Below are 41,432 nucleotides of genomic sequence, written 5' to 3'. Positions count from 1 at the left end.
TTCTTCGCTTTATTGTTAGCTAAATTTGTGATTGCTTGGTTTATGGCATTACGATAATCACCTGTATTTATGGCCTTTTGCGTCTTTTTAACTCCGCCACAGGATAGCATTACAAATATTGTAGCTAAATATAGTAGTGTTTTTTTCATGATATTAGACTTTATGATTTTGTAAATATTTTCAATAGCTATGCCAAAATAGGTCAAGTCCATAACGTAAAACGTTGAATGTTAGTACAAATCAGGTGTGCGACATAATTTTCAGTGAATTGCAAGCATTGGATTTAGCACAAATGATTAGTAGATTATTAATCAAAGACTATTAAATCTAGTGATTTTTGAGTCTTATTGCGGTTTGTAAATGACGTATGCAGGTTGTTAACTGTTATTTAATAAAATTATAATCAAAACTATTTTTTTATTGCTATTAAAGCCTTTCAATTTGTATTTTTGCCGCTTAATTAAATGACAATAGTTATGCAACGCGATAGCCAAATTTTTGATTTGATAAAAGAGGAAGAACAACGCCAGATAAATGGTATTGAATTAATTGCTTCTGAGAATTTTACAAGTCCGGCAGTAATGGAAGCAGCGGGGTCTGTATTGACCAATAAATATGCAGAAGGTTACCCTGGTAAGCGCTATTATGGAGGTTGTGAGGTTGTTGATGTTGTTGAGCAAATAGCTATTGATCGTGCAAAAGAACTTTTTGGAGCTGCATATGCTAATGTACAACCACATTCTGGTTCGCAAGCAAATGCATCTGTTTATCATGCATGTTTGAAACCAGGTGATACAATTCTTGGTTTTGACCTTTCGCATGGTGGTCATTTAACACATGGTTCGCCTGTAAATTTCTCAGGTCGTTTGTACAACCCTGTTTTTTATGGTGTTGATAAAGAAACCGGAGTTTTAGATTACGATAAGATTCAAGAAATAGCGGACCGTGAAAAACCAAAAATGATTATTGCTGGTGCTTCTGCATATTCCAGAGATATGGATTTTAAAAGGTTTCGTGAAATAGCGGATAGTGTTGGTGCATTGTTATTAGCGGATATATCGCACCCAGCTGGTTTAATCGCAAAAGGAATATTATCTGATCCAATACCGCATTGTCATATAGTTACAACTACTACGCATAAAACATTACGAGGCCCTAGAGGTGGATTAATATTGATGGGTGAAGATTTTGATAACCCTTTTGGTATTACACTGAAAAACGGAAAGCTTAGGAAAATGTCTGCTTTGTTGAATTTGGCAGTATTTCCAGGGAATCAAGGTGGGCCTTTAGAGCATATTATTGCAGCTAAAGCTATTGCTTTTGGAGAAGCGCTTTCTGATGAATTTTTACATTATATGATTAATGTAAAGAAAAATGCTGCAGCAATGGCAGTAGCTTTCGTAGCTAAAGGTTATAATCTAATATCTGGAGGTACTGATAATCACATGATGTTGATTGATTTGCGAAATAAAGATATTACAGGGAAAGATGCCGAAGCTGTTTTGGTTAAAGCCGATATAACTGCGAATAAAAATATGGTGCCTTTTGATACGCAGTCTCCATTTATAACTTCAGGGATACGATTTGGTTCAGCTGCGATTACCACGCGTGGACTTAATGAGGCAGATATGGTTACCGTTGTTGAATTGGTAGATGAAGTATTAACGAATGCAGAAGATGAAGCTAAAATTGCAAGTGTGAAATCGCGCGTAAACGCATTAATGGCAGGTAAACAATTATTTAATTACTAAATTTTTAGTAGAAATTATTGCGGAAATATAGTGACGTCTTCAAAAATGAAGTCAGCGTTCTTAACATCGTAAATAATTGTATCAAAATCTGATGTGTAGCATAATCCCCAATAGGAGAAATATTCTGAATCCGAATCTCTCGTAGTTAAATCAGATAATATAGCGTAATCTTCTTTTTTATTGTCGGCAGCAGTTAAAACCGGTATGTGAATTTCTTCAGGAATTTCTCGAATGGAAGAGACAATATAATTGTATGAATTTAGGATTACCCTCAAAATATTATCATATTGTCTAGCAATACTTAATCTACCAATTCTTTGGATTATAATTGTAGTGTCTTCTGTAGTTAGTGATAACTCTTCAATATCTATTAATACATCATTAACTTCTTGTAATTCGGCAAGAATGTTTAATAGTGCTTTTCCATTGTAACCAGTATCACTTAAGGTACTATTTCTAAAATATTCAACATTTTGAGAAAACTTCCAAGGGCTTGCAACTTCGATAACAAGTTTTACTTCTGAGGTATAGCTGGTGATGCATTCACGAATGGATATCTGTGAAATAAAGAATCTTTCAAGGTTTTTTTTGAACCTTTCCAAACCATTTAAGTTTAGGTCGTTGGAGAAACCACCTAATTCACTTGTATCAAAATTTACTCGGTTTATAGACATCAAAAAAAATAATACTTTCTACTTAAAAAGTAAATGTATATTTTAATTGACTCTGATCATTACATGAAAACCATAAAAAAACTAGGGTTTTGCTCTTATTTTTATTAAATGTAATCCGTATCTTACAAAAATCCCTTTTTTCGAGCCTCATTTATTAGGGCGAGGTCATTTTCTTCTTTAATTCCGAAGTTTACTTTTAGTTGCCTTTTACGGTTTTCTACAGAAGCTTGTGATAACGGTACGTGGTCACTAATATCCTTAGTTCGAGTTCCTTTTGCTAGTTCTTGAAGTATCATTATGTCGTAATCATCCACCTCAAATTGTCGTGACATGGTTTTTCGCATCGCTGTAAGTGCGCTCGGCGAATAATAAAGAATTCCTTTTTTTACAGTATTTACCATATCGATCAAGGTATGTTCATCTATTTCAGACTTTACCATATACCCATCTGGAGTTACCGATTTAAATAAACTTTGAATCCGTAAACTATCGCTGTATGAGGACATAAAAACAATTCGGGATTCTTTGGAGACTTCTCTAGCATAAATGCCAACATCTTCGCCCGTTCTCTTATCGTCAGAATCTAATGAAACCAATTGAATGTCTAGGAGAATTATATCGTACTTTCTAGTATTTAAAGATTGTTTGATTTTTTGTTTAGCAATATCAAAAGTGGTCGCAATGTCTACTTCAACTTCGAATTCGTTAAAATTGGCATCCTCAAGAATAAACTTATAGCCCATGACCGTCATCTTGTGGTCATCTAAAGCAAATATTTTTAAAGTTTCCATTGACTTTGGGGTCTTAATCTGTGATTAATTGGCTAGTGTATCAAAATTATGCTTTTCTTTTGAAAAGTAAGTAATCGGAATCAATAATCTCACAGAAGTACCTTCTCCTAATTTGCTATCAATAGTCCATTCCCCATTCAGTCTATTTACTCTGGACTTCAGATTTAACATACCAATTCCATTTCTTTTGGTTTTTGTTAAATCGAAACCAACACCATCATCAGAAATTATTACTTGTAGGCTTTCATTTTCGACGGAGAAATCTAAATTTATCGTTTTACACTGGGCATGTTTAATTGCATTTTGTACACTTTCTTGAATAATGCGGTATAAATTAATCTTTATGTCACCACTTAAATTATCCCATGTAAATTCATTATCATAATTAAAAGTGTGCGAAATATTTGCGGTAGTTCCAGTGTTTTCTAATAAATCGGAAATGGAGCGAATAAAATTATGCATGTCTTTATATGCAGCATGGCTAAGTTCGTGCGATATTAATCGCACTTCACTTTCTACATCTTTTAAAGCAGAAATAGCATCTGCTCTAACGGTTATAGCATCCGTATCTACTTTTTTATTAAGTCCGGTTAGAACCATTCGAGCACCTAACATTTTACCTAAAATACCATCATGTAATTCTTCAGATATTCTTTTTTGTTCTATTTTTTTGCCTTCTTCAAGTTTTTGTTTTTCAGATAGCATTAAACTAAATATCTTTTCATCGCTTTTTTGCTGAGCTTGTATAAACTTTAGTTTTTGGTTTTTTATACGTTGACTTATGATTACAAATGATGCCGCAAATAATAACATTACGGATACTGTAATTCCCGCCCATAATTCCTTTTCGCTGGCAAGTATTATATTTTCAGCTACAACTTCGTCGGTCTCAAAACGAATGCGTGCAAATTTATTACGTAAAGTTCTCTCGGCATGCGCAAGACTGTCATTAAGATTTATGTAGCGCTTACTATAGCTAGCCGCATTATTTTTATCAATTTGTGCAAGTAACCCTAATGATTGTAAAAGCCTTTCATTATTGCTGCTTTTTTCAGCATTTTGTTTAGCTTTTAAAAGTGGCACTAGGGCTTTAATCGAATCTTTATTAAACAAGTAATATTCTGCTAAATTAATATAACTGCCAGCCAATGCAGATTCATCTTCTAAGCTATCTCTTATTTTTATCGCTTCTTCTATTATGCTTACTATATTATCGTCTTCATTATTTTTATACTTAGCAGTAGCATAATTATTTAAAGCTCTAGCATAAGTATCGGGCCATTTATTATTTACACTATCGAAATTTATTATTTTTTTAAATTGATTTTTAGCATTATCAATGGCACCACTTTTTAAATTAGTTACTCCAATATTATTGACAAGCTGAAGTTCGAGAAACTCTCGGGAATCTAATTTTCTTACATAGCCTTCTGCTTCGTTATAGTATTGATATGATTGTTTATATTCTCCTAAATCTTTTGATACTATACCTAGTAAATTATAGCATCGAAATAGCATCATATTTTCATCAAAAGGTTTTAATAACTCTATCGCTTTTATAGTATTAATTTCACTACCAGAATAATCTTTAATTTCTGATTGTATTCGTGCCATATCATAGGTAATATAACCTGCACGTTTGGTTTCATTCAATTGTATGAAATATTTTTGCGCTTTAGACAAATAATAATAGGCGCTGTCTTGCACATCAGCCTTTTCTAAATATACACCAAGATCCCAAAAGTTAAGACTAAGCCGATACGTGTCTTCAAGTTTTAAGGCTAAATTACGTGCTTGTTTGTTGGAAACTCTAAAATTGGTGGAGTCGTTCAATTGTGAGTATAGCCATTGCAGCTTTGTCAAGCGTTTTATACGTATAGTGTCTTGCTTAATTTGTTGTGTTAATTTAAATGCTTTATTTAAAAGGAGTAATCTATCAGATATAGACAAAGCTTTGTTTGAACCCAAATTAATATAATCAAGAATACTATCCTTTTCGTTTGTAGTAGCAAACTCCTCTTTATTCTTTTTAGCATTATTGCAAGAAGTGATGATTAGGGCAACAACAAACGTTGCGATAAATATTCGCAATGTGTTAAAGGAGGATGCAAGGTGATTGTTCATTAATTACAAGATATAAAAAAAGCCTTAAAAGTAATATTCAAGGCTTTTTTTATGTAAACTATTTTTTGCTATTATTCACCACCACTGCCACCAGAACTACTATGGCCATTGTCATCATTCTCAGCTGCATTTATTGAATTGTAGATATCATCATTTTCTGCGGTATCGTTATCGCATGAAAACATGCCCATTGTCATTACTACTACTGCTATAATACTTGCTACTTTTTTCATGGTTCTTTTATTTAATTGTTATTGGATTTTTAGTACACGACTAAACTACCATGATTGCTAGTTTACAATGGAGATTGAAAAATTCTACTAGTAAATAGAACAGTTTTGTGAGTAAGTGAATGAATTTTATGAGTATTCGATTAATTAACCGAGTGAATTGTAGTTTTTGAAAGAATATTTTTTAAATGGTCAACGTTTTCGCGATACGATTTTGAAAACGGTAACTGTACTTTACTGAGCTTTAAAGCACATATGGATTTCCCATAATTAATACGAGATACATAATTGGTATTTAATATGTAGCTCTGATGTATACGAACGAAGTTTTTTGGTAATTGTTGTTGGTAGGTCTTTAAAGTTTTATATGCACTAATTACAGAACCGTCTTTCATAATAAAATCGGTTGCATTATTATCTGCTTGTAGGTAAAGAATGTCCTTAGTAGAAACATAATGATAATCGCGGTACGATTTTAAACATAAAGTCTCCAAATCTTTTTCTTTTGGCATCAACTTTTTAAGTTTTAAAATAGACTTACGAATATTGAATTCATTATAAGGTAATAACCAATAGTCGAAAAAGTTGTTCTTAATTGCGTCATATGCATGCGCTTTAGAAGTGGAGATGCCTATAAAAACCGGTAGCTCTTTTATGTATTGATATAGCTCTGTAACCATTTGAAAATGCTCTTGAGCCTTATCATTTAAATTGATAAAAACTACATCTGGAGAAAACTTAAGAATATTGTCGATGCCCTCATTAGAATTTTTTGAGTGTGATACAAGGCAGAAGTCACCATACTCTTCTAAATAGTGCTGTAATTGCAAGTTAGAAGTAGCGTCGGAATCTATTATAGCATACGAATATTCCATTGACTTTTTATCTACATGCAAATTAGCCATAGAACTAATATGTTGCTTGTAGATTTCCCGTATAAATTTTAGGGTTTACATTCGCAATTTACTGAAAATGAACTAATTTGAAAGAATTTTCTTTCAAAAAATGAATATATGTAATTATTCTTGTAGGGTAGATTCGAAAGCACCAATATCTGGATTAACATTTCTATTAACCCCTCGGATGTCTAGGGGGATTTCTAGTGCTGTTTCCAAATTAGCTGTTCCGTTTGCTGAAGATAATTCGTTTATTCGATAATCTCCTCCAAAAGAATCAAAAAATTCTGGTGGTTGATTAATTATATTATTTTTAAAATGATTTTCATTATCGAAATCAAGAACAAAACTGTCTGTCGATACAGCATTATCTGCATAACGAATTAGACAATTGGTAAAGGAAAAATTGAAGGTGTTTGTTTCATTTGAAACTAAAGAAATTTCTCTTGATTGCGCACCGTAAATTATGCAATTTGTAAAATCAGCATTAAACAAATCGTAGCTTTTATCATTAGAAAAATTATCAATTTGTAGCGCAGTACTTAATCTAAAATCTTTAATCCAATAGTTGGCAATAGTACAGTGCGAAAAATTATAGGCTCCACCCATATTGCAATATAGCGATTGACTACCAGCAGCGCCCAACACTAAATTTTCGGCAAGAATACTAGCAGATTGTGCCCAAAGGTTTATGTTTTCACTATTATAAATTTGAGAATTTTTAATTTCTAAGTTTGTGTTTTCCGATGTACTATTATTGTTTAATTCATCTTGAATTTTTAAGCCAACTGTAGCATTTTTTATGGTTAAATAATTAATGGTATTACCTGTACTTCCGTTGGTTATTAATAGTGCTCCCCATTGTCCAGAAATTGATTCGAATTGCGGTTCTAATCGGTCGCCTTCAAAAATTACTTCGTTCTCTAAAAGTTTTGAATCACTGCTAAGACTTCCGTTTATCATTAATTTGGCTCCGGCATCTATATAAATTCCAGAGTCCTTATGAAAATGAACTCTGGCACCGGCATCTATAAGTAAAGTTTTTTCATTGGAAACAGCAGCATAACCATAAATTACGTAAGGCTTTTCATTGGTAAAATGCAATTGATTGTCTTGTAATGAAAAACCATCTACCTTAATACTATTTCCTTCGGAATCGTTACCAATTGAAATAGTTTCTATTTTTCCTTCAGAATCTTTATTTGGAAATAAAAAAACAGCATCTTTTACAAGGGTTACTAATTCAACCGATTGTTCATCTGTATCAACATCAAAAAGTAATTTGTCTGTATACAGTAATTCATTAACCGTATGTGGCGAAACATGAAAAGTTGTTTCGATAAAAATAAACATACTGTCTTGCGCTAATATTGGAATGTTTTGAAATTCTTTTCCCGGTACACCATCTACATTGAGACGGTATCCACTTTGAGTACCGTTTTGTAATCGGATTGATGGAATTTCTACATCATCTCGAGTGGGATTATATACTTTTAAACTATAGGTGCTACTACCTATATTGCTGAAAATAGTATCGAGATATACGGTGTCTTTTGAAAACTCTAAATTTCCTGCACTTGGTGCATATTCAAAATTTTTGCGACATGCCATGCCAGAAGCAAGCAAAACAAAAATCAGAATGGAGTAGAGGTATGGTCGCATTTTTTAGCACATAATCAATGGAACGTTTAGCGCGTTTCATTTGAAAAAATCTCTTTTATATTTTCAGAAATTCTAGTGGGTTTAAACGTTTTAGCATTTAGTAAACACCACTCAGTACTTGAACGAACTAAAAGCGAATTTGTTTTAGCATTGAACATTTCAACCACACGAACAGAAATAGGGCCTCTGCTTTTTGCTATATGTGTTCTTACTAAAATAGTATCGTTTAACATGGCTGCGCTTTTATAGGTGATATTATGGTTCATTACTACCCATACTACCGATTCAAGAATTTCTTTAGTTACTCTAGCTTGCCAATGTTCCTTTGAGATGTCTTGTATCCATTGTACATAACGCACATTGTTTACATGGTCGAGGTCGTCTAAATCTTCTTCCCCAACAACAATTGTTTTTTCGTAATAATTCATTTTATTTTTTTGAGATGGTAACCTCAAAAAGCTTGTCCCAATCTTTACCAGTTACAAAGAAAGTCTTTCTGGTAGGGTGAAATGCAATGCCGTTTAATACATTATCTGTTGGGTTCCAATTATCTCCTTTAGTCACTTTTTTATCTAATCCACTAAAATTAATGACACCTTCAATAGCACCGCTTTCTGCATCAATAATCATAACACTTGGGCGTTGATAAACATTAGCGTAAATTTTACCATCCACAAATTCGAGTTCATTTGCCTTGTTGAAAATAGATTTGTTGGTTACAATTTCTATATGACCTTCTTCAACCAATGTATTTGGATTTAAAAACCAAATTTTTTCTGTTCCATCGCTTTTATATATTTTTTCACCATCGTTGCATAGTCCCCATCCTTGGTTGCTTTCGCCATATTGAAAACTATCAATTCTTTCGAATTTATTCAGGTCATAAATAAAGCCTGTTTTTGCCTGCCAAGTCAATTGATATATTTTATCATTCATTATGGTAATTCCTTCACCAAAAAACGATTTATCGAGATCAATTCTTGCAAAGTCTTTCCCAGTATTAAAATCGAACTTTCTTAAAAAAGAACGGCCTTTTTTCCCCGTACCTTCATATAGCGTATCGTTATGGAATTCTAATCCTTGTGTGTAGGCGCCTGTATCATGTGGAAAAGTATTAATTATTTCGTAGCTATATACTTCAGGAACTTTTTCAGCTAATATTTTGATGTCTCGTGAAATGTCTACCGTTCCATCCTCATAAGTGACGTTAGCTGTTAAAGTTCTATTGCCTAACAATGTTGTGTTTAAAGTGATTTTATTACCTGAAATAGGAAGTTCATTGCCATCTATGGAATAGACCACTTTACTGATATCTTTCTCTTTCTTATTTATAATGGAGATACCTACAGATTGATTTTTTTGGAAAATATCTTTTCCGCCTTCCAAATCAATTTTAAATAAGTCGGCTTTTGAACCTCCGTCGCCACAGGCCATAAAAAGAATAGAAGCAAATAAAGAAACTAATAATTTAGGCATAATAAGAAATAATTGAATTTAAGATGGTAAAGTTAATCGATTCTATTCAAAGGTTCAATAGTCTAATTTATGAATCGGAGTTAGGTGTTAGAAAATAGCAGAGCGTTGTAAAATTGTAAATGTAGTAACCATGATAAAGTGATAAAGTGTTTAAAAGTCAATTTTTTAATTAGCTGTTTGTCTTTGAACTAGTTATACGGTTATTCTTTTAACGTAAACATTCGCAAAACTTATATTTAATTATTTAGCAAATAATTAATGCATTTCTCTTTTGGATAATGCCTTTTGTTCGTTGTATATTTGCAGTTCGGCAAGTCCTACACGACCAGCTCCTGTAGAATCCCCCAGGGTGGGAACGCAGCAAGGGTATATGGTTGTAGCGGTGCGATGTAGGTAGCTTGCCGTTTTTTTATGCGATAATTTTATATTCGTACTTCATTTAGAATTAAAATACCAAAATCATTAATTTGCAGGCCTTATGTCTCAGAAAGTAGTTCTTGTTACGGGCGGTTCTTCGGGTATCGGTAAATCTATTTGCATTTTATTAGCAGCTAATGGATACAATGTTTATGGAACCACCAGAAATGTTGCAAAACATCCAGATTTTAGTGCTTTTGATCTTTTAGAAATGGATGTTAGAAATGTTGAAACAATTAAGCAAGCCGTTGATGAAATAATTGCAAAAGAAGGTAAGCTTGATGTTTTAATAAACAATGCTGGAGTTGGTATTACTGGGCCTATAGAAGAAACACCACATTCTGAAATTTTAAGTGCATTCGATACCAATTTTAATGGACCCTTACATGTGGTAAAAGAAGTAATGCCACATATGCGAAAGCAGGGTGGAGGTTACATCATAAATATAACTTCTATAGCAGGGTATATGGGATTGCCATTCCGAGGGGTTTATTCGGCCTCTAAAGGAGCTTTGAGTATTGTTACAGAGACGATACGTATGGAAGCCAAAGAATTTAATATAAAAGTTTCTAGTTTAGCTCCTGGTGATTTTGTAACAAATATAGCAAGTGGGCGATATCATGCGCCCATTAAAGCGAATTCAGCCTATAAGAAGTATGCTGAAAGTCTTGAGATGATGAATGAGCACGTGGCAGATGGCCAAGACCCTATTCTGGTAGCAAAAACGGTATTAAAGATTTTAAATACAAAAAATCCTAAAGTACATTATAGAGTAGGGGCTTTTATGCAAAAATTCTCGTTGTTTCTGAAAAAAATACTGTCTGACAAACTCTACGAGAAATTATTGATGAACCATTATAAATTGTAGCTTTGTTACTAGCAACTACCTTTGTGTTAAAGGAGTAACTTAAAACTTAAAAACTAGATAAATGAAATTTTTTATAGATACTGCCAATTTGGACCAGATTCGTGAAGCACAAGAACTAGGTGTTCTTGATGGGGTCACAACTAATCCATCTTTAATGGCAAAAGAAGGTATTACAGGAAAAAATAATATTTTAAAACATTATGTTGATATCTGTAATATTGTTGAAGGTGATGTTTCTGCTGAAGTTATTTCAACAGAATTTAATGAAATGGTGAAAGAAGGTGAAGCATTAGCTGAATTACACGATCAGATTGTAGTTAAAATACCTATGATTAAAGATGGTGTAAAAGCTTTAAAATATTTCTCTGATAAAGGTATAAGTACTAATTGTACTTTGGTTTTCTCACCTGGTCAAGCATTATTGGCTGCTAAAGCGGGCGCAACGTATGTTTCTCCATTTATTGGTCGTTTAGATGATATTTCTACCGATGGCTTAAACCTTATTGCTGAAATTCGCCATATTTATGATAATTATGGATTTGATACTCAAATATTAGCTGCGTCAGTAAGACATACAATGCATGTTATTGATTGTGCTAAATTAGGTGCTGATGTTATGACTGGTCCATTATCATCAATAGAAGGCTTATTGAGACACCCACTTACTGATAGTGGTCTTGCTAAATTCTTGGCAGATTATCAAAAAGGAAACTAGGAGTTTTTAAAAACAATTTAAAAGCAGCATAAATTTTTATGCTGCTTTTTTAGTTTTTAGCAAGTTGGGTATAACCACTCATTTGTTGCTCAATAGTATTTGAGAAAATATTACTAAAGGCATTAACTATTTTACCATTCTCTGTGATAATACATTTGTTAATTGGAAAAATAATGAGGGCCTTTGTCAACTCGTCAAAATTTGCTGAACGGTATTGTAAATCTGGATTAAGCTTTGCAGTCTGTACGATGCCTTTCCAGTTTGTTTCTTCGGTTTTCACATTAATTCCAACTAACTGATAGTCTGGTTTTCTTTTGCCCAGCCATTGCACTCTTTTATTAACTTCTTTTAAATGGCGCTTGTCTTCTCCCGACCAAAAATAGAAAAGTGTTTTTCTATTCTTCGAAATATCTAATAACGACATTTTCTCTCCTTCAGCATTAAAAACATAAACCTCAGGAATAGACTTTGTAGGCTGTATATTCTTTATGCCTTCATATAATTCATCAACCTCTTTATTATGTCTATTGTTATTCGAGAGCTCGTGAAACTTTTCAATAAAAATTTCATTGTTTTTTTCAGAGTCGTGGGATTTTAATAAATAATCAAAAGCAACTTTTCGTAATAAATTGTCTTTCAGTTCTTTGTCAATAACAACACTATCTATAATATATAGTTTATGACTGTTAAAATGCATTCGACTTTTAACGAATTTTTCTTTTAATTCACAATCAGATGTACAACTCATGTAGGTAATATTGCCAAAATGATTGTTCATAAAATTATAATAGGGTCTAAGATAAGTTAGATCACTATCATTAAAATCTAGATTTTTACGGTAATCATAGAAATTAGCAGGTACTTCTTGTATTTTTTTGTCTTTGGTATATTTACGATGTACAAAGGGATATTTCTCTTTATAAGCATCATATCCATAAACAATACTTGCCTTGGCAATCTTAACTTCTCTATCAGTTAAATTGCCTTCTTCTTTAAGTATGTTGAGTATTTCTAGCTTCTGATTAGCTAAAGAATCTAATTTTGTAGTAAAAACTTTTGGTTCTAATCGAAACGTAGCATTTATTCCTGGTCTTTCTTCTTCATTCGCTAAAAATAGTTCTAGAAGAAAGTTGTTTATTTCTTCACCATCCCCAGAGAAAACTAAAGATTCATCAAAATCAACCGTGTTCAATCTAACTGCAAGACTATCTCCTTTTTTTAAGTAAACATATTGCAATTCGGGAGCGTGGTTAAAATGATATAAACCATCCGCAATAGAATCAAATTGAAATTTAAATCTATTGTTTTCATCCAATTTAGCAGAATCGATTATGTTGTCTCCTTTATAAAGAACAACATGACCGGAAGTAGGATTCACAATTTCTCCAGTAAAATAAACATGAGGAGAACTGTTTTTGCCTTTTCCACAACTGGCTAAAACTATAACTAAAAGATAAAGTAAATTTTTATTCATATAAAAATTGCTACACCTATAACACTCAAAAATAATAAACCGGTATAGGCGAGCCTGTTAAATGGTAGTTAAAAATGGAAGTAATACGTTAATATGTAGATTGAAAGAGGAACTATTTTATATCATTTTTGCTGATAAAATGGGAGCTTAAGCGATAATATTATGTATTTTTGCGCCAATTTTTAAAATAGAAAACTATGCTGTCGGTATCAAATTTATCAGTGCAATTTGGAAAAAGAGTACTTTTTGATGAGGTGAATGTGTCTTTTACACAAGGAAATTGTTATGGTATTATCGGTGCAAATGGTGCTGGTAAATCAACTTTTTTAAAAATTCTTTCAGGAGCTATAGATCCCACATCGGGTCGGGTGTCTTTAGAACCTAGTAAACGTATGTCTATCTTAGAGCAAGATCACAATGCTTACGATGAAACTGGAGCATTAGATGCTGTTGTAATGGGGAATAAACCTTTATTTGCTATAAAGACGGAAATTGATGCTTTATATGCCGATTACTCCGATGAGAATGCAGATAAAATTGGTGAACTTCAAGTACGTTTCGAAGAAATGGATGGTTGGAATGCTGAAAGTGCCGCGGCTGCATTGTTATCTAACTTGGGAATTTCTGAAGATTTGCACCACACAGCAATGGCAGATATAGATCCAAAATTAAAAGTACGTGTACTTTTAGCTCAAGCTTTGTTTGGTAGCCCAGATGTTTTAATTATGGATGAGCCGACAAACGATCTTGATTATGAAACAATAAATTGGTTAGAGAATTTCTTAGCTGATTATGAAAATACAGTTATCGTAGTATCGCACGATAGACACTTTTTAGATACGGTTTGTACGCATATTGCTGATATCGATTTTGGTAAAATGAATTTGTATTCTGGTAACTACACTTTTTGGTATGAAAGTAGCCAGTTAGCATCGAGACAAAGAGCTCAACAGAATAAAAAAGCCGAAGAAAAAGCGAAAGAATTACAAGAATTTATTTCACGTTTTAGTGCAAATGTTGCTAAAAGTAAACAAGCAACTTCGCGAAAGAAAATGCTCGATAAATTAAATGTTGAGGATATTAAACCTTCTAGTAGAAGATACCCCGCTATTATTTTTGAACGTGAAAGAGAAGCTGGTGATCAGATATTAAATATTGAGGGATTAGCTGCCACTTCAGAAGATGGGGACCTTTTATTCGATAAAGTAAACATTAACCTTTCTAAAGGAGATAAGGTAGCTGTTATATCAAGAGATGCCAGAGCTACAACTGCATTTTACGAAATTATAAATGATAAAAAGAAAGCTGATAAAGGAACATTTCAATGGGGCGTAACTACAAATCAGTCGTATCTGCCAGCTGATAATTCTCGTTATTTTAAATCTGACGATAGTTTGGTAGATTGGTTACGAGAATGGGCAAAAACGGAAGAAGAACGAGAAGAAGTATTTATTCGTGGTTTTTTGGGGAAAATGCTTTTTAGTGGCGAAGAAGCACTTAAAAAGTGCTCAGTTTTATCTGGAGGAGAAAAAGTTCGTTGTATGCTTAGCCGCATGATGATGCTTAGGGCTAACGTTTTAATGCTTGATGAACCAACAAATCACTTGGATTTAGAAAGTATTACTGCATTTAATAATTCACTAAAGAATTTTAAGGGTACTGTGCTATTTACAACCCATGATCATGAATTCGCACAAACAGTTGCCGATAGAATAATAGAATTGACCCCTAAAGGCAACATTGACAGATATTTAACGTTTGATTCATATATGTCTGACAAGACAATAAAAGAACAGCGTGACAAAATGTACGCTGTTTCTGTATGATATTGTAAAACCCAAATTTTACAACTTATGAAAACCTACAACATTCTTTATGCATTTTTGGCATGCGCTATTCTCAGCTGCAGTAAATCGGATACCAATACTGACGTTGAAGGAGAGGGTGGTGATACTCCAGGCGCAGATGCTAGCTACAATTTATTAGTTAATGATAACAGTGTAATTTCAAGTACTTTAATTAATGCAACTGCAGAAGTACTAACACTAAACCCTGCTAAGAGTTCTTTTGAAGATATGATAATGCCAGATTTAGTTTATAATGATGGTAGTATAATGACTTCTTATCAAAAAAATACCGATTGTGGTGGAATTATTTCTCAGTTCAATTTTTCTGATAATTCAACTACAACGTTAGATTTATTTGCTGAACTATCTGATTGTAACTTGAAGGTGACGGCAATAGCACATTCAGATTCAAAGCTTTATTTAACTTATCACCTAGATGATAGCAATGATTACTTTGTTCGAGTAATTGATCTATCTCAAATGGCTTCGAATTTTGTAGACGTTCCCTTAAAAAATGAATCTTTTGATCCTACATATATTCCAAAAGAGTTAGTATTTGCAAATGGTAAATTATTCATTTTAGGGCATGATGAATCTGCTACAGATGAGTACCATCTTTTAATAATGAGTGAAAGTACAAATACCTTAATGAGTGATGTTAATTTAGGTTTTGATGTAAAGCAAATTTTTAAAAATCCAGCAGAAAATATAATTGTTAGTTATAGTAACCTACATTCAGAAATAAACAGTAGTACGTTAAAAGTTAAATACACGAATTATAACGATAGTACGGCACCGAACTTTGTAAACTCGAAATACAATTATTTTGATAGCCAAGGGAGAATGTATTATGAAATGCCTCCAGGTGATTACAGTTCTTATGCAATTATTCCAGCGGTATATGATTTTGATAACCAGTTGGCAATTTTATATGCCTATGAAAACTTTTTAACAGAGGCGCAAAGTATTTTCGAATTTAAAATTGAAAATACAACAATGGTTTCTTATGATGATAAAAATGATTTTATTGTAATAGGATATAAAAAAATGGAGAGTTCAAATAAAGGTGGGATTTTAAGAATAAAACCAGCACCAGCACCAGAACTTATTGATAACTTGGACGTAGACGGAATCCCATACAAACTCTATGTAAAATAATATAGAATCAAACTAATTAAAAAAAGGCTGTTTAAACATTTTAAACAGTTTTTTTTATGTGTTAATGTACTTACTATTCCAAATGGCATTGCTAAAATTCTTGCCTTGAGCAAAAGCATAATAAACTACAACAGCCGCTATTGATTTAAAACTAAAAAAGAATAATAATCCAAATTGTGCTACAGTAGTAGATTTTGAAAACAATCCTGATGGTATAAGTGTAGTAATTATTAAACTTACCAATAAGGTAAACCAAACTAAATTTATTATATTTTTAAAAGGCCACATTAGTAACTTTCGCAATGGATGTAGGTCGTTTCCCCACTTATATATTAAATAAAAATAACCATTACCTAATGGCGCAAAAAGTATCGGATCATCTTTATCTTTTAATTTGAATAGTTTTGAGGGGGCTAATACTTTAAAACCGGAAAGTTCCATTTCGTGTTCTTTTTCCAACTGCCTAATTTTGGAAATAGCTTCTTCAGGTATTTCTCCTTTAAACAATTTGGAGTCTAAAAACCGTAATCTATAGGCAACACAAATATTTTTTATTTGCGCAATATGGAATATATTTTCAGATGCCAATAAATCAAGGTCATAATTAAAAGAAGTAAATGTAGAACCCTTAAGTATATTATTTTTGATAGAATCGCGTTCAGTTTGATTTTGCTCTAAAATAGCATAAATATTTGCTATATCTTCTTCCGTATTTAGATGCCTTTTTCGCTCTTTAACTAGTTTTTCTTGTATGTTTGTTCTCTTCATTATCTATAATTTGAACACAACTATTACATCAAATATAAAATAATTAGAAGCTAGATGCGTTTTATGTAGCAAATGCCATGTTAATATTGTGTTAATTTGTTTGTAACTGGTTGTCAATTATTGCAATGAAGACGCTTTTCATTGTAACTTCGTCCGAGATAACTAACCGTTTATCGAGAATAGCCCTTAAACAAGAACACTGACCAGTACGAAACCTATGAAATTTTTGACCTCCGGATTCCCCATAATTTTTCTCTTCTTTTCATTAATCTCTTCGGCTCAAAACAATAGTTATGAGTTTTTATCCGAAATGGATCCTGAAAAATCTATTTTAACCAATACTGCTGATTCTGAAAATTATAAAACACTTTTAGAAGTAATGCGTGCATCGGAACTCGAAGAACTTTTAGCTGATGATGGACCATTTACAGTTTTTGCACCAACAGACAGTGCATTTGAAAAACTACCAAGAAATAAAGTGGCTGAATTACTGAAACCAGAAAATAGAAAAGAACTAAAAGATTTAATGGCGTACCATATTGTAGCTGGAAATTTTTCGGCCTCTAAAATATTAAAAGCTATGTGTCGCGGTAACGGTACAGCTACATTTACAACAGTTCAAGGAAATGAACTTACTGCTACCATGCAAGGTATTGATATTATTTTGAGTGACAGTATTGGGAATTCTGCTAAAATAACTACTGCTGATGCTAATCAATGTAACGGAGTAATGCACGAAATTGATGGTGTAATTACCCCGGGTAATTTTTAGGAATTACCTTAATTCTGCGCTTAATTCTTTTTCATAACGCGTTTGTAACTTCTTCATTATTCTATCAATCTGCTTGTCAGTTAATGTGCTTTTATCATCTTGTAATGTAAAACTAATGGCATAGGATTTTTTGCCCTTTGGTAACTTAGAGCCCGTGTATACATCAAAAAGATTAATATTCTTAATTAGTTTCTTCTCAGTTTGAAAACCTAAATCATAAACCTTTTTAAAAGTGATGTCATCATCTAATAATAGTGCAAAATCTCTTTTAACCTCTGGATATTTAGGAATCGATTGATAAATTATTTTATTTTTTGTTACTAATTGTAATATGTTATCCCAATTGAAATCAGCATAAAGTACTTCCTGATTTATATCAAATTTTTTGAGAATACTTAAAGTAACAATACCAAAGGTTACAATATCTTTCTTCTTATCAGATAAGGTAAGTCCTTCAGAAAATAAATCACTATCTATGGGTGATGAAGCATTATAATTAATTCCAAGTCTGCTTAACGTATTTTCAATAGTTGTTTTTAGAAAAAAGAAATCATTTTTCTTTTGCGGTGTATTCCAACTATCTTCGGATCGATTACCCGTTAGAAATAATGATAAATGCATGTTTTCAATAGTACCTTTTTCATTTCGCGCATACGTTTTACCAAACTCGAATAATTTTAAATTCGATTTTTTACGATTTACGTTATATGAAATTGTTTCTAAGCCATTAAACAACATTGAACTTCGCATTACTGAAAGATCGTTACTCAAAGGATTTAGCATTTGAACAGACTCTTCTGCCGATAGTTGTTCAGAAAGACTTTGGTATTCTGGAGAAGTAAGACTGTTTGTCATTATCTCATAGTAACCCTGTGAAGCTAGTTGATCACCAATTTTTTGTTCCAACTTATGCGCATCGAATTTTGTACTTTTTGCTACTGATGCATTTAGTTTATCTCCAAATTTTATATTGTTATAACCGTAGACTCTAAGAATTTCTTCTATTACATCTACTTCTCGTTGCACATCTACTCGATACGAAGGAATAGCCAATCCAAGGCCGCTTTCCGTAACACTTTTTACTTTTATTTGTAACGAAGCTAAAATAGACTTTATAGTGTCTTTTGGAATTTCTTCACCTATTAATTTATTTATCTTTTCAAATGAAAGAAATACTTGATGGTCTTCAAATTGTTTTGGATAGAAATCAACAATATCTGATGTGATGTCACCACCAGTAACCTCTTTAATTAACAGAGCAGCATGTTTAAGAGCGTATTCAACATTTTCTATATCAATACCACGTTCAAACCTAAACGAAGCATCTGTATTAAGTCCATGTCTTTTGGCGGTTTTTCTAATTGTTACCGGGTCAAAATATGCGCTTTCCAGAAAAATGGATGTTGTTTTCTCCGTTACCCCTGTATTAATCCCTCCAAAAACTCCAGCAATGCACATTGGCTTTTCGGCATCACATATCATTAAATCATCTTCATGTAATATATGTTCAACACCATCTAATGTCATGAATTTGGTGCCTTTTGTAGCAGTTTTTACAATTATGTTTTTATCGTAAACGCGGTCAGCATCAAAAGCATGTAGTGGCTGACCTAATTCATGTAAAACATAATTGGTAATATCTACAACATTATTGATAGGTGATAGTCCAATTGCTTTTAATCTATTCTTCAACCAATCTGGTGATTGTTGAACAGTTAAATTACTTAAAGTAATACCGCAATATCGAGGAGCAAGTTTACTGTTTTCGACAGTTACTTGTAATTTTCTAGCACGTACATCTACATGGAACTTGCCTACAGATGGTGTAATTAGTTTTTTGCTGATTTTTCTTCGTTCTAAACCAGCTTGTAAATCACGGGCAACACCAAGATGACTCATGGCATCGGCTCTGTTAGGGGTAAGATCTATTTCAAAAACTTCATCATTTTCAATTTCAAAAATCTCAGCACATGGAGTGCCTGGATTTAATTTGGAATCGAGGACCATTATTCCATCATGATCCGTACCTAAACCAAGTTCATCAGCGGCACATATCATTCCTTCACTTACCTCGCCTCTAATTTTTCCTTTTTTAATCTTCCAAGCCTCACCTTTGTCATCGTATAGGGTAGTGCCAATTGTTGCAACAGGTACTTTCTGACCTTTTGCTACATTGGGCGCACCACAGACAATTTGTATTGGGTTCTCTTGACCAACATCTACCGTTGTTAGTTTTAGTCTATCTGCATTTGAATGTTGCTCGCAACTTAAAACATGACCAACCACAACACCTTGTAGTCCGCCTTTAATAGATTCGTATTTTTCTATTCCACCTACCTCAAGACCTAGGTCGGTAAGCATTTCAGCAGTTTTTTTTGCTTCAAATTCTATTGGAATAAACTGTTTAAGCCAGTTGTATGAAATCTTCATTGGTTAGGTTTGTAAAGGGCAAAGATAATTCAATATATCAGAAATTAAAACGGATATTTTTTAATGTAGTATTCCTGTAATTTACACCTTAATTGATAGGAGAATTAGAATTTTATTTGCCAAAGTTATATAATGGTAGATTTTCCTAGGCCAATATTTTCATCATTAATATTGCCTAAATCATCTGAATCTACAATATTGTCTGCAATAAAATTGCCAACATAATCGGTGCCATATTTGCTACTGCCCATAATGTCCGTCGTTACTATTTTTTTCTGGAACGATTTCCTTACGGCCGATACTACAGCATTAGATTCTTCTTTTAAATCGAAATGACTTAATAACATGGCAGCGCTAAGGATTGAAGCTACTGGATTTGCTATGTTTTTTCCTTTTGCTTGTGGGTACGACCCGTGATAAGGTTCGAACATTGCATTGTCCTTTCCAACAGAGGCAGAAGGCAATAGACCAATGGAGCCAATAATAACACTACCTTGATCAGACAGTATATCTCCAAACATATTATCAGTTAATATAATATCAAATTGAGCTGGGTTTTTCATCATCTGTACCGTAGCATTATCAATGTACATGCAGTTTAGCTTAATATCTGAATAACTTTTTGCAATTTCGGTAACTACTTTTCGCCAAAGTCTTGAGGTAGCCAAAACATTGGCTTTATCTACTAGTGTAACTTTGCGTTTTCTCTTTTTTGCTGCTTTAAATGCTAGGTGGGCAATTCTACTGATTTCTTTTTCGGTGTATTTACATAGATCTGATGCCGTGCGTCCATCATCAGAAATTTCTTTTTTTCCAAAATAAATACCACCAGTTAATTCTCGGTAGATTACTAAATCTGTACCAATAATTGATTTATTATTTAAGATTGCATTCCTTGTAATGGAAGGAAAAACTTTTACTGGTCGTATGCAAGCAAAAAGTTCTAAGTCTCTTCGCAATTGAAATAAACCTTGTTCTGGCCGTATAATGGCCGACGGATTATTATCGTATTCTATTTCACCAATAGCTCCACATAAAACAGCATCAGCTCTTTTGCAAATGGTTAAGGTTTTTTCAGGTAATGGTTTGCCTGTGTTAGAAATTGCTGCCGCCCCAAAACTAGCTTCTGTATAGGTAAATTCGTGATTGAAAGTTTCCTCAACTGCTCTTAAGCATTTCACAGATTGTTCAAGAACTTCAGGCCCTATACCGTCTCCTCCTAAAAGGGCTATTTCTAACTGCATTATGCAATGCTTTCAATATTTACCTTTGAGGAGGTAATTATTTCATGAATATCTGTGTCTATTACTTCTTTTTTAGAATCCGCATATTTTAAGAATTCCTGATAAACTTCATCTAATTGAAGTTTGGTTAATTCATATCCAACTTTTTTCGCTCTGTAGGCTAGGGCGGCTCTACCACTTCTAGCAGTTAAAACAATTGAAGATTCATTAACTCCAACATCTTCCGGATTAATAATCTCATAGGTTTCTCTGTTTTTGATTACACCATCTTGGTGAATACCAGAACTATGTGCAAATGCATTTGAACCAACAATAGCTTTATTGGGTTGAACTATCATCCCCATTTTTTGGGAAACCATTTGGCTTGTGCTATATAAAAGTCTACTATCTATGTTTGTGTCTATATTTAATGTAGGATGCTGACGCATCACCATTACAACTTCTTCCAAACTAGTATTGCCTGCACGCTCTCCAATGCCATTAATAGTACATTCTATTTGTCGTGCACCATTTATAGCACCCGCGATAGAATTTGCAGTAGCCAAACCTAAATCGTTATGACAATGGCAAGAAAGTATAGCTTTCTCAATTCCTTTTACGTTTTCTTTTAAATATTTTATTTTTTCTCCGTATTCAGATGGTAAACAATATCCTGTAGTATCAGGTATATTTAATACGGTAGCCCCTGCTTTAATAACAGCTTCACAAACTTGAGCTAAAAATGCATTATCAGTTCTGCCAGCATCTTCAGCATAAAATTCAACATCATCAACAAAGTTTTTTGCATGGCTAACAGCAGCAACTGCACGTTCAATTATTGCGTCTTTGTTTGAATTGAACTTATGTTTTATATGTGATTCTGAAGTGCCAATACCCGTATGAATTCTTGGTCTAACAGCAGGTTTTAATGCTTCAGCAGCAACTTCGATATCTTTTTTAACAGCTCTAGTTAAACCACAAACAGTAGCATTCTTAACTAATTTTGCTATTTCATTTACCGATTTAAAATCGCCAGGACTAGAAATTGGGAAGCCGGCTTCAATAATATCGACGCCCATAGTTTCTAACCTTTCGGCAATTACCAACTTTTGAGTAGTGTCAAGTTTACAACCTGGGACTTGCTCTCCGTCGCGTAATGTTGTGTCAAAAATTTGTACTATATCTTTGCTCATTATATTTGTGTAGTTTAGCGGGACTATACGAATATATGGCCCTTAGGCGAAAAGATTACTATTTAAGTCTCACTTTTACAATGCCGATGTACTTTTGGTGTTGTTTAAAATACTGTAAAACAATTGTTTAACCCTTATTTTTTACGATGACAAATACGCACAAAGATGCATTATTTGTTCTGGTGAAATCGCTTTCTAAATCAGAAAAGCGACAGTTCAAGCTTTATGTTGGTCGATTAGGTGTTAATACTGATGCCAAATTTTTATCACTTTTTATACTTTTAGACAAGCTAAGGAGCTATAATGAAACTGCTATTTTAGAAAGTGGCATTGTAAAAAAAGCCCAACTTTCTAACTTAAAAGCACACCTGTACAAGCAAATTCTTGTGAGTCTTCGTTTAAATCCGGTTAATCAAAATATTCGTGTACAAATTAGAGAACAACTAGATTTTGCAACAATTTTATATCAAAAAGGATTGTATAAGCAAAGCTTAAAAATTCTTGATAAAGCAAAAAATATTGCAATTGAGAATGAGGAAAAGAATATTGCCTATGAAATTGTTGAACTTGAGAAGATAATTGAAACGCAATTTATAACCAGAAGTATTCCGGATCGCGCTGATGAATTGGCAGTGCAAGCAAAAGATTTGTCTGCACAGAATGTTATGACTAGCAAATTGTCTAACCTGTCTTTACAATTATATGGTTGGATGTTAAAGGTTGGCTACGTTCGTAGCGATGATGATTACCAAAGAGTTAAAAAATATTTTGAAAAACAACTGCCAGATTATGATATTGATAGACTTGGTTTTCGTGAAAAATTATGGTTGTACAAGTCGTATTTGTGGTATAGTTTCTTAACTCAAGACTTTCTTTCTTGTTATAAATATGCTAGAAAATGGGTGGACCTTTTTGATGAGCGACCCGATATGATTGAAATGCATCCTGTTTTTTTCTTAAAAGGAAATAACTATCTACTTGAATCTTTATTCAATGTAAAATATAGCTCTCAATTTAAGCAAACATTAGAAGATTTAGAAAGTAAGGTTTCAGAAAAAAGCTTTCCTAAAAATGATAATATTTCATCCTTGGTTTTTCTCTATGTTAATTCTCACAAATTGAATTTGCATTTTATGGAAGGAACTTTTAAAAAAGGACTGTATCTCGTGCGAATTATTGAGTATGGAATAAACAAGCATAAAGATCGTATAGATGCCCATCATATTATGGTCTTATACTATAAAATTGCTTCGCTTTATTTTGGAAATGCAGATAACAAAAACTGCATTTTATATCTAAATAAAATCATCAAAAATAAGAATCTTAAAATGCGCGAAGATTTAATGTGCTTTGCAAGAGTTTTAAGTTTAGTGGCTCATTATGAGGCAGGTATGGATTATCATTTAGAAGTTCAATTAAAAAGCACCTACAAGTTTTTGTTGAAAATGAATGATATGCATGCCGTACAAAAGGAGATGTTGAATTTTTTAAGAAATCTTAGAAATATTTACCCTCATGAATTACGTAATGAATTTGAAAAACTGCATAAAGAATTAAAAAAATATGAGGATCATCCGTATGAGAAGAGACCATTTTTATATTTGGATATTATTTCTTGGTTAGAAAGTCATTTGCAAAATAAACCTGTGGCACAAATTATACAACAAAAAGCCAAAATGCTTACGCGATAAATACTTTTGAAAAACTCAAAATTACATACAAGACATTTATTGGAATTAAACGTTGCCATGGTATTCGGTAGTACTTCTGGAGTTTTAGGAAGATATATTGCACTACCTGTAACAGTTACCATTTGCCTGCGTACTTTATTGGCTTTTGCTTTGTTATATGTTTATTGTAGATGGCGAAAAATTTCTTTAAAAATTCATAAAGAAGACCGCCTACAATTATTTGTTAGTTCCGTTTTAATGGGAGCCCATTTTGTTACTTATTTTTATGCCTTGCAATATTCTAACGTTGCTATTGCTATGCTATCTTTATTCACCTACCCGGTGATAACTTCTTTTTTGGAGCCTATAATACTGAAAACAAAATTTCAGAAAGTTCATTTGCTTTTAGGTGGTTTACTATTATTCGGAATTTACTTTTTAGTGCCTAATTTTAGTTTGGATAATTCGTATTCAATTGCAGTAATTTTTGGTATTGTTGCAGCGTTATTATATGCCCTCAGAAATATTTTAATGAAATCTAAAGTGCAGAAATACAATGGCTCCTTTTTAATGTGTTACCAAATGGGTGTTAGTGGCTTTCTATTAATACCAGCCTTGTTTTTTGTTGAATTTGAGACTGTTATTACCCAATGGAAGGGCTTATTGGCTCTGGCATTATTGACAACAGCCATTGGGCATACAATGTTTTTAAATAGTTTTAAGCACTTTTCAATTACTACTGCGAGTATATTAAGTAGTATTCAACCGGTATACGGAATTATTTTAGGCGCTCTTTTTCTATCTGAAATTCCAACGTTAACAACTATTTTTGGAGGTGCATTAATATTAACTTCAGTGATAATAGAAAGTTTGCGTACTCGAAAAAAAGCGCTGATTTAATTATCCGTCTTTTCTTGATTTATACCTGGTGTTTCCATTCCGAATTGACTTATAAGGCCATCACCTAATTTTTGAAACTCTTCGTTTTTGGCCATTTCTCTTACCTTTACAGGGTCGAAATTTCCATTAAAATATAAGAAAGAACCAGTAGCTGTATTGTTGTTGTAAATTAATATTTCTTTAACCGCATCGCGTTTTTCTCGTATCGAAACTACATTGCGCTTTAGCTCATTATTTTTTCGATAAACTTCTATAAATGAATTTCCTGTGATGCCATTCATTTGATTATTAAGAAATTCTGTTCGTTCGGCTGTAGCGCTCGGAAATTGCATATAGCGCAAATCTTTTGTACTCCCAATTAAGGAGTTCATTTCGGGAGATATATTTCCTAGCATGGATAGCATAAAATGAGGAACTCGTACTGCAGTTACGTGATTATCATTTTTATGCTTCTCGTAAAAAGTATCAATGGAATTATAAGTTCCGCAAGAAGTAACAGCAATAAAACTTAGAATTAAAAGTGCTCGCTTAATCATGGTATAGTGTTTTTAGTTCGTTAAATATATGAAAACGTGTCTAATAGATACCTAGCAACAAGCATTCCAAACTGAATCGTTAGGTGGTGGAGCTAAAATTTGTAAGGGTTCTTTTTTTACCGGATGAATAAAAGATAGGGCACGCGCATGTAAATGAATACTACCATTTTTATTACTTCGGTCGGCACCGTACTTTAAATCGCCCTTGATAGTACAACCAATTGCAGCCAATTGTGCACGAATTTGATGATGTCTGCCCGTGTGTAAATCAATTTCGAGAAGATAAAAGTTATCTAGTTTTTTTAATACTAGATAATCCAAAATAGCTTTTTTGCTCTCATTAACTTCTTTAATGTGAGCATACGATTTATTTTGTTTTGGGTTTCTTTTTAACCAATGAACTAGGCTGTCTTTTTGTTTAGGTGGATTATTTTTAACAACCGCCCAATAAGTTTTTTTTGCAGTTTTTTCAGCGAAAAGTTTGTTCATTCTAGTTAAAGCTTTCGAAGTTCGTGCAAAAACTATAATACCCGATGTAGGTCTGTCTAAACGGTGTACAACACCTAAATAAACAGCACCTGGTTTATTATATTTTATTTTAATGTAATCCTTAACTACATCACTCAATGGAGTATCTCCGGTTTTATCACCTTGTACAATGTCACCTGGCCTTTTATTTACTACAATTAAATGATTGTCCTCGTAAAGTACTTGTAGATTAGATGCAGAAGATAGTAGTTTTTGCATCGTTAAAGTATTTGTTTTTTAGTAATTAGTGTTAAAACCAAAATTAATAGTACCCCAAAAGTTACTGATACATCAGCCATATTAAATATGCCAGTTTTAAAAATACCAATTTCAACAAAAAAGAAATCAGTGACTGATCCATGTGCAATTCGGTCTATAAGATTACCTATGCCACCACCAATAACACATGCAAAAGCCAAGGCCATAAATTTGTCTAATTCCCTTTTTCTTAGAATTCTGAAAAGTAAAATTAGTAATACAAAAACGGGTAAAGCTTGCAAAAAAATCATTTTTAAGATAGGGGAGAGGTTGCTGCCAAAACCTAACATGGCTCCGGTATTTTCAACATTTGTTAAAATAAAATTATCTCCTATAATTTGAATATACTCACTTGACTCAACATTTTTTCGAACTACGTCTTTCGAAATTTGATCACAACCAATATTTAATAATACCAAAGTAATTATTAGCACATTTCGTAAAACGGAATTTGAACGCATTATGTATTTTTTATGAAAAAGACAATTTTTGGAGTATTTTAGACTTTACTAATTGAAAGTAATTTTATTGAATTTATTGGTAGCTTAATATTGTTCTTCGTCATTCGGAAAATTTTTGCTTTTTACATCGCCCACATATTGTGCAATAGCATTACCCATATCTTCATATAAATTCATGTAGCGTCTTAAAAAACGAGGATTAAATTCATGGGTCATCCCTAATAAGTCGTGTATTACCAGCACTTGACCATCGGCGTGTTTTCCTCCACCAATGCCTATTGTTGGAATGGATATGCTTTCCGAAACTTTCTTGGTTAAATTCGCTGGTATTTTTTCTAGAACAATGCTAAAGCAACCGAGTCTCTCCAATAATTTTGCATCTTCTATTAACTTTTCAGCTTCATCTTTTTCTTTGGCTCTAACTGCGTAAGTACCAAATTTATAAATGGCTTGTGGTGTTAAACCTAAATGTCCCATTACTGGAATTCCTGCATTTAATATTCGTTTTACTGATTCTTTAATTTCAATACCACCTTCTAATTTAACAGCATGTGCTCCGCTTTCTTTCATAATTCGAATTGCAGAACGTAGCGCTTCTTTGGGGTCACTTTGATAACTCCCGAAAGGAATATCGACCACTACTAAGGCCCTTTTAACAGCTCTTATTACCGATGTGGCATGGTAAATCATTTGATCTAATGTAATTGGCAGGGTTGTTTCATGGCCCGCCATAACATTACTGGCAGAATCGCCAACCAAAATTACATCGACCCCTGCTGAATCAACAATTTTGGCCATCGAATAATCGTAAGCAGTAAGCATGGAGATTTTTTCTCCTTGCTGTTTCATTTCAATTAATGATTTAACGGTTACTCTTTTGTATTCTTTTTTTGCAGTTGACATTAAGTTTTTTTTAGAGGGATAAAAATAGGTAAAAAGTTAAAGATTTAGGGGTTTGTATTATTCTGTTATTTTTGGTTGATATTAAACTAACTAAGAATGAAAAAATTTATTTCTACAATAGCGATTTTTATATGTCTACAAATTTCTGCTCAGACAAAAGAAGAGTTAATGGTACAACAAACAATTGAAGAATTTTTTATAGGCTTTCATGCGCAAGATTCTATTAAAATAAAAAGTGTAGTTAACGACCAAATTATACTTCAAACCATAATTAATGAGCCTGATGGAAGTCATAAAATTAAAACAGATGATTTCAGTGATTTTCTTATCAGTATTTCTAAAATACCTTCAAATATGAAGTTTGAAGAAAAGATTATGGATTATTCTATTCAAATTGATGGCCCAATGGCTACTGCTTGGACCAAGTATAAATTTTGGATTAACGGTGAATTAAGTCATTGTGGGGTTAATTCATTTCAATTGTTACAAGAAAGTGAGCTTTGGAAAATTATTTATTTAATTGATACTAGACGAAAAGAAGACTGTAAGTAATTAGGAGTTAATTAGGTAATCTTTTATTTATTTTTCAATTGTAAAAATAAATTTAGCTCCTTTACCAATTTCAGATTTTACATTAATTTGACCACCACTTTTTTCTACAATTTTCTTAACCGTAGCGAGTCCAATTCCATTGCCAGAAACACCAAATTTATCTTCTTTGGCAAAAACATTAAATATTTCAAATATCTTTTTCTGATTTTCAATCGCTATTCCAGGGCCATTGTCTTCTACATAAAATTTGTAGTGTGTATCTGTATCGGATAATCCTATTTCAATTTCTACTTTTTCTTTGTCATTATATTTAATAGCGTTCGTTACAAGATTAATTAAAACTTGTTCTAGCGCAGCTCTATTAGTGCTTACCTCATTTAATAAAGTGCTTAAATTCAAAACCATATTATTTTCAAATGAAAAAAGACCATTAATATCTTTAATTAATTCTTCAAGATTTATCTGCATTTTGTTTTCAGAGAGTACACTTTCACTTCTACTATAATCTAATAATCCTGTAATTAATGTTCTCAATTTTTCGGAAGACTTAGCCATTAAGTTTAGCATTTCTTTACCATCATCATCTAACTTATCGCCGTATTGTTTAATAAGTAGTTGTGAAAAACCGTTGATATGTGTTAATGGTGATTTTAAATCGTGGGCCGCTAAAAATGCGAATCGCTCTAATTCTTGATTTTTCTCTTCTAAGGTTTTTTGTGTTTTTTCTAAAGAAATTTTAGTTTTCCTAAGGTTTAAAATATTCATTACTTGATTACCCAAAGCAGTCAAAGATTGAATTTGACTTTGACTTAAAAGTTTTGGTTTATCATCGATAACACATAATGTGCCGAGAGGTAATCCATTATCACTAATTAATGGAACACCAGCGTAGAAAATTACCTCAGGACCACCTGTAACTAAAGGGTTGTCATGAAAGCGTTCATCTTGTCTGGCATCTTGCACTATTAATACATTGTCTGGGTCATTTATGGCATGAGCACAAAAGGCTAAATCTCTTGGAGTTTCAGTGGCATCAAGATTATGGCAAGATTTAAACCATTGTCGGTCTTTATCAATTAAACTTATTAATGAGATTTTCGTGCCACATATTTCAGAAGCGATTGCCGTAATATTATCATAATCAGATTCTGAAATGGTATCAAGTATGGAGTACGATTCTAAATCCTTTAATCGTTCTTTTTCTTCTTTATGCTCTGCTGGTATATTCATCTTAAAATCATTCTTTTTAAAAATAGAGTAATTGTACTACAATCCAATATTTAAATATTTCATTATCGCTTGTTCGCCTATTAAAGCATCTTTTGGTCTTGGGTGCACCGCATCAAAAACCTTTAACTCATCAGCTGAAAGTATAGTTACGTAGCTCTCATCAAAACCATCATCATACGGTGTATTATATGGTAACTTTAAATGATGTTTCAAAAAATTGTAAGCTGCAGCTCTTTTAGAATACGCATAATCGTGACGTTCCAAGGGTAGGTGTACATTCTCAACTCTATTCTCAGCATTATATTGTGCATATACCTTTTGTACATACGGGTATTCGACACGAGGTGTATTACTTGTCCAGTCACCACCATCAGATATCATCAGTAATGGGCGTGGTGCACATAATGCGGCTATTTCTACGTTATTGGTTTGATGGTCATTACTTTGGTGAACAGGCATGCCACTTTCGCAAACACAACCGCCAAAAAAATGAGCAGAAACTTGTACAGCTGGTACTGAAACTGTTATTCTCTGGTCTATTGCGGTTAACATGAAGGTTTGTGTTCCACCACCAGATCCACCTGTCATTCCTATTCTGGTAGCATCCACATCTGGTCTAGAGATTAAATAATCTAATACTCGTTGGCTATTATATGTTTGTAACAATAGTGCTATTGGCATTTTGTGAATGGTCTGATCATTTTCTCCGTAACCTATCATATCGTAAGCAAAGACAACAGCTCCCATGCGAGCTAATACTGCAGCTCTTTTTTGAATGTAATGTGTATAGCGTTTATCAGCCAAATGCCCATGAGGACTTAAAATGGCAGCATATTTTTCTTTATCTCCGGTAGGTCTATATAAATTTCCGGAGACATAAAATCCAGGAAAACTCTCTATTGCTATGTTTTCTACTATATAACCATCCATTTCTCTTTTACTGTGAATAACAGTGTTGAAATTACCCGTAATTTTAGGCATTTTCTCTAACTGCATCCCTTCAATAATGCCTCGTTTTATTCGGTCGCGTCTTTTTTCCCATGACTCTAAATCATTCCATTCAGATTTAAATTGCTTCATCACCGCATTTGCTTCATCTTCTGTCCAATAATGACCTTGACAAAGTTTATTCTCTTGCGCAAATGTTGTTGTGCTCATAAAAACAAGCAATAGGATATTTATATAATTTTTCATTTTGATAGGATTGTAAAATTGATGCTATGAATTTAGGTTCTTTCTTTTGCGATTACAATAGTAGTAGAAACAAAATTTTACTTCAAATCGCTATAAGAATATTGAGCTCGTTTAGTAATATTTCAACTGTCAAAGTCTCATATGGCACTCTAGAAGACCGACAATAATTGATGAAAAAAGCCTATAAACCCATAGTTACGCTATGAAAAGAACATAAAATGACATCCTGTCAGTATTTTTGTCTTGGCATATTGTTTGACATTAGTGTAATGATTATAAAATAAACGCTAATTAAATACATATATAAATGAGCAAGATTATTGGAATAGATTTAGGTACAACCAACTCTTGTGTCTCGGTTATGGAAGGTAACGAGCCAGTGGTTATTCCTAATGCAGAAGGTAAAAGAACTACTCCGTCTGTAATCGCATTCGTTGAAGGAGGCGAGATAAAAGTTGGAGATCCTGCCAAAAGACAGGCAGTAACAAACCCAGAAAAAACTGTTTATTCAATTAAACGTTTTATGGGGAACAAATATTCGGAATCTAGTAAAGAAGCCGGACGAGTACCTTATAAAGTAGTAAAAGGTGATAATGATACACCACGTGTAGATATAGACGGAAGATTATATACGCCACAAGAATTGTCAGCTATGATTCTTCAAAAAATGAAGAAAACTGCTGAAGATTATTTAGGACAAGATGTGACAAGAGCTGTAATTACAGTTCCTGCATATTTTAATGATGCGCAACGTCAAGCAACAAAAGAAGCTGGTGAGATTGCTGGTTTAACTGTTGAAAGAATTATTAATGAACCTACCGCGGCTTCTTTAGCTTACGGTATGGATAAGAAAGATACCGATCAAAAAATTGTTGTTTTTGATTTTGGTGGTGGTACACATGATGTTTCTATCTTAGAATTAGGAGATGGTGTATTTGAAGTATTATCAACCGATGGTGACACACACTTAGGTGGTGATGATGTTGATCAAAAAATAATTGATTGGTTGGCTGAAGAATTCAAAAAAGATGAAAGTATTGATCTTCGTGAAGATGCAATGGCTTTGCAACGTTTGCGTGAAGCTGCTGAAAAAGCGAAAATTGAATTGTCTTCTTCTGCACAAACCGAAATTAATTTACCCTATGTTACTGCTACAGCAACTGGACCAAAGCACTTGGTGCGCACATTATCTCGCGCTAAGTTTGAGCAATTGATTTCAGATTTAGTAGCACGTACAATTGAGCCTTGTCAAACAGCTTTAAAAGCAGCTGGACTTTCAAAAAGTGATATTGATGAGATTATTTTGGTTGGTGGGTCAACTCGTATTCCTGCTGTGCAAGAAGCAGTTGAGAAATTCTTCGGAAAAGCGCCTTCTAAAGGTGTAAACCCAGATGAAGTTGTTGCAGTTGGTGCGGCAATACAAGGTGGTGTTTTAACAGGAGATGTAAAAGATGTATTGTTATTAGATGTTACTCCGCTTTCATTAGGAATTGAAACTATGGGTAATGTTTTTACAAAATTAATAGAAGCCAATACAACGATACCTACTAAGAAATCGCAAGTATTTTCTACAGCGGCTGATAACCAGCCTTCGGTTGAAATTCATGTATTACAAGGTGAGCGTGCAATGGCTGCTGATAACAAAACTATTGGTCGTTTTCATTTAGATGGAATTCCACCTGCACAAAGAGGTACGCCACAAATTGAAGTAACTTTTGATATTGATGCAAACGGTATTATTAAAGTTTCAGCTACAGATAAGGCTACTAATAAAACACAAGATATTAGAATTGAAGCCTCTTCTGGACTTACAGATGAAGAAATCAAAAAGATGAAAGCTGAAGCTGAAGCTAATGCTGAGTCGGATAAAGCTGCAATGGAAAAAGCAAGTAAGTTGAATGAAGCTGACAGCATGATTTTTCAAACTGAAAAACAGTTAAAAGAATTCGGAGATAAATTATCTGATGAAAAGAAAAAGCCAGTTGAAGAAGCTTTGGAAGAGTTGAAAACTGCATTTGATACTAAAGATATAGCAGTTATTGAGCCAGCTTTAGAAAAAATTAATGAGGCTTGGAAAGTAGCATCTGAAGAAATGTACAAAGCGCAAGCTGAGGCACAACAAGGTGGTGCAGCTCCTGAAGGAGAGGCTACTGCTGATGCAGGTGCTGGAGAAGGTGATAACGTTGAAGACGTAGATTTCGAAGAAGTGAAATAGCGTTTTAATCTTTATATATAAAACCCGCAAGAATTATATCTTGCGGGTTTTTTTATTGGTTTTAGAGGATTACTTTAATTTCAGTTTTCTTGATGGCTCCCTACCATAACCATTTACAAGAATTGAATCTTTTGTAAAGTTCACTGTGGCGAAAGAAGTTGTATTTTCTGTATCAACCATTCCTTTAAAATTTAAAAAATGTACCCCGTTTTTTTTTACATAACTTCCATTGTGATTGTGTCCATTGAAATAAAATTGAACGCAATCGTATTTGGCGATAAGGTCGAGTAGTTGTTCATAATTCCACAAGTTATGCGACTGTTCTTCACCAAAAGCAGGAAAGTGACAATAAAAGCCTACGTGTTCATTTTTCTCTTGCGCCAATATTAGTTCACTTTCTACCCATGATAATTGTTCATTACTAAGTCCACCATTCCATTTTACTAAATTTGGAAGGTCTTTTTTAGACAAAAGTTCGAAAATAGAATCGGTTTGTTGTTGCTTCTTTTTCGTGAGTGCTCCATGAACACTTAGGTCATTGCCATCCAAAATAATAAATCGCCAATTGTTTTTTACAACACTGTAGTAGCGATTTGTGAGATTCATTTTTTCAAAAACTAATGGTTTTAACGAATCTGCTACGCTAAAATCGTGGTTTCCCAATACATGGTATTTATCAGCTTTAAGACTATTCCAAATAGGAGCAACTGTATCAAAACTTGTAAAATTCTTATCAATAAAATCACCTAAATGAATGGAATAATTTAAATCTTGACTATTTAAAATATCAACGGCATGTCGTAAGCGATCTGGAGATTTTTTATAATATCTAACGTTCGAAGGCTCGCAGAAACAATATTGGCAGTCCGCAACCACACCAATTGTAAAAGACTCGGACTTTTGCGTTGTTTCTTTTTTAGTTTTACAAGAACTAACAATAATTATTAACAGTATTAAAAGATTCTGTTTCAACATGTTTTTAAGGTTTTTCAAGTAGTTATTTGAGGTTAAAGATACAGGTCAGACTTTATTCAATAAAATTAAATAGAATGCGTTGTATAGACTTAATATAGATTTAGCACGGTAATTGTTTCTATTTGCAGGAATAACAAGTAATTTTACCATATGATTAATACTAATCTTTTTACAATATTCATTTTTCTTGCTTTTAGCTTTTTTAAGTTATCGGCCCAAGAAGCACAGGTTTTTAAAGTCGAAGATTTTGACTTAAAAGGTAATGTGAAGTCATGCTTAGTGGTTACAAAATATGGTAAAGAAGAATATGAATTTGATAAAAAAGGAAGGTTAATAAAGTCTGTAACACGATACAGCGATACGGACTACGATATAACGAGATATAAATTTGAGGAAAATCAGTTAGTTGAAAAACGTACGGAGAATTACAGAGAAGGTAAATTTGACCCAGCTATTTCTTTTGGTAATTTTTATACAGTGGAACAATCTAATCCACGTGTGGTGATTGAAAAGGTATTTTCATACGAAAAGGAATTTTTAGATAGTTATCAATATAGTTATGATACAGAAGGTAAATTAATTGCAATTTTACATTCTGGCACCGATGGAGAAAATGAAACTGTAATAGAACATTCCACAAAAGACAATAGTACCGAAGAAGTTTATAGTTTAAATGGTGTTATCAAGAAAACTATTAAGGTTACAATTGATAAAGACAATAATACTATAACGGATTTTACAACGGATTACATGGATGGTGTTATAGCTACAGCTGTAGAAAAGGTTTTTAAAAATAAACAATTAATTTCTGAGACCCAATTTACATATGATGGTAAGGCTAAGAAATTAGTGCCTCGAGAAAAGAAAAGTATTAGTTATGTTCAAAGTGGTGTTAAAAATAAAATTATAACTTCAGTAGGAAATTCAGATAAATTACAACAGTATATTTATCAATTTGATAATGGAGATTCTGGTAATTGGGTAAAGGAAATTATCACTCCTGACAATCTATATACTACACGTAAAATCGATTATTTTCCAGAAGAAAAAGTAGCAAAGCCAGAATAAGATATTTAGCTTTTATTTCACGAGATTGCTTATTATTTCTCTTTTCATTTCATGCCTACCATCAAAAATAATAGCTTTTGTGCTGTCCTTAAATAGCGTTTTAATTCTCTTGTTTTCTGATTGTAATTTATCAGCTGATAAGTATTCGTCTTTATCGCCAACTATAGTAGTGACAACTGTTCCGTTTTCTTCTAAAAAATCAAAATCTGTAGCTTTTAATTCATTAGGTAAAGCGCCGGCGTAACAAATAAGTTGTGAACATTTTATTTTTCTTTTTGCCACCCATCTTGTCGCTATAGAAACGCCTTGAGAAAATCCAAAAATAATGAGGTTCAAGTTCTTCGGTATATTTTCATTCTGTATCACAGAATCTATCGAATTTAATACATTCTCAATTTCAATATCAGTTCCTTCTCTAGTTAACCAGCTGGCTCCTACATGCTTGTATTGATTTTTTAAATAATATTTTGAAGGCGCTTGAGGAGCTATAATATAATTCTCATTCGAATTAAGTGTGTTGAAGTAATTAATAAAATATCGGCTTAAGTAACCGATGCCATGAAAAACAATCCAAACATTTTTAGTTTTAGAACCAATATTATTTAATGTGGTATAGGTATTCGTAGTGGTATACGTATTCTGTTTTTCGGTGCTATTCATATTTTAATTGCAAATTGCCAGGCTCGACTTGAATATATTTCAGATGGTAATAGTATTTTTACAAAAATTCAATTTTATGAATGAATTCCAAGAGAAGATACTTAAAATCTGTAACGAATCCACAAAAAATACTTTTATGGAAACTTTGGGTATTGAGTATGTAGATGTTGGTGAAAATTATCTAACTGCTAAAATGCCCGTAACTCCTGCAGTTCATCAACCGGATGGCGTTTTGCATGGGGGAGCTACCGCAGCTTTGGCAGAAAGTGTTGGTAGTGTTGCTGCTCATATTTTCTTAAATACAAAGGATGCGATGATACGTGGAACGCAAATTACTGCGAATCATGTTGGGGGTATTAGAGATGGTGTAATTTATGCTACTGCTACCGCCATACATATGGGTAGAACTACACAATTGTGGGATGTAAAAGTTGTAGATAGCGATGGTAAATTAATATCATCGTGTAGACTATCAACCATTGCCTTACCGAAAAAGTAATATGTGGCAACGTATTGAAAAACAGTTAAGTGCTGAGCTTCCGTTTGTGGTTTATAGTAAATCAAAAGAGTCAGAAATTCTTGCTATACTACAAAATGATGATGCACTTAATAACGTAATAGATTTTAGTGAAACCGGATTTGTATTTGCACCATTTGAATCGAAAACGGACCCCATAATTATTAAAAGCGATGAAAGTTATAGCGAAGAATTCTCAAGTGTAACTTTAAAAGTTAATACTATTGATTCTGAAATTAATTCCGATTCCCAACGTAATTCTTATATAGCATTACTAAAAAAAACAATTAATGAAATTGAATCTGGTCAATTTCGGAAGGTAGTTTTATCTCGTAGTCTCACTGTAGAAAACACGACTTCACCCATTACACTTTTTAAAAGAATAGTGTCAATTTATAAAAATGCATTTTGCTATTTGTGGTACCATCCAAAAGTTGGATTATGGTTAGGTGCAACTCCTGAAATTTTGTTACAAACCAATAAAGCGGTAATCACAACAATGTCTTTGGCTGGTACTATGCCTTATCAAAGAGTATCTAAGCCGAATTGGGGGTCTAAGGAAATTGATGAACAAGCGTTAGTTACTGATTTTATTATAAATGCGTTGGATGATAAAGTTGATAATCTGCAAAAATCAGAATTAGAAACTATTAGGGCTGGAGAATTACTTCATCTAAGAACAAAAATAACGGGAGTTTTAAAATCAAATAAATTACAAGAAATTATAAGTGCCTTGCATCCGACACCGGCGGTTTGTGGATTTCCGAAAAAAGAAACGATGCAATATATTTTAAATAATGAATCGTATGACCGTGAGTTTTACGCAGGCTATTTAGGGGAATTAAATTTTAACGATTCTAAATTAACCACATTATATGTTAATCTTAGATGTATGCAAAAAATTGAAAATATATTTAAAATTTATGTTGGGGGAGGAGTTACTAAAGATTCTAATCCTGAAAAAGAATGGCAAGAAACGGTTAATAAGAGCCGTACCATGTTGCGCGTGCTTTCCAATTAATATTTTTGGGTAGCATAAACTTGGGTCGTATTTTTGTGTGGAATTCGTTCAACACTTATGGAACAATCAAGTATACCGTCTGCTCAACTATTAGTTCAAGAATGTAAACGCTATGGCATTAGGAACATTGTAATATCACCAGGTTCAAGAAATGCACCACTTACATTAAGTTTTACCGAAGATTCTTTTTTTAAATGTTTTAGTATTGTGGATGAGCGCTGTGCGGCATTCTTTGCTATGGGTTTGGCCCAGCAATTGAGAGAACCTGTCGCTGCTATATGTACTTCTGGGAGTGCGCTATTAAATTATTATCCGGCAGTTGCTGAAGCTTTTTATAGCGATATTCCACTCGTGTTGATTTCTGCAGATCGGCCCGGATATAAAATAGATATCGGTGATGGTCAAACAATACGACAAGACAATGTTTTTGACAGACATATTGGGTATTCTGCAAATCTAAAATTGGATGTATCACATGCTACCAATCGTATTCTAAAATATGCTCCAGAACTTATTAATGACGATACTGTTGAACGTGCTCAGCGTAAAGTATTTGAATTTAATAGTACTGAGGTTGAAAAGGCATTGACTATGGCAAGTAATTCTGCCATACCTGTTCATATCAATATACCTTTTGAAGAACCGTTATATGATATGGTTATGGTGAAGAAGGAATCTTTGAATGATAGGTTGTCGGTAAAAACTTTGGAACGAGATGAAGATTTATGTGCGTTTATTTCGATATGGAATAAATCGAATCGCAAAATGGTATTGGTTGGTACTAATCCACCGAATGATATTGAACAAAGTTATCTTGATATTTTAGCGGCAGATGATTCGGTTATTTTTTTAACTGAAACCACGTCTAATTTACATCATAGTAGATTTTTTACTAGTATAGATAGTATCATAGCGCCGATTGAAAAATCTGAGAATAAAGAAGCACTTTTTAATGCACTACAACCTAATATACTGCTTTCGTTTGGAGGCCTAATCGTATCTAAAAAAATTAAAGCTTTTCTAAGAAATTATAAACCGGAGCACCATTGGCACATAAATTCTAAAAAAGCGAATGATACTTTTTTTAGCTTAACTCATCATTTTAAAACACACCCAAACAGCTTTTTTAAGAGTTTTATTGGACACATAAAACCGAAGCAGGTAAGTTATTTTGAATATTGGAATGCGCGAAAAAAACATTACGAATTTAAACGTGAAGAATATTTAAAAACTATACCATTTTCTGATATGTTCGCTTTTAAACAAATATTGGAAAGTATACCTAATTCATATCAATTGCAATTGTCCAATAGCTCCACTGTGCGCTATGCCCAACTTTTTGATTTAAATACGTCCTTAACCGTTTTTTGTAATAGAGGTACAAGTGGTATTGATGGTAGCGTGTCGACAGCAGTTGGCGCCGCTGTTTACAGTAGATCACCAACACTCTTAATTACAGGGGATTTAAGTTTTTTATATGACAGTAATGGTTTATGGAATAATTATATTCAAAAAAATTTCAGAGTAATTGTAATTAATAATGAAGGTGGTGGAATTTTTAGAATACTTCCTGGTCATCGAGAAACAGCAAATTTTGAAACTTATTTTGAAACTCCACAAAAACTTGATATTTCCCATTTATGTGGTTTGTATGGTTTAGATTTTTTTACTACAAATAATGTGGAAAACTTACAAAATGAGCTTCATGATTTTTTTAAAGCATCAGAAAAACCTAAGGTTATGGAGATAAAAACTCCTAAATCTATCAACAATGAAATTTTGCTCAATTATTTCGATTTCATATCTTAGCAGTCCATAACTATTAACATATTACTATAAACATTTATTAAACACTTTAATTATGAGTTCAAAAAGAGACGATTTAATCGTAAAGTATGTTGCTGATATCAAAGACAAATTTGGTGAAACACCAGATATGGATCTTTTAACAAAAGTAACAATTGGTTTAGGCCCCGCTATTTACAATCTTGATGCATCTAAAGTATCTGGAGGAGATCCAAAAGAATTGGAAACAGTTAAGAAAAACTATTTGTTGAAAAAATTAGGTCTAGATGATAGTCCTAAATTAATGGAAGCTATAAATAGCGTTATGGATACTTATGGCTCTTCAAATAGAAATAAGCATCGCGCTGTAATTTATTACATGTTATGCAAGCACTTTAATAAGGCTGCAGTATATAACAAGTAAATTTTAATAAGTTATTAAAACCGTCAAGCTTTTGTTTGACGGTTTTTTTGTGCCCTTAAATTTAAACATACCTTTGTAGAATGATCGAATTGGGTAATTATAATGAACTGGAAATCTTAAGAGACACCAGTGTCGGACTTTTTTTAGGTAGTGAAGGTGGAACAGAAATCTTATTGCCAAATAAATATGTACCAGAAACATATGCAATAGGGGATATGCTTCGTGTGTTTTGTTACCTAGATCATGAGGAAAGACCAGTTTCTACAAATATCGACCCCTTTATAAAGCGAAATACTTTTAGTTTGTTACGCGTGGCTGAAGTAAACCAATTTGGCGCTTTTTTGGACTGGGGTTTGGAAAAGCACTTATTAGTTCCGTTCAGTGAACAACGCGATAAAATGAAAGAAGATCAATGGTACGTGGTCTACTGTTATCTCGATGAAAAAACTTTTCGACTTGTTGGGTCAAATAAATTAGAACGTTTTCTGGAAAATGAAAATTTAACGATTGGCAATGGTGATAAAGTAGATTTAATAGTTACCCGTTTAACCGATTTAGGTTGGGAAGTAATAATTAATAATACGCATAAAGGTCTTGTTTATGATAATGAGGTTTTTCAGAAAATTGCTATTGGCGATAAAATTATAGGTTACATAAAAAATATAAGGCCCGATAATAAAATTGATGTTTCATTACAGCCATTAGGAGTTGGTAGTTTAGAGCCAACTGCAGAAAAAATTCTTAATAAAATAGTTGAACGAAATGGTTTTTTACCATTGCATGATAAATCGAATCCGCAGGATATTTCTAAAGTACTTCAAATGAGTAAAAAATCTTTTAAAAAAGGAATTGGAGTATTATACAAAGCTCGAAAAATAGAAATAAAAGAAGACGGTGTTTATTTAATTTAAGTACGTAATTGTCTTAAATACAGGGTTTAAAAGAATATCTAATTTTTAAATTTAATTGACCACGAATTAATTAGGTTTTACCACTAAAATTTTTACTTTTACAACATTCTGTTACCCAAATTGAAAAACATTGATGTTATTTGGTTAACTTTATATGGAACCCTGTAAAACCCTGTAAACATGCCTTTTATAGAAGAAAGCGATTTATTAGAATTGCACAAGGATATAGATAAAGCTCAGATTATTAACGAGCGATTGTTAGATCAAATAAAAATCAAGAACAAAGAGTTGAAAACTAGTAAAATTCAACGTAACGTTCTTGGTGGAATTACAGCATTGTTTTTGGCAGGTACTTTGGCTGTAACAGGTTTAACGGCAGGATTAAGCATGAATAAGAATTCTTTTGAACAACAAAACAATCTTTTAGTTTCAATAGATAGTTTGGATGCAATAAAATCTCGTATCGATAATTTAAAACAGCAAAATGAAGAACTTAGTTTGGTTAATGACTTTTATTTAGCCAAAAAGTTCTTGGAAAAAGAAACAATATATTCAGTACAAGTAAAGTCGTTTGTGGATAATAATGTAGCATTAGCTTCTGAGGCCTTGACAAATACATTGTTTGTAAAAACAAATCCGTTTTATTCGTATTCTCTAGGTAATTTTGGCACATTAGAGGAAGCACAAAAATTTAGAGCAGAACTTGTGGATATAGGTTTCCAAGATGCATTTGTTGCCTCTTATAAAGATGGAAAACGAATTCAAATAGAAGATCCCTATTAGTTTTGACAAAAATTAAGGCATGGTTAAATGCCGCTAGGTTACGTACATTACCGCTTTCTGTATCTGGAATTATTGTTGGTACTGCTCTTGCAAAGTATCATGGTAAAAGTGATTCATTAGTATTCACTCTTGCGCTACTGACTACAATAGGATTTCAAATTACTTCGAATTTTGCTAACGATTATGGCGATGGAGTAAAAGGTACCGATAATGATACCAGGATTGGCCCTAAAAGAGCATTACAAGCTGGCTTGTTATCGCGAAAAGAATTGAAAAATGGAATTATCATTTCAATTTTAATAAGTTTAGTTTTTGTTGGTTTTTTGGTATTCACAGCATTTGGTAATGAAAAGCTTGAATATATACTACTAT

The 41,432-nt window shown here is 32.9% G+C and carries 39 protein-coding genes and 1 other RNA gene (1 of these 40 only partly in view); 19 read left to right on the top strand and 21 right to left on the bottom strand.

Features of this window, described 5'->3' with window-relative positions; all coding sequences use genetic code 11:
• Positions 1-476 precede the first annotated feature (476 nt).
• Positions 477-1,751 carry a serine hydroxymethyltransferase gene (glyA, locus tag ABJF52_RS10535; RefSeq protein WP_348149803.1) on the top strand — a complete coding sequence of 425 codons (1,275 nt, stop codon included), beginning with the start codon at positions 477-479 and terminating at the stop codon, positions 1,749-1,751.
• Positions 1,752-1,765: 14 nt separating this feature from the next.
• Here the strand turns inward: glyA and ABJF52_RS10530 are convergent, their stop codons facing one another.
• The 8 genes from ABJF52_RS10530 to ABJF52_RS10495 all read right to left on the bottom strand — a co-directional run bounded on the left by ABJF52_RS10530 (position 1,766) and on the right by ABJF52_RS10495 (position 9,604).
• A complete protein-coding gene (locus tag ABJF52_RS10530; RefSeq protein ID WP_348149801.1) occupies positions 1,766-2,425 on the bottom strand; it encodes a hypothetical protein in 660 nt (219 codons plus the stop codon).
• Between the two features lie 122 nt (positions 2,426-2,547).
• Positions 2,548-3,216 carry a histidine kinase gene (locus ABJF52_RS10525; protein ID WP_348149799.1) on the bottom strand — a complete coding sequence of 223 codons (669 nt, stop codon included), beginning with the start codon at positions 3,214-3,216 and terminating at the stop codon, positions 2,548-2,550.
• Between the two features lie 24 nt (positions 3,217-3,240).
• Entirely contained in the window at positions 3,241-5,340 is a 2,100-nt protein-coding gene (locus ABJF52_RS10520) for an ATP-binding protein (protein ID WP_348149797.1), read from the bottom strand.
• A 71-nt stretch (positions 5,341-5,411) separates the two neighbouring features.
• The gene (locus ABJF52_RS10515; protein ID WP_348149795.1) at positions 5,412-5,573 is read right to left on the bottom strand and encodes a hypothetical protein; all 162 of its coding nucleotides are present in this window, start codon (positions 5,571-5,573) and stop codon (positions 5,412-5,414) included.
• A 140-nt stretch (positions 5,574-5,713) separates the two neighbouring features.
• Positions 5,714-6,475 (bottom strand): LytTR family DNA-binding domain-containing protein, encoded by a 762-nt coding sequence (locus ABJF52_RS10510; RefSeq protein WP_348149794.1) that lies wholly within the window; start codon positions 6,473-6,475, stop codon positions 5,714-5,716.
• A 114-nt stretch (positions 6,476-6,589) separates the two neighbouring features.
• On the bottom strand, positions 6,590-8,128 hold the full coding sequence (locus ABJF52_RS10505) for a hypothetical protein (protein WP_348149792.1): 1,539 nt from the start codon (positions 8,126-8,128) through the stop codon (positions 6,590-6,592).
• A 26-nt stretch (positions 8,129-8,154) separates the two neighbouring features.
• Positions 8,155-8,556: an acyl-ACP thioesterase domain-containing protein gene (locus tag ABJF52_RS10500; RefSeq protein ID WP_348149790.1), complete on the bottom strand. Its 402-nt coding sequence runs from the start codon at positions 8,554-8,556 to the stop codon at positions 8,155-8,157.
• A 1-nt stretch (position 8,557) separates the two neighbouring features.
• Positions 8,558-9,604 (bottom strand): glutaminyl-peptide cyclotransferase, encoded by a 1,047-nt coding sequence (locus tag ABJF52_RS10495; RefSeq protein WP_348149788.1) that lies wholly within the window; start codon positions 9,602-9,604, stop codon positions 8,558-8,560.
• A 308-nt stretch (positions 9,605-9,912) separates the two neighbouring features.
• On the opposite strand from ABJF52_RS10495, the gene ffs reads away from it, so the two are divergent.
• The 3 genes from ffs (at position 9,913) to fsa (ending at position 11,604) form a co-directional block, all read left to right on the top strand.
• An RNA gene (gene ffs, locus ABJF52_RS10490) (signal recognition particle sRNA small type) lies at positions 9,913-10,011 on the top strand.
• A 71-nt stretch (positions 10,012-10,082) separates the two neighbouring features.
• Positions 10,083-10,889, top strand: a complete 807-nt coding sequence (locus ABJF52_RS10485; RefSeq protein ID WP_348149786.1) for an SDR family oxidoreductase — start codon at positions 10,083-10,085, stop codon at positions 10,887-10,889.
• Between the two features lie 61 nt (positions 10,890-10,950).
• A complete protein-coding gene (gene fsa, locus ABJF52_RS10480; protein WP_348149784.1) occupies positions 10,951-11,604 on the top strand; it encodes a fructose-6-phosphate aldolase in 654 nt (217 codons plus the stop codon).
• A 49-nt stretch (positions 11,605-11,653) separates the two neighbouring features.
• Here the strand turns inward: fsa and ABJF52_RS10475 are convergent, their stop codons facing one another.
• On the bottom strand, positions 11,654-13,078 hold the full coding sequence (locus ABJF52_RS10475) for a transaldolase (RefSeq protein ID WP_348149782.1): 1,425 nt from the start codon (positions 13,076-13,078) through the stop codon (positions 11,654-11,656).
• 197 nt (positions 13,079-13,275) lie between these two features.
• On the opposite strand from ABJF52_RS10475, the gene ABJF52_RS10470 reads away from it, so the two are divergent.
• Both ABJF52_RS10470 and ABJF52_RS10465 read left to right on the top strand, forming a co-directional pair.
• A complete protein-coding gene (locus tag ABJF52_RS10470; RefSeq protein ID WP_348149780.1) occupies positions 13,276-14,904 on the top strand; it encodes an ATP-binding cassette domain-containing protein in 1,629 nt (542 codons plus the stop codon).
• 27 nt (positions 14,905-14,931) lie between these two features.
• Positions 14,932-16,083 (top strand): hypothetical protein, encoded by a 1,152-nt coding sequence (locus ABJF52_RS10465; protein ID WP_348149778.1) that lies wholly within the window; start codon positions 14,932-14,934, stop codon positions 16,081-16,083.
• A gap of 54 nt (positions 16,084-16,137) precedes the next feature.
• Here the strand turns inward: ABJF52_RS10465 and ABJF52_RS10460 are convergent, their stop codons facing one another.
• Positions 16,138-16,851 (bottom strand): hypothetical protein, encoded by a 714-nt coding sequence (locus tag ABJF52_RS10460; RefSeq protein ID WP_348149776.1) that lies wholly within the window; start codon positions 16,849-16,851, stop codon positions 16,138-16,140.
• 217 nt (positions 16,852-17,068) lie between these two features.
• On the opposite strand from ABJF52_RS10460, the gene ABJF52_RS10455 reads away from it, so the two are divergent.
• Positions 17,069-17,623, top strand: coding sequence for a fasciclin domain-containing protein (locus ABJF52_RS10455; RefSeq protein ID WP_348149774.1), 555 nt, complete (start codon positions 17,069-17,071; stop codon positions 17,621-17,623).
• Between the two features lie 3 nt (positions 17,624-17,626).
• On the opposite strand, the gene pheT is transcribed toward ABJF52_RS10455, so the two are convergent.
• The 3 genes from pheT to ABJF52_RS10440 all read right to left on the bottom strand — a co-directional run bounded on the left by pheT (position 17,627) and on the right by ABJF52_RS10440 (position 22,469).
• On the bottom strand, positions 17,627-20,053 hold the full coding sequence (gene pheT, locus ABJF52_RS10450) for a phenylalanine--tRNA ligase subunit beta (RefSeq protein ID WP_348149772.1): 2,427 nt from the start codon (positions 20,051-20,053) through the stop codon (positions 17,627-17,629).
• A 125-nt stretch (positions 20,054-20,178) separates the two neighbouring features.
• Positions 20,179-21,297, bottom strand: coding sequence for a 3-isopropylmalate dehydrogenase (leuB, locus tag ABJF52_RS10445; protein WP_348149770.1), 1,119 nt, complete (start codon positions 21,295-21,297; stop codon positions 20,179-20,181).
• Positions 21,297-22,469 carry a 2-isopropylmalate synthase gene (locus ABJF52_RS10440; protein ID WP_348149768.1) on the bottom strand — a complete coding sequence of 391 codons (1,173 nt, stop codon included), beginning with the start codon at positions 22,467-22,469 and terminating at the stop codon, positions 21,297-21,299. Before ABJF52_RS10440 ends, leuB begins: the two co-directional genes overlap by 1 nt.
• Positions 22,470-22,615: 146 nt before the next feature.
• On the opposite strand from ABJF52_RS10440, the gene ABJF52_RS10435 reads away from it, so the two are divergent.
• Together ABJF52_RS10435 and ABJF52_RS10430 are read left to right on the top strand one after the other, a co-directional pair.
• Positions 22,616-24,160: a hypothetical protein gene (locus tag ABJF52_RS10435; RefSeq protein ID WP_348149766.1), complete on the top strand. Its 1,545-nt coding sequence runs from the start codon at positions 22,616-22,618 to the stop codon at positions 24,158-24,160.
• Positions 24,161-24,166: 6 nt separating this feature from the next.
• Positions 24,167-25,039 carry a DMT family transporter gene (locus ABJF52_RS10430; protein WP_348149764.1) on the top strand — a complete coding sequence of 291 codons (873 nt, stop codon included), beginning with the start codon at positions 24,167-24,169 and terminating at the stop codon, positions 25,037-25,039.
• Here the strand turns inward: ABJF52_RS10430 and ABJF52_RS10425 are convergent.
• The 4 genes from ABJF52_RS10425 to panB all read right to left on the bottom strand — a co-directional run bounded on the left by ABJF52_RS10425 (position 25,036) and on the right by panB (position 27,725).
• Positions 25,036-25,575: a DUF4252 domain-containing protein gene (locus tag ABJF52_RS10425; protein ID WP_348149762.1), complete on the bottom strand. Its 540-nt coding sequence runs from the start codon at positions 25,573-25,575 to the stop codon at positions 25,036-25,038. The two genes, ABJF52_RS10430 and ABJF52_RS10425, sit on opposite strands and share 4 nt — an antisense overlap.
• Positions 25,576-25,626: 51 nt before the next feature.
• Positions 25,627-26,322 (bottom strand): RluA family pseudouridine synthase, encoded by a 696-nt coding sequence (locus tag ABJF52_RS10420; protein ID WP_348149760.1) that lies wholly within the window; start codon positions 26,320-26,322, stop codon positions 25,627-25,629.
• Positions 26,323-26,324: 2 nt separating this feature from the next.
• Positions 26,325-26,822: a signal peptidase II gene (gene lspA / locus ABJF52_RS10415; RefSeq protein ID WP_348149758.1), complete on the bottom strand. Its 498-nt coding sequence runs from the start codon at positions 26,820-26,822 to the stop codon at positions 26,325-26,327.
• An 84-nt stretch (positions 26,823-26,906) separates the two neighbouring features.
• Positions 26,907-27,725: a 3-methyl-2-oxobutanoate hydroxymethyltransferase gene (gene panB, locus ABJF52_RS10410; RefSeq protein WP_348149756.1), complete on the bottom strand. Its 819-nt coding sequence runs from the start codon at positions 27,723-27,725 to the stop codon at positions 26,907-26,909.
• A 96-nt stretch (positions 27,726-27,821) separates the two neighbouring features.
• Here panB and ABJF52_RS10405 point away from each other — a divergent pair, with 96 nt between their 5' ends.
• Positions 27,822-28,277, top strand: coding sequence for a nuclear transport factor 2 family protein (locus tag ABJF52_RS10405; RefSeq protein WP_348149754.1), 456 nt, complete (start codon positions 27,822-27,824; stop codon positions 28,275-28,277).
• A 27-nt stretch (positions 28,278-28,304) separates the two neighbouring features.
• On the opposite strand, the gene ABJF52_RS10400 is transcribed toward ABJF52_RS10405, so the two are convergent.
• Entirely contained in the window at positions 28,305-29,507 is a 1,203-nt protein-coding gene (locus ABJF52_RS10400) for an ATP-binding protein (protein WP_348149752.1), read from the bottom strand.
• A gap of 36 nt (positions 29,508-29,543) precedes the next feature.
• Positions 29,544-30,701 (bottom strand): prolyl oligopeptidase family serine peptidase, encoded by a 1,158-nt coding sequence (locus ABJF52_RS10395; RefSeq protein WP_348149750.1) that lies wholly within the window; start codon positions 30,699-30,701, stop codon positions 29,544-29,546.
• A 307-nt stretch (positions 30,702-31,008) separates the two neighbouring features.
• Between ABJF52_RS10395 and dnaK the strand changes: the two genes are divergently transcribed.
• Positions 31,009-32,916 carry a molecular chaperone DnaK gene (gene dnaK / locus ABJF52_RS10390; protein WP_348149748.1) on the top strand — a complete coding sequence of 636 codons (1,908 nt, stop codon included), beginning with the start codon at positions 31,009-31,011 and terminating at the stop codon, positions 32,914-32,916.
• A 69-nt stretch (positions 32,917-32,985) separates the two neighbouring features.
• Here dnaK and ABJF52_RS10385 read toward each other — a convergent pair whose 3' ends face one another.
• On the bottom strand, positions 32,986-33,891 hold the full coding sequence (locus ABJF52_RS10385; RefSeq protein ID WP_348149746.1) for a metallophosphoesterase: 906 nt from the start codon (positions 33,889-33,891) through the stop codon (positions 32,986-32,988).
• Between the two features lie 150 nt (positions 33,892-34,041).
• Between ABJF52_RS10385 and ABJF52_RS10380 the strand changes: the two genes are divergently transcribed.
• A complete protein-coding gene (locus ABJF52_RS10380) occupies positions 34,042-34,959 on the top strand; it encodes a hypothetical protein (RefSeq protein ID WP_348149744.1) in 918 nt (305 codons plus the stop codon).
• A 12-nt stretch (positions 34,960-34,971) separates the two neighbouring features.
• On the opposite strand, the gene ABJF52_RS10375 is transcribed toward ABJF52_RS10380, so the two are convergent.
• Positions 34,972-35,619: an esterase gene (locus tag ABJF52_RS10375; protein ID WP_348149742.1), complete on the bottom strand. Its 648-nt coding sequence runs from the start codon at positions 35,617-35,619 to the stop codon at positions 34,972-34,974.
• A gap of 76 nt (positions 35,620-35,695) precedes the next feature.
• On the opposite strand from ABJF52_RS10375, the gene ABJF52_RS10370 reads away from it, so the two are divergent.
• The 7 genes from ABJF52_RS10370 to menA form a co-directional block, all read left to right on the top strand.
• Positions 35,696-36,118 carry a hotdog fold thioesterase gene (locus ABJF52_RS10370; RefSeq protein ID WP_348149740.1) on the top strand — a complete coding sequence of 141 codons (423 nt, stop codon included), beginning with the start codon at positions 35,696-35,698 and terminating at the stop codon, positions 36,116-36,118.
• 1 nt (position 36,119) lies between these two features.
• Positions 36,120-37,157 (top strand): chorismate-binding protein, encoded by a 1,038-nt coding sequence (locus ABJF52_RS10365; RefSeq protein WP_348149738.1) that lies wholly within the window; start codon positions 36,120-36,122, stop codon positions 37,155-37,157.
• Positions 37,158-37,214: 57 nt separating this feature from the next.
• Positions 37,215-38,966 (top strand): 2-succinyl-5-enolpyruvyl-6-hydroxy-3-cyclohexene-1-carboxylic-acid synthase, encoded by a 1,752-nt coding sequence (gene menD, locus ABJF52_RS10360; RefSeq protein WP_348149736.1) that lies wholly within the window; start codon positions 37,215-37,217, stop codon positions 38,964-38,966.
• A gap of 52 nt (positions 38,967-39,018) precedes the next feature.
• Positions 39,019-39,366 (top strand): DUF2853 family protein, encoded by a 348-nt coding sequence (locus tag ABJF52_RS10355; RefSeq protein ID WP_348149734.1) that lies wholly within the window; start codon positions 39,019-39,021, stop codon positions 39,364-39,366.
• 80 nt (positions 39,367-39,446) lie between these two features.
• Positions 39,447-40,277: a S1-like domain-containing RNA-binding protein gene (locus tag ABJF52_RS10350; RefSeq protein WP_348149732.1), complete on the top strand. Its 831-nt coding sequence runs from the start codon at positions 39,447-39,449 to the stop codon at positions 40,275-40,277.
• Between the two features lie 180 nt (positions 40,278-40,457).
• Positions 40,458-41,060, top strand: coding sequence for an SPOR domain-containing protein (locus tag ABJF52_RS10345; protein ID WP_348149730.1), 603 nt, complete (start codon positions 40,458-40,460; stop codon positions 41,058-41,060).
• A gap of 2 nt (positions 41,061-41,062) precedes the next feature.
• Positions 41,063-41,432, top strand: the beginning of a protein-coding gene (gene menA, locus ABJF52_RS10340) for a 1,4-dihydroxy-2-naphthoate octaprenyltransferase (RefSeq protein WP_348149728.1). Its footprint extends 551 nt past the window's final position; only the first 370 of its 921 coding nucleotides appear in the window; the start codon lies at positions 41,063-41,065; its stop codon lies beyond the right edge, outside the window.

Source organism: Aurantibacter sp., assembly GCF_039941195.1.
Classification (GTDB): Bacteria; Bacteroidota; Bacteroidia; order Flavobacteriales; family Flavobacteriaceae; genus Aurantibacter_A.
Note: the sequence above shows the minus strand (reverse complement) of the source record. Positions and strands in the feature narration are given on the sequence as shown.

What these genes read in the sequence shown, in the direction of transcription:
- ABJF52_RS10520 (WP_348149797.1), bottom strand. Translation starts at nt 5,340, where the DNA reads ATGAACAATCACCTTGCATCCTCCTTTAACACATTGCGAATATTTATC.
- ABJF52_RS10525 (WP_348149799.1), bottom strand. Translation starts at nt 3,216, where the DNA reads ATGGAAACTTTAAAAATATTTGCTTTAGATGACCACAAGATGACGGTC.
- panB (WP_348149756.1), bottom strand. Translation starts at nt 27,725, where the DNA reads ATGTCAACTGCAAAAAAAGAATACAAAAGAGTAACCGTTAAATCATTA.
- ABJF52_RS10380 (WP_348149744.1), top strand. Translation starts at nt 34,042, where the DNA reads ATGATTAATACTAATCTTTTTACAATATTCATTTTTCTTGCTTTTAGC.
- ABJF52_RS10435 (WP_348149766.1), top strand. Translation starts at nt 22,616, where the DNA reads ATGACAAATACGCACAAAGATGCATTATTTGTTCTGGTGAAATCGCTT.
- leuB (WP_348149770.1), bottom strand. Translation starts at nt 21,297, where the DNA reads ATGCAGTTAGAAATAGCCCTTTTAGGAGGAGACGGTATAGGGCCTGAA.
- ABJF52_RS10395 (WP_348149750.1), bottom strand. Translation starts at nt 30,701, where the DNA reads ATGAAAAATTATATAAATATCCTATTGCTTGTTTTTATGAGCACAACA.
- ABJF52_RS10425 (WP_348149762.1), bottom strand. Translation starts at nt 25,575, where the DNA reads ATGATTAAGCGAGCACTTTTAATTCTAAGTTTTATTGCTGTTACTTCT.
- ABJF52_RS10370 (WP_348149740.1), top strand. Translation starts at nt 35,696, where the DNA reads ATGAATGAATTCCAAGAGAAGATACTTAAAATCTGTAACGAATCCACA.
- ABJF52_RS10495 (WP_348149788.1), bottom strand. Translation starts at nt 9,604, where the DNA reads ATGCCTAAATTATTAGTTTCTTTATTTGCTTCTATTCTTTTTATGGCC.
- ABJF52_RS10420 (WP_348149760.1), bottom strand. Translation starts at nt 26,322, where the DNA reads ATGCAAAAACTACTATCTTCTGCATCTAATCTACAAGTACTTTACGAG.
- ABJF52_RS10470 (WP_348149780.1), top strand. Translation starts at nt 13,276, where the DNA reads ATGCTGTCGGTATCAAATTTATCAGTGCAATTTGGAAAAAGAGTACTT.
- ABJF52_RS10515 (WP_348149795.1), bottom strand. Translation starts at nt 5,573, where the DNA reads ATGAAAAAAGTAGCAAGTATTATAGCAGTAGTAGTAATGACAATGGGC.
- dnaK (WP_348149748.1), top strand. Translation starts at nt 31,009, where the DNA reads ATGAGCAAGATTATTGGAATAGATTTAGGTACAACCAACTCTTGTGTC.
- lspA (WP_348149758.1), bottom strand. Translation starts at nt 26,822, where the DNA reads ATGCGTTCAAATTCCGTTTTACGAAATGTGCTAATAATTACTTTGGTA.
- ABJF52_RS10355 (WP_348149734.1), top strand. Translation starts at nt 39,019, where the DNA reads ATGAGTTCAAAAAGAGACGATTTAATCGTAAAGTATGTTGCTGATATC.
- ABJF52_RS10365 (WP_348149738.1), top strand. Translation starts at nt 36,120, where the DNA reads ATGTGGCAACGTATTGAAAAACAGTTAAGTGCTGAGCTTCCGTTTGTG.
- ABJF52_RS10485 (WP_348149786.1), top strand. Translation starts at nt 10,083, where the DNA reads ATGTCTCAGAAAGTAGTTCTTGTTACGGGCGGTTCTTCGGGTATCGGT.
- ABJF52_RS10500 (WP_348149790.1), bottom strand. Translation starts at nt 8,556, where the DNA reads ATGAATTATTACGAAAAAACAATTGTTGTTGGGGAAGAAGATTTAGAC.
- ABJF52_RS10385 (WP_348149746.1), bottom strand. Translation starts at nt 33,891, where the DNA reads ATGTTGAAACAGAATCTTTTAATACTGTTAATAATTATTGTTAGTTCT.
- ABJF52_RS10510 (WP_348149794.1), bottom strand. Translation starts at nt 6,475, where the DNA reads ATGGCTAATTTGCATGTAGATAAAAAGTCAATGGAATATTCGTATGCT.
- ABJF52_RS10465 (WP_348149778.1), top strand. Translation starts at nt 14,932, where the DNA reads ATGAAAACCTACAACATTCTTTATGCATTTTTGGCATGCGCTATTCTC.
- fsa (WP_348149784.1), top strand. Translation starts at nt 10,951, where the DNA reads ATGAAATTTTTTATAGATACTGCCAATTTGGACCAGATTCGTGAAGCA.
- ABJF52_RS10475 (WP_348149782.1), bottom strand. Translation starts at nt 13,078, where the DNA reads ATGAATAAAAATTTACTTTATCTTTTAGTTATAGTTTTAGCCAGTTGT.
- ABJF52_RS10460 (WP_348149776.1), bottom strand. Translation starts at nt 16,851, where the DNA reads ATGAAGAGAACAAACATACAAGAAAAACTAGTTAAAGAGCGAAAAAGG.
- ABJF52_RS10530 (WP_348149801.1), bottom strand. Translation starts at nt 2,425, where the DNA reads ATGTCTATAAACCGAGTAAATTTTGATACAAGTGAATTAGGTGGTTTC.
- glyA (WP_348149803.1), top strand. Translation starts at nt 477, where the DNA reads ATGCAACGCGATAGCCAAATTTTTGATTTGATAAAAGAGGAAGAACAA.
- ABJF52_RS10400 (WP_348149752.1), bottom strand. Translation starts at nt 29,507, where the DNA reads ATGAATATACCAGCAGAGCATAAAGAAGAAAAAGAACGATTAAAGGAT.
- ABJF52_RS10455 (WP_348149774.1), top strand. Translation starts at nt 17,069, where the DNA reads ATGAAATTTTTGACCTCCGGATTCCCCATAATTTTTCTCTTCTTTTCA.
- ABJF52_RS10350 (WP_348149732.1), top strand. Translation starts at nt 39,447, where the DNA reads ATGATCGAATTGGGTAATTATAATGAACTGGAAATCTTAAGAGACACC.
- ABJF52_RS10440 (WP_348149768.1), bottom strand. Translation starts at nt 22,469, where the DNA reads ATGAGCAAAGATATAGTACAAATTTTTGACACAACATTACGCGACGGA.
- menD (WP_348149736.1), top strand. Translation starts at nt 37,215, where the DNA reads ATGGAACAATCAAGTATACCGTCTGCTCAACTATTAGTTCAAGAATGT.
- ABJF52_RS10505 (WP_348149792.1), bottom strand. Translation starts at nt 8,128, where the DNA reads ATGCGACCATACCTCTACTCCATTCTGATTTTTGTTTTGCTTGCTTCT.
- ABJF52_RS10345 (WP_348149730.1), top strand. Translation starts at nt 40,458, where the DNA reads ATGCCTTTTATAGAAGAAAGCGATTTATTAGAATTGCACAAGGATATA.
- ABJF52_RS10405 (WP_348149754.1), top strand. Translation starts at nt 27,822, where the DNA reads ATGAAAAAATTTATTTCTACAATAGCGATTTTTATATGTCTACAAATT.
- pheT (WP_348149772.1), bottom strand. Translation starts at nt 20,053, where the DNA reads ATGAAGATTTCATACAACTGGCTTAAACAGTTTATTCCAATAGAATTT.
- ABJF52_RS10375 (WP_348149742.1), bottom strand. Translation starts at nt 35,619, where the DNA reads ATGAATAGCACCGAAAAACAGAATACGTATACCACTACGAATACCTAT.